58 protein-coding genes and 2 tRNA genes (2 of these 60 running past the window's edge) are annotated in these 54,945 nt (G+C 60.5%); 38 read left to right on the top strand and 22 right to left on the bottom strand.

Going from position 1 to position 54,945, the window contains the following annotated elements:
• From gpM to C4J92_RS01855, 22 genes are all read left to right on the top strand, one after another.
• Nucleotides 1–709 carry the 3' portion of a phage terminase small subunit gene (gpM, locus tag C4J92_RS01755; RefSeq protein WP_124402767.1) on the top strand. The gene continues 20 nt to the left of window position 1, outside the view, so 709 of the gene's 729 nt are visible here — the last part of the coding sequence; the start codon falls outside the window, past its left edge; it ends in the stop codon at nucleotides 707–709.
• 97 nt (nucleotides 710–806) lie between these two features.
• Entirely contained in the window at nucleotides 807–1,277 is a 471-nt protein-coding gene (locus tag C4J92_RS01760) for a head completion/stabilization protein (protein ID WP_124366056.1), read from the top strand.
• Complete coding sequence (locus C4J92_RS01765) at nucleotides 1,274–1,723, top strand: phage tail protein (RefSeq protein ID WP_124402768.1); 450 nt, start codon at nucleotides 1,274–1,276, stop codon at nucleotides 1,721–1,723. The genes C4J92_RS01760 and C4J92_RS01765 overlap by 4 nt, the downstream gene beginning before the upstream one ends.
• Nucleotides 1,713–2,393, top strand: a complete 681-nt coding sequence (locus tag C4J92_RS01770) for a virion morphogenesis protein (RefSeq protein ID WP_124402769.1) — start codon at nucleotides 1,713–1,715, stop codon at nucleotides 2,391–2,393. Before C4J92_RS01765 ends, C4J92_RS01770 begins: the two co-directional genes overlap by 11 nt.
• 11 nt (nucleotides 2,394–2,404) lie before the next feature.
• On the top strand, nucleotides 2,405–3,526 hold the full coding sequence (locus C4J92_RS01775; RefSeq protein WP_124402770.1) for a DUF2586 domain-containing protein: 1,122 nt from the start codon (nucleotides 2,405–2,407) through the stop codon (nucleotides 3,524–3,526).
• Nucleotides 3,527–3,532: 6 nt separating this feature from the next.
• Nucleotides 3,533–3,982 carry a phage protein gene (locus tag C4J92_RS01780; protein WP_032895736.1) on the top strand — a complete coding sequence of 150 codons (450 nt, stop codon included), beginning with the start codon at nucleotides 3,533–3,535 and terminating at the stop codon, nucleotides 3,980–3,982.
• Nucleotides 3,982–4,200 carry a TraR/DksA family transcriptional regulator gene (locus C4J92_RS01785; protein ID WP_003235240.1) on the top strand — a complete coding sequence of 73 codons (219 nt, stop codon included), beginning with the start codon at nucleotides 3,982–3,984 and terminating at the stop codon, nucleotides 4,198–4,200. Before C4J92_RS01780 ends, C4J92_RS01785 begins: the two co-directional genes overlap by 1 nt.
• Nucleotides 4,197–4,403 (top strand): hypothetical protein, encoded by a 207-nt coding sequence (locus tag C4J92_RS01790; protein ID WP_057701077.1) that lies wholly within the window; start codon nucleotides 4,197–4,199, stop codon nucleotides 4,401–4,403. The genes C4J92_RS01785 and C4J92_RS01790 overlap by 4 nt, the downstream gene beginning before the upstream one ends.
• Entirely contained in the window at nucleotides 4,400–4,933 is a 534-nt protein-coding gene (locus C4J92_RS01795; protein WP_124402771.1) for a lysozyme, read from the top strand. Before C4J92_RS01790 ends, C4J92_RS01795 begins: the two co-directional genes overlap by 4 nt.
• Entirely contained in the window at nucleotides 4,933–5,385 is a 453-nt protein-coding gene (locus C4J92_RS01800) for a lysis system i-spanin subunit Rz (RefSeq protein WP_124402772.1), read from the top strand. Before C4J92_RS01795 ends, C4J92_RS01800 begins: the two co-directional genes overlap by 1 nt.
• A gap of 35 nt (nucleotides 5,386–5,420) precedes the next feature.
• Nucleotides 5,421–5,708: a putative phage tail assembly chaperone gene (locus tag C4J92_RS01805; RefSeq protein ID WP_124402773.1), complete on the top strand. Its 288-nt coding sequence runs from the start codon at nucleotides 5,421–5,423 to the stop codon at nucleotides 5,706–5,708.
• Between the two features lie 20 nt (nucleotides 5,709–5,728).
• A complete protein-coding gene (locus C4J92_RS27380; RefSeq protein WP_032872601.1) occupies nucleotides 5,729–5,872 on the top strand; it encodes a hypothetical protein in 144 nt (47 codons plus the stop codon).
• Nucleotides 5,873–5,878: 6 nt separating this feature from the next.
• Nucleotides 5,879–8,191, top strand: coding sequence for a phage tail tape measure protein (locus C4J92_RS01810; protein ID WP_124402774.1), 2,313 nt, complete (start codon nucleotides 5,879–5,881; stop codon nucleotides 8,189–8,191).
• Complete coding sequence (locus tag C4J92_RS01815; RefSeq protein WP_124402775.1) at nucleotides 8,188–8,505, top strand: DUF2590 family protein; 318 nt, start codon at nucleotides 8,188–8,190, stop codon at nucleotides 8,503–8,505. The genes C4J92_RS01810 and C4J92_RS01815 overlap by 4 nt, the downstream gene beginning before the upstream one ends.
• The gene (locus C4J92_RS01820; RefSeq protein WP_124402776.1) at nucleotides 8,502–9,674 is read left to right on the top strand and encodes a baseplate J/gp47 family protein; all 1,173 of its coding nucleotides are present in this window, start codon (nucleotides 8,502–8,504) and stop codon (nucleotides 9,672–9,674) included. The genes C4J92_RS01815 and C4J92_RS01820 overlap by 4 nt, the downstream gene beginning before the upstream one ends.
• Entirely contained in the window at nucleotides 9,671–10,195 is a 525-nt protein-coding gene (locus C4J92_RS01825; protein ID WP_032895744.1) for a phage tail protein, read from the top strand. The genes C4J92_RS01820 and C4J92_RS01825 overlap by 4 nt, the downstream gene beginning before the upstream one ends.
• 9 nt (nucleotides 10,196–10,204) lie before the next feature.
• A complete protein-coding gene (locus C4J92_RS01830) occupies nucleotides 10,205–12,841 on the top strand; it encodes a phage tail protein (RefSeq protein WP_124402777.1) in 2,637 nt (878 codons plus the stop codon).
• A 2-nt stretch (nucleotides 12,842–12,843) separates the two neighbouring features.
• Nucleotides 12,844–13,482: a hypothetical protein gene (locus C4J92_RS01835; protein ID WP_124402778.1), complete on the top strand. Its 639-nt coding sequence runs from the start codon at nucleotides 12,844–12,846 to the stop codon at nucleotides 13,480–13,482.
• Nucleotide 13,483: 1 nt separating this feature from the next.
• On the top strand, nucleotides 13,484–14,407 hold the full coding sequence (locus C4J92_RS01840; RefSeq protein WP_124405756.1) for a hypothetical protein: 924 nt from the start codon (nucleotides 13,484–13,486) through the stop codon (nucleotides 14,405–14,407).
• Nucleotides 14,404–14,955 (top strand): DNA-binding protein, encoded by a 552-nt coding sequence (locus C4J92_RS01845; protein WP_124366068.1) that lies wholly within the window; start codon nucleotides 14,404–14,406, stop codon nucleotides 14,953–14,955. Before C4J92_RS01840 ends, C4J92_RS01845 begins: the two co-directional genes overlap by 4 nt.
• Nucleotides 14,952–15,656, top strand: a complete 705-nt coding sequence (locus C4J92_RS01850) for a hypothetical protein (protein ID WP_124402779.1) — start codon at nucleotides 14,952–14,954, stop codon at nucleotides 15,654–15,656. Before C4J92_RS01845 ends, C4J92_RS01850 begins: the two co-directional genes overlap by 4 nt.
• Nucleotides 15,629–16,600, top strand: a complete 972-nt coding sequence (locus C4J92_RS01855; RefSeq protein WP_124402780.1) for a hypothetical protein — start codon at nucleotides 15,629–15,631, stop codon at nucleotides 16,598–16,600. Before C4J92_RS01850 ends, C4J92_RS01855 begins: the two co-directional genes overlap by 28 nt.
• A 734-nt stretch (nucleotides 16,601–17,334) precedes the next feature.
• On the opposite strand, the gene C4J92_RS27105 is transcribed toward C4J92_RS01855, so the two are convergent.
• The 3 genes from C4J92_RS27105 to C4J92_RS01870 all read right to left on the bottom strand — a co-directional run bounded on the left by C4J92_RS27105 (nucleotide 17,335) and on the right by C4J92_RS01870 (nucleotide 19,056).
• Nucleotides 17,335–17,631, bottom strand: a complete 297-nt coding sequence (locus tag C4J92_RS27105; RefSeq protein ID WP_124402781.1) for a hypothetical protein — start codon at nucleotides 17,629–17,631, stop codon at nucleotides 17,335–17,337.
• Between the two features lie 13 nt (nucleotides 17,632–17,644).
• Nucleotides 17,645–17,884 (bottom strand): hypothetical protein, encoded by a 240-nt coding sequence (locus C4J92_RS01865; protein WP_256657446.1) that lies wholly within the window; start codon nucleotides 17,882–17,884, stop codon nucleotides 17,645–17,647.
• A gap of 1,096 nt (nucleotides 17,885–18,980) precedes the next feature.
• Nucleotides 18,981–19,056, bottom strand: a tRNA-Thr gene (locus C4J92_RS01870).
• Between the two features lie 328 nt (nucleotides 19,057–19,384).
• Between C4J92_RS01870 and bcsQ the strand changes: the two genes are divergently transcribed.
• Nucleotides 19,385–20,284, top strand: coding sequence for a cellulose biosynthesis protein BcsQ (gene bcsQ, locus C4J92_RS01875; RefSeq protein ID WP_124402782.1), 900 nt, complete (start codon nucleotides 19,385–19,387; stop codon nucleotides 20,282–20,284).
• Nucleotides 20,285–20,525: 241 nt separating this feature from the next.
• Here the strand turns inward: bcsQ and C4J92_RS01880 are convergent, their stop codons facing one another.
• The 5 genes from C4J92_RS01880 to C4J92_RS01900 form a co-directional block, all read right to left on the bottom strand.
• Nucleotides 20,526–21,713 carry a methyltransferase gene (locus C4J92_RS01880; protein ID WP_124402783.1) on the bottom strand — a complete coding sequence of 396 codons (1,188 nt, stop codon included), beginning with the start codon at nucleotides 21,711–21,713 and terminating at the stop codon, nucleotides 20,526–20,528.
• Complete coding sequence (locus tag C4J92_RS01885; protein ID WP_124365093.1) at nucleotides 21,694–22,383, bottom strand: ABC transporter permease; 690 nt, start codon at nucleotides 22,381–22,383, stop codon at nucleotides 21,694–21,696. Before C4J92_RS01885 ends, C4J92_RS01880 begins: the two co-directional genes overlap by 20 nt.
• 38 nt (nucleotides 22,384–22,421) lie before the next feature.
• Nucleotides 22,422–23,117: an ABC transporter permease gene (locus tag C4J92_RS01890; protein WP_065883173.1), complete on the bottom strand. Its 696-nt coding sequence runs from the start codon at nucleotides 23,115–23,117 to the stop codon at nucleotides 22,422–22,424.
• Between the two features lie 74 nt (nucleotides 23,118–23,191).
• A complete protein-coding gene (locus C4J92_RS01895; protein ID WP_057725474.1) occupies nucleotides 23,192–23,944 on the bottom strand; it encodes an ABC transporter substrate-binding protein in 753 nt (250 codons plus the stop codon).
• A gap of 13 nt (nucleotides 23,945–23,957) precedes the next feature.
• Nucleotides 23,958–24,731 (bottom strand): ABC transporter ATP-binding protein, encoded by a 774-nt coding sequence (locus C4J92_RS01900; protein ID WP_124365477.1) that lies wholly within the window; start codon nucleotides 24,729–24,731, stop codon nucleotides 23,958–23,960.
• 554 nt (nucleotides 24,732–25,285) lie between these two features.
• Between C4J92_RS01900 and gabP the strand changes: the two genes are divergently transcribed.
• Nucleotides 25,286–26,677: a GABA permease gene (gene gabP, locus C4J92_RS01905; RefSeq protein WP_124402784.1), complete on the top strand. Its 1,392-nt coding sequence runs from the start codon at nucleotides 25,286–25,288 to the stop codon at nucleotides 26,675–26,677.
• 118 nt (nucleotides 26,678–26,795) lie between these two features.
• On the opposite strand, the gene C4J92_RS01910 is transcribed toward gabP, so the two are convergent.
• On the bottom strand, nucleotides 26,796–27,209 hold the full coding sequence (locus C4J92_RS01910; RefSeq protein WP_057725477.1) for a hypothetical protein: 414 nt from the start codon (nucleotides 27,207–27,209) through the stop codon (nucleotides 26,796–26,798).
• A gap of 140 nt (nucleotides 27,210–27,349) precedes the next feature.
• Here C4J92_RS01910 and C4J92_RS01915 point away from each other — a divergent pair, with 140 nt between their 5' ends.
• Together C4J92_RS01915 and C4J92_RS01920 are read left to right on the top strand one after the other, a co-directional pair.
• Nucleotides 27,350–28,315, top strand: coding sequence for an arsenic resistance protein (locus C4J92_RS01915; RefSeq protein WP_124402785.1), 966 nt, complete (start codon nucleotides 27,350–27,352; stop codon nucleotides 28,313–28,315).
• An 86-nt stretch (nucleotides 28,316–28,401) separates the two neighbouring features.
• Nucleotides 28,402–30,009: a hypothetical protein gene (locus tag C4J92_RS01920; protein ID WP_124402786.1), complete on the top strand. Its 1,608-nt coding sequence runs from the start codon at nucleotides 28,402–28,404 to the stop codon at nucleotides 30,007–30,009.
• 175 nt (nucleotides 30,010–30,184) lie between these two features.
• On the opposite strand, the gene C4J92_RS01925 is transcribed toward C4J92_RS01920, so the two are convergent.
• The 4 genes from C4J92_RS01925 to C4J92_RS01940 form a co-directional block, all read right to left on the bottom strand.
• Nucleotides 30,185–30,260, bottom strand: a tRNA-Phe gene (locus C4J92_RS01925).
• Nucleotides 30,261–30,363: 103 nt separating this feature from the next.
• A complete protein-coding gene (locus tag C4J92_RS01930) occupies nucleotides 30,364–30,636 on the bottom strand; it encodes an oxidative damage protection protein (RefSeq protein ID WP_124360851.1) in 273 nt (90 codons plus the stop codon).
• Nucleotides 30,633–31,700 carry an A/G-specific adenine glycosylase gene (gene mutY, locus C4J92_RS01935; protein ID WP_124402787.1) on the bottom strand — a complete coding sequence of 356 codons (1,068 nt, stop codon included), beginning with the start codon at nucleotides 31,698–31,700 and terminating at the stop codon, nucleotides 30,633–30,635. Before mutY ends, C4J92_RS01930 begins: the two co-directional genes overlap by 4 nt.
• On the bottom strand, nucleotides 31,697–33,913 hold the full coding sequence (locus C4J92_RS01940) for an AsmA family protein (protein ID WP_124402788.1): 2,217 nt from the start codon (nucleotides 33,911–33,913) through the stop codon (nucleotides 31,697–31,699). Before C4J92_RS01940 ends, mutY begins: the two co-directional genes overlap by 4 nt.
• Before the next feature lie 323 nt (nucleotides 33,914–34,236).
• On the opposite strand from C4J92_RS01940, the gene C4J92_RS01945 reads away from it, so the two are divergent.
• The 7 genes from C4J92_RS01945 to C4J92_RS01975 all read left to right on the top strand — a co-directional run bounded on the left by C4J92_RS01945 (nucleotide 34,237) and on the right by C4J92_RS01975 (nucleotide 40,043).
• A complete protein-coding gene (locus C4J92_RS01945) occupies nucleotides 34,237–35,898 on the top strand; it encodes an OFA family MFS transporter (RefSeq protein ID WP_124365484.1) in 1,662 nt (553 codons plus the stop codon).
• Between the two features lie 279 nt (nucleotides 35,899–36,177).
• Nucleotides 36,178–36,771 (top strand): imidazoleglycerol-phosphate dehydratase HisB, encoded by a 594-nt coding sequence (hisB, locus tag C4J92_RS01950; protein WP_003237513.1) that lies wholly within the window; start codon nucleotides 36,178–36,180, stop codon nucleotides 36,769–36,771.
• Nucleotides 36,771–37,409: an imidazole glycerol phosphate synthase subunit HisH gene (gene hisH / locus C4J92_RS01955; RefSeq protein WP_124402789.1), complete on the top strand. Its 639-nt coding sequence runs from the start codon at nucleotides 36,771–36,773 to the stop codon at nucleotides 37,407–37,409. Before hisB ends, hisH begins: the two co-directional genes overlap by 1 nt.
• The gene (locus C4J92_RS01960) at nucleotides 37,410–37,667 is read left to right on the top strand and encodes a DUF2164 domain-containing protein (protein ID WP_005783916.1); all 258 of its coding nucleotides are present in this window, start codon (nucleotides 37,410–37,412) and stop codon (nucleotides 37,665–37,667) included.
• Nucleotides 37,668–37,706: 39 nt separating this feature from the next.
• Nucleotides 37,707–38,444: a 1-(5-phosphoribosyl)-5-[(5-phosphoribosylamino)methylideneamino]imidazole-4-carboxamide isomerase gene (gene hisA / locus C4J92_RS01965; RefSeq protein WP_124360856.1), complete on the top strand. Its 738-nt coding sequence runs from the start codon at nucleotides 37,707–37,709 to the stop codon at nucleotides 38,442–38,444.
• Nucleotides 38,445–38,453: 9 nt separating this feature from the next.
• Nucleotides 38,454–39,224 carry an imidazole glycerol phosphate synthase subunit HisF gene (gene hisF / locus C4J92_RS01970; RefSeq protein ID WP_003171107.1) on the top strand — a complete coding sequence of 257 codons (771 nt, stop codon included), beginning with the start codon at nucleotides 38,454–38,456 and terminating at the stop codon, nucleotides 39,222–39,224.
• Nucleotides 39,225–39,287: 63 nt separating this feature from the next.
• A complete protein-coding gene (locus C4J92_RS01975; RefSeq protein WP_124402790.1) occupies nucleotides 39,288–40,043 on the top strand; it encodes an ABC transporter substrate-binding protein in 756 nt (251 codons plus the stop codon).
• 109 nt (nucleotides 40,044–40,152) lie between these two features.
• Here the strand turns inward: C4J92_RS01975 and C4J92_RS01980 are convergent, their stop codons facing one another.
• The 4 genes from C4J92_RS01980 to gpmI form a co-directional block, all read right to left on the bottom strand.
• Entirely contained in the window at nucleotides 40,153–40,926 is a 774-nt protein-coding gene (locus C4J92_RS01980) for a divergent polysaccharide deacetylase family protein (RefSeq protein WP_124402791.1), read from the bottom strand.
• Nucleotide 40,927: 1 nt separating this feature from the next.
• Entirely contained in the window at nucleotides 40,928–42,244 is a 1,317-nt protein-coding gene (locus tag C4J92_RS01985) for a S41 family peptidase (RefSeq protein ID WP_124365488.1), read from the bottom strand.
• A 30-nt stretch (nucleotides 42,245–42,274) separates the two neighbouring features.
• Nucleotides 42,275–43,570 carry a murein hydrolase activator EnvC gene (locus C4J92_RS01990; protein ID WP_124365489.1) on the bottom strand — a complete coding sequence of 432 codons (1,296 nt, stop codon included), beginning with the start codon at nucleotides 43,568–43,570 and terminating at the stop codon, nucleotides 42,275–42,277.
• A gap of 258 nt (nucleotides 43,571–43,828) precedes the next feature.
• On the bottom strand, nucleotides 43,829–45,355 hold the full coding sequence (gene gpmI, locus C4J92_RS01995) for a 2,3-bisphosphoglycerate-independent phosphoglycerate mutase (protein ID WP_124402792.1): 1,527 nt from the start codon (nucleotides 45,353–45,355) through the stop codon (nucleotides 43,829–43,831).
• A 151-nt stretch (nucleotides 45,356–45,506) separates the two neighbouring features.
• On the opposite strand from gpmI, the gene C4J92_RS02000 reads away from it, so the two are divergent.
• From C4J92_RS02000 to secB, 3 genes are read left to right on the top strand one after another with little or no spacing between them, the layout of a single operon-like run.
• Entirely contained in the window at nucleotides 45,507–45,920 is a 414-nt protein-coding gene (locus tag C4J92_RS02000; RefSeq protein WP_124360862.1) for a rhodanese-like domain-containing protein, read from the top strand.
• Between the two features lies 1 nt (nucleotide 45,921).
• Complete coding sequence (gene grxC, locus C4J92_RS02005; RefSeq protein ID WP_124365491.1) at nucleotides 45,922–46,176, top strand: glutaredoxin 3; 255 nt, start codon at nucleotides 45,922–45,924, stop codon at nucleotides 46,174–46,176.
• 34 nt (nucleotides 46,177–46,210) lie between these two features.
• Nucleotides 46,211–46,690, top strand: coding sequence for a protein-export chaperone SecB (secB, locus tag C4J92_RS02010; RefSeq protein ID WP_012721755.1), 480 nt, complete (start codon nucleotides 46,211–46,213; stop codon nucleotides 46,688–46,690).
• A gap of 120 nt (nucleotides 46,691–46,810) precedes the next feature.
• Here secB and C4J92_RS02015 read toward each other — a convergent pair whose 3' ends face one another.
• Nucleotides 46,811–47,266 carry a tRNA (cytidine(34)-2'-O)-methyltransferase gene (locus C4J92_RS02015; protein WP_003171120.1) on the bottom strand — a complete coding sequence of 152 codons (456 nt, stop codon included), beginning with the start codon at nucleotides 47,264–47,266 and terminating at the stop codon, nucleotides 46,811–46,813.
• Here C4J92_RS02015 and C4J92_RS02020 point away from each other — a divergent pair.
• Entirely contained in the window at nucleotides 47,265–47,705 is a 441-nt protein-coding gene (locus C4J92_RS02020) for a hypothetical protein (protein WP_124402793.1), read from the top strand. The genes C4J92_RS02015 and C4J92_RS02020 overlap by 2 nt on opposite strands.
• A 451-nt stretch (nucleotides 47,706–48,156) precedes the next feature.
• Here C4J92_RS02020 and ntrC read toward each other — a convergent pair whose 3' ends face one another.
• From ntrC to glnA, 4 genes are all read right to left on the bottom strand, one after another.
• Nucleotides 48,157–49,593 (bottom strand): nitrogen regulation protein NR(I), encoded by a 1,437-nt coding sequence (gene ntrC, locus C4J92_RS02030; RefSeq protein WP_003218003.1) that lies wholly within the window; start codon nucleotides 49,591–49,593, stop codon nucleotides 48,157–48,159.
• The gene (gene glnL, locus C4J92_RS02035; RefSeq protein WP_005783937.1) at nucleotides 49,590–50,675 is read right to left on the bottom strand and encodes a nitrogen regulation protein NR(II); all 1,086 of its coding nucleotides are present in this window, start codon (nucleotides 50,673–50,675) and stop codon (nucleotides 49,590–49,592) included. The genes ntrC and glnL overlap by 4 nt, the downstream gene beginning before the upstream one ends.
• Before the next feature lie 372 nt (nucleotides 50,676–51,047).
• Entirely contained in the window at nucleotides 51,048–51,584 is a 537-nt protein-coding gene (locus C4J92_RS02040; protein ID WP_124402794.1) for a chorismate mutase, read from the bottom strand.
• A gap of 185 nt (nucleotides 51,585–51,769) precedes the next feature.
• Complete coding sequence (gene glnA, locus C4J92_RS02045; RefSeq protein ID WP_124360867.1) at nucleotides 51,770–53,176, bottom strand: glutamate--ammonia ligase; 1,407 nt, start codon at nucleotides 53,174–53,176, stop codon at nucleotides 51,770–51,772.
• 334 nt (nucleotides 53,177–53,510) lie between these two features.
• Between glnA and thiI the strand changes: the two genes are divergently transcribed.
• A protein-coding gene (gene thiI, locus C4J92_RS02055) for a tRNA uracil 4-sulfurtransferase ThiI (RefSeq protein WP_124360869.1) crosses the window boundary here: on the top strand, nucleotides 53,511–54,945 show its 5' portion. It continues 20 nt past the right edge of the window; the window shows 1,435 of its 1,455 coding nt (coding positions 1–1,435); its start codon is at nucleotides 53,511–53,513; its stop codon lies off the right edge, out of view.

Below are 54,945 nucleotides of genomic sequence, written 5' to 3' on the forward strand. Positions count from 1 at the left end.
CAAGCGCCGCACCCTGGCCATGGGTAGCTCTGCAGTGGCGGCGCTCGCTGCTTCTGCAGGCTTGGCCTACACCCCAGGCGATGCCCTGAGCAGTCCCGCCAATGCGCGCAAACACTTGCTACTGCAGGAAGCCGCGTTGGATCAGGATCTGGAGCGCCTGAGCGCGATGAAAGGAGCTTTGGCAGGACGCCAGTTGCTCAAGCGCGACGAGCTGCTGCCCAAGTACCAGGAATACGTCCAGCGCTACTGCGAGTCGGGGCTGAACTTCCCCAATCGCGTTGCGGTGCAAGTGATGGTGTGGCTGTTCGACACCGCCCAGTTCGAAGACGCACTGGAGCTGGCCGACTTCCTGATGGAGCAGGGCCAAAAGATGCCGGAGCGATTCAAGCGCCGCGACATCCAGACCTTTGTTGCTGACGCGATCGCCGACTGGGCCTATGACGAATACAACGCGGGCCGCAGCCCTGAGCCCTACTTATCCGATCTGTTGCCCCGCGTTGACGGCGAATGGGACCTACCTGAGCAGATCCCGAGCCACTACCACAAGTTGATCGGCATGCGCGCTATGGAGGCTGAGCAGTGGGAGACCGCGCTCAAGCATTTGGAACGCTCCACCGAGCTGTACCCGAAAGCCGGCAACGACACCCGCATCAAAAAGGTCCGCAAGGCCTTGGAAAAACAAGCGGCCGCTACCCCGGCCTCCGAATAACCGACTACCCCCCCAGCGGGGACCTGTGGAAGTGAGCCGCCCATTTATGGACCGTCCCACTGAAAACAGGCTCCCCGCCCTATTTGAGCGGCCAGCAATGAGCTTTTCCGGGAAACCTACCGCCCTGGTGGAACACGCGATCGAGAATGACGGTTTCTGGCCAGACCTCTCTGTGTCCGAGTTCCAAAAGGAACAACGCCTGCCGGCGGAGTACCTGGTAGAGCTGCTGGTCGACACACTGAAAAGCGCCATGGTCGAGGTGAACACCGACCTGGCCCGCGTGAAAGCGACGCTGCAGGACGCCGGCGTTTCGAACCTTACCGCAGCGGCAGGTCTGGCAACCCCCGCAGAATGGGCTTACGCCAATAAGGTCGCGCTCTACAAGCGGGCTGTGTATTGCCGTGCCAAGGGACATTCACTGCCGCAGTTCGCCACCGTCACCCGGCGCGAGAGCGCTGAAAACACCGGCAAGGAAGCGCCCGAGCGTGCGGAAACCTTCTTGGCTTTCAGCCAGCAGGCCGTGCGTGCCCTGCAAGGCCGTGGCCGCATCACGGCGGCACTGCTGTGATCCAGCTGCAGGCGCTGACCGCCTACCTAATGGCTCGCAACCTCGTGGCGCCTGAGCTGTTCGACAGCTGGACCGAACAGGTCAGTCTTGAGCTGATATGGAAGCCCGATCGCGACGGCCTGCACATGGCTGACATGCGCTATCGCGCCGTCTTTTCCCTGGAGAGCTTCACCGGTAACCCGGCCAGGCTGATGGCCTTGGTCGGCAGTTGGCTTGAAACCCACGACCCTGACCGCGACCGCCACGAACTGCCGGCGCCGCTGTTTTCGATTGAGCCGCTGGACCCTGACAGCTTCGACGTGGACCTGTCCCTGGAATTCGTCGAACCGCAGTACCTGGCCGAAGACCCTGATGGCGAGATCGAGGCGTTCGGCAAGACCTGGGCGTTCGTCCCGTTCGATCTGTGGGTTGCCGAGCATGGCGAGGTGGGCAGCGATGGCCGCTAACCCGCTCGACCTCGATGTCAGGGGCTTGCTCGATGTCGACGCCCAGTTGGCGTTGCTTGAGCTGCCGCCCCAACTGCGCCGGCGATTGCTGAACAGAGTGACCACTCGTGTGCGGACGATGAGCCGTAAGCGGGTGCGTGAGCAGAAGAACACCGACGGCACCCCGTTTGCTGAGCGCAAGGGCACTGCCAAGGGCAAAAAGAAGATGGAAGCCGGCCTGGCCAAGCTGCTGCAGGTCACCCGCGTCAGTTCGGATGAAGCTGAGCTGGGCTGGAAAAACGCCTTGACCCGTTGGGTCGCCGCGCAGCAGCACAACGGAGTCAGCGAGCGACGTACCGCTGCACAGATGCGCCGCTGGAGCAAAGTCCCCCCAGGCATCGCCTGCACCGACAAACAGGCCAAGCGCCTGCGCCGGTTGGGCTTCCGTGTTCGCCAGAAGGGCAAAAAGGCGCTGGCCAGGCCGTCAGTGGCATGGATTCAAGAACATGTGAACTACGCCAAGGCCGGCTTGCTGATCCGCATTTTGAACGACGAACGAACCGAGTCTACCGGCGCGCAAAGCTGGGATATCACCCTGCCCAAACGCCAGTTCCTCGGTGTGGAAAGCGGAAGCGAAACCCGCGACCTGGTTAACCAGGTGTTCCAACAAATCCTTAATTCACCCCGCTAACGAGGCACAGCATGGCACTTGGCAAAGTCAGCGTTAACAATCTCAATCTGGGCCAAGGCGCCGTGACTGAGATCGAGCGCTATTTTCTCTTCATCGGTCCCGGCCCGAAAAACACCGGCAAATTGATCGCCCTCAACACCGACAGCGATCTGGACACCCAACTGGGCCTACCGGCCAGTGAGCTGAAAACCCAGATCACTGCAGCACGCCTGAATGGTGGCGATCGCTGGGCATGCCTGGCAGCACCGATCGCGCCGGACGGCGACTGGACCAAAGCCCTGGAAATGTCCCAGCAACAGGGCTTTTCCGTCGAGGCGGTGGTTATCACCAAACCGGTGGCCACCGGCGCCGAGCTGTCGGCCATGCACGACGCGGCCGTGTCGATGAATGACACCTACGGCCGTCGTGCCTTCGTCATGGCGGCCACGGCCGGCCTGTCGCTGAGCCCATTCCAAAGCTGGGCCGAGTACCTGGTGGCGCAAAAAAAGATCACCGCCGGTGTATCCGCGCCGCGTGTCCTGGTAGTGCCGCAGCTGCACGGTAACGACCTGGGCGTGTTGGCCGGCCGGCTGGCCAATGCGGCCGTCAGCATCGCTGACAGCCCAATGCGCGTGGCCACCGGCGCAGTGCTGGGGCTTGGCGCCGTGCCTGTCGACTCCGAAGGCGTGCCATTGCCGTCCTCGATCCGCGCGGAACTCGACAAGGCGCGTTTCTCCGTCTCCCAGACCTATTCCGATTACCCGGGCGTGTACTGGGGCGACGGCAACATGCTTGATGCACCAGGCAGCGACTACCAGGTCGTGGAGTACCTGCGCCTGGCTGACAAGGCGGCGCGCCAGGTGCGGCCGCTGCTGATTCGCCGCGTGGGCGATCGCCGGTTGAACAGCACCCCTAACAGCATGGCCGTGAACATCAACGCGCTGATGGCCCCTCTGCGCCGCATGGCCAAGTCGGTCAAGTTCGCTGGCGAGGTGTTCCCGGGCGAGATCGAAACGCCCAAAGACGGCGACATCGTGCTGGTTTGGAAGAGCAAAACCGCCGTTGAGGCGTACATCAAGCTCAAGCCTCACAACTGCCCGAAAGACCTCACGGCGAACATTGCCCTGGACCTTTCCAACGACGATTCGGAGTAACCCCCCATGTCACGTATTGGCGGCAAGAACTTTGACGTGAACCTGGGCGATCTGCTGGTCCACGTCGAAAGCTGCACCCTGGATATCACCGACAACAGCAAGACCGCACAAACCCGGGGCGTGCCTGACGGCTACGTCGACGGCGATGTGGCAGCGGCCGGCGAACTGGAGCTGGACTCCACCAACTTCAACCTGCTGATCGAAGCGGCGCGCACTGCCGGCAGTTTTCGCAAGCTCGATGCCTTCGACACAGTGTTTTTCGCCAAAGCCGGCGACGACGAGCTGCGCATTGAGGCCTTCGGCTGCAAGCTGAAAGTTTCCAGCCTGCTGAGCATCGATCCCAAGGGTGGCGAGAAGACCAAGCACAAGGTGCCTTTTGAGGTCACCAGCCCGGACTTTATCCGTATCAACGGCGTGCCGTACCTGGATGCCACCGAGATCGAGGGCATCAGCTGATGGTCTGCCCGTTCGATCGCGCCCAAGCCCTGGAACAACGTCAGCGGGACCAGGCTATCAACGCCCAGTTGGCCCAGGCCCGGCGTGAGTCAGCGGGCCCAAGCCTTACTCACTGCCAGGACTGTGACAACGAGATTCCTGCAGCGCGCCAGGCGCTCGGCGGCAAGACCCGCTGTGTCCCGTGCCAGTCCTTTTTCGAAAAAGGAGTGCAGCGATGAGCACGAATCAGGCTGCCCAGGACACCGCCATCGCACTGGCGAAGGCGTCACCTGCGATCGGTGTAGCGGCAACTGGAGCGACAGGGGCCGTCGACTGGTCGGCTGTCGCCTACATGCTGACTGCCGTTTACATGGTGCTGCAGATCCTGCTGTTGGTTCCCAAGTATCGCCAGATGCTGCGCGACTGGAAGGTGAAGCTATGAGCCTGCGCGGCAAGATCGCCGCCGGCGCCATTGCACTCTGTAGCTCCACGTTGGTGCTGTTCCTGGGCACCTGGGAAGGCGACGGCCAAAACATTGTCTACGCCGACAAGCTGGCCCGTGGCCTGCCCACCGTGTGCAAGGGCATCACCCGTCATACCAGCCCGTATCCGGTGGTTGTGGGTGATTACTGGTCGGACGCCCGGTGCAACGAGGTAGAGCAGTTGGTGATCAGCAAAGGGCAGCTGCAGTTGGCCGACTGCATCACCAACCAGGACGTGGGCCAGAACACCTTCGACGCCTTGAGCAGCCATGGCCACAACTTCGGCAACCCCAGCACCTGCGCCAGTCGCGCCGTGGGCCTGATCAATGCTGGCCGCATCAAAGACGGCTGCCAGGCCCTGGCCTGGGCACCGGATGGCAAAACCCCGGTGTGGGCCTTCGTCACCACCGCCCAGGGCAAGAAGGTGTTTATCCCAGGGCTGCATGCTCGCCGCCTGGCAGAAGCCGCTTTGTGTGAGGCGGGCTTGTGATGCGCGAAGGCATTTTCATCCTGGTGGTGTGCCTGGTGGCTTGGTTCGGCTTCGACCTGCTGGAAGGCCAGCGCGACACAGCCCGTACCGAGCGTGACGCCGCGCTGTTCGAAGCCAGCGGCCTGCGCGAGGCGGCGCGGATTAGCGGCGAGATGCTGGCCGAGCGTGACGCCATAGACCTTCAACGTACCCAGGAACTCAACGATGAACGCATCGAAAACGACGGCCTGCGCCGCGCTGTTGACGCTGGTGATAAGCGGTTGCTCCTCAACGCCACCTGCAGCGCCCCAGCCACCCCAGCGGCCGGCGCCGGCGGCGTGGCTGATGCAGGCACCGCCGAACTCACAGCAGACGCTCGACAGGATTATTTCACCCTCAGAGATCAGCTTGCCCTCAGTCGGCAAATGATCCTGGGCCTGCAGGACCACGTGCGCCGGGTTTGCCTGCGCTGATTCATCCCACTTACGAACCTGAACGGAGCAACACCATGACCGATACACGCGATATCACCCTGGAAGTCGGCGACAAGGAATTCACCTTCGCGCTGACCCCGCAGGACGTGACCAAGTACTTCAACGCCGTGACCCAGACCAACAAGGTCTCGCCGGCCAACAACCTGCTGGTGACCACCGTCAAGCAGGAACAGCGCGCAACCCTCAAGGCCCAGCTGGGCAACCCGGTGCTGGTCATGCAACTGGCCGGCGCGCTCCTCGAGGAGTACGGCCCGGACGTTGAAATCACCGTAAAAAAGCCCTCGATCACGCCGAACGACTGACCGAAAACGGCCTTGGCCAACTGGTGGCCTTGGCCAGCCGCTGGCTACCTGGTGCCGAACCCACCGCCGAGGTGATGGGGACGGCCAAGTGGCTGGAGGACGAGCACTGGCGCCGGATGGAGATCGCCATTGCCAACGGTATTGCCCACGCACTCAACGGATAAACACTGATGGCTGACAAAAGCGCCCGCCTGGCCTTCATTTTGAGCCTGACCGACAAGGTCACCGCCCCGCTGGGCAAGGTCAAAATGGGCTTTTCTGACCTTGCCGAGCAGGGCCAGAAGAACATCACCCAAATGGGCCTTGGCCTGGCTGGGATGGTGGGCGCCGGCGTGGCCATTACCCAGTCGCTGGAACCCGCCCTGGAGATGAACCGCGCCCTGGGCGAAGTCCGATCGTTGGGCGTGGCCGAAGATGCGTTGAACGCACTGAACCGCAAATCCCTGGAATTCTCCGTCGCTTATGGAGAGAACGCCCGGGACTTTGCCGCCTCGGCGTATCAGATCGAGGGCGCCATTAAGGGCCTGGCGGGCAGTCAGTTGGCCACCTTTACCAATGCCAGCAACTTGTTGGCCAAGGCCACCAAGTCTGATGCCGACACCATGGGCACCTACGTCGGCACCATGTACAACCTTTTTAAAGGCCAGGCCGACGCCATGGGCAAAGGCCAGTGGGTGGAAAACCTGGCTGGCCAAACCGCCACCGCAGTGCAGCTGTTTCGCACCAGCGGCGAGCAGATCGGCGAGGCATTCAAAGCGGCGGGCGGCCTGGCCAGTACGGCAGGTGTGAGCCTGGCCGAGCAAATGGCGGTGCTGGGCACGTTGGGCAGCACCATGGATGGCGGGGAGGCCGGTGGCCTCTACAAGTCGTTCTTTGAGAACGTCAGCGGTGCCTCGGAAAAGCTCGGCATGTCCTTTGTCGACCAGCAGGGCAAGTTGCTGCCGATGATGGACATCCTGGACAAGCTCAAAGGCAAGTTCGGGGATCTGTCGATCGAGGCCAACGGTAAGAAGCTGCGCGATGCCTTCGGCGGCGAAGCGGCGCGCCTGATCACCACGTTGATGGGCGATACCGGCCGCTTGAAAAACGGCATGGAGCAGCTGGGCAATGTGCGCGGCCTGGAGAACGCCGAGCGTATGGCCAAGGCCATGGTGGACCCGTGGCAACAGTTCGGCGCCGCTGTGCAGGCCTTGCGTATTGCGTTCGGCCAGTCATTGATCCCGATCCTGGCGCCGCTGATGGATCGCCTGGTGGGCATTGCCAGCACGCTAACCCGCTGGACCCAGTTGTTCCCCAATATTACCCGCGTGATCGGCATCGCTACGTTGGTGGTGTTCGGGATCATCGCCGCCATGTCCTTACTGACCTTGACTGTGGGCATGTCGAAGATGGTCTGGCTGGGCATGGTCACGGTGTGGAAAGTCCTGACCATGGCCGGCCTGCGCAGTATCGCCATGTTCCTGTACCACACGGTCATGGTGATCGGGTTTGTGGCGGGCCTGGTTTTGATGGTCGCCTGGATGGGCCTGGTCAAGGGCGCGATGTTGCTGTGGCAGGGCGCGATCTGGCTGGTCAATACCGCGTTGCTGGCCAACCCAGTGACTTGGGTGGTGATCGGCATCGTTGCCCTGGTCGCGGCCGTGGCGGCGGCAATCATTTACTGGGACGAGTGGACCAGCGCATTACTCAACAGCGAGGCGTTCCAGTGGGTCAGTGGCCAACTGACCGCGCTGTCTGAATGGTTCGACTCGATGGGCGGCTGGTCAGCCATGGCCAGCGCGGCCTGGGACGGCATCGTCAACATCTTCAAAAGCGCGATCAACGGCCTGATTGAGATGTTGAACAAGATCCCGGGTGTGCAGATCGATGCGGCGTTCGGCGACATGCCGGCCGCGCCGGACTTGCCCACCATCAGCGCGCCACAGGTCGAGGCACCGTTGCTGCCGCAATTGGTGAGCGCTCCCCAGCAACCCATCCAGGCGCCGCCCCTGGTGATGGCTGCTACGCCGAAAGCACCGGCGCCGGCCATGCCTGCCCTCAACGCTCTGCAGCCGCGGACCCAAGCGCCGGCGCTGGTGCTGGCACCTGTGCCGAAAACCCCGGCGCCGATCGCCCAGCCACTGACGGCTCCCGAAGCCCCGCGTACGGCGCCGGCCCTGGTGGCAACGCCGGCATTAAAAACGCCGGCGCCGATCGGGCCGCAACTACACGTTGCGCAGCCAACGCAACCGCCGGCTCTGGTCACCGCGTCCAAGCCGACCGAGAAGGCCGAGCAGAGCCAGCAACGGATCAACAACGCCGTGACCAGCCTGTCACCGAAACGGCCCGACGCCGTGCCCCGGGGCGGCTTGCTGGCCAGCATCCAGAACAACAACCAAACCCAAAACAAGGGCACTCACGTGGAGAACGTCAACATTCACACCGGAAAACCGATGAACCCGCTGGAGCTGGAAGGCATGTTGGCCATGGCGGTGGGCGGATGAGCGAATACATCGACCTGCTGATTGCCGACAACGACCTGGTACTGGACCCATCGCGTCAGCCGCTGCTGATCGAGGACCGGGCCAGCATCGCCCAGGACATTGCGCACATGATCCGCGAGAGCGGCTTGCTGGTCACCTTGGTGGCCGAGCGCAGCCGCCTGCGTCAGCGCGATTGCATCCAGCAATTGGAACTGCTGGTGGAGGCCGACGAGCGCCTGGTACCGGGCACGGCCCTCATTAAACAAGTGGAGTCTGGCCAGTACCTGGTCACGGCGAAAACGCTGAAATTTGGCGACATCGAGGTGAGCCTGTGAGCGACGTAGATTTTAAGCAGGCTCTGGCTGACGGCGGCATTCCGGTCACCGAGGAAGGCTTGCGCCAGGCGTGGGAAAAGGAAGTCGCGGCCCAGGGCAGCAAGATGAGCAACACCAGCGCTTATTCGCCATTCTGGCGGGTGATCACCGCCTTGGTGACTAAGCCTGTGCTGTGGCTTATCAACTTCGTCAGCGGCACGATCCTGCCGAACTTCTTTGTCAAAACCGCACGCGACAAGTGGCTGGACATGCTGGCCTGGGCGGTCAACGTCGAGCGCAAGGGTGCGACCAAGGCTAAAGGGGTGCTTTTGTTTACCCGCGATGTACCAGGTGGCGCGCTGGAACTGCCCGCCGGTGTGCGGGTGCAGTCCGCAGCGATCAACGGGCATATCTACCAGTTGATCACTACCCAGGCCGTCACCTTTGCGGACGGCGTGCTGCAGCTGGAGGTCCCTGTAGAAGCCGAGGACGTGGGCAGCGGCTACAACCTGGCCCCGGGTTACTACGCCATCCTGCCGGTGCCCATCGCCGGCATCGTCCAGGTGGTGAACGCGGACGGCTGGCTGATTGCACCAGGTGCAGATCCTGAGCCGGACGAACAGCTGCGTTTGCGCGTGCGCAACCAGTTCTCGGCGGTCAACCAGTGGCACACCGACTCGGTATATCGCGCCATGATTTCGGCTTTCCCAGGCGTTCGGCCGGATGGCGTGTATTTCCTGCACGGCGCGCCGCGTGGCCCGGGCAGTGCCAATGCCTACGTGCTGTTCGATGCGGACGTTCCGGCGGCGACTTACCTGGAGCAAATCAACGCGCATATTCGCGACCAGGGCAACCATGGCCACGGTGATGACCTGCTGGTGATGGTCATGCCAGAAACCCAGCACGCCCTGAGCCTGACCCTGTGGTCGCGGCCATTATTGACCGTGGAGCAACGTACCAAGCTGCAGGCCGAGGTGGAGCAGTTCATCCGTGCGGCGTTCCGCGAGAGCGGCACCGGTGACTATCAGCCAACGCTGACCTACCCCCAGTCGCGGTTTTCATTCAGCCGCCTGGGCGAAGAACTCCACCAGCAGTTCCCCGGCATTGAGTCGCTGCATTTCGACAATGCCGACATCGTTTCAGAGCTGAGCATTCCCAGGATAAAGAGCCTGCAGGTGGTGCCGGCATGATCAAGCTCAATTTGCCCTTCTGGCTCGATGGCCCGCAGTTGGCCAAGCTGAAAGCTGCCGCCCAGTCCTGGTGGGAGAAAGTCGAAGGTTGGCTGCAATGGCCGCTGCTGCAGATGGATGCCGACACCTGCCACTTGACCGTGCTGGACCTGCTGGCCTGGCAACGGGATATCAGCCGTTTCAAGGACGAACCCGAAAGTCTATACCGACTTCGCGTCAAGTTCGCCTTCATCAATGCCGTCGACGCCGGCAGCACGGCCGGGCTCAAACGCATCCTGCAGCGCCTGGGCGTGGGTTATGTCGAGATTGACGAACGCATGCCCGATCGGGACTGGGACGTGGTGATGCTGCGCCTTTCCGATTCCCAGCTGTCGCAGAATCCGGAGCTGCTGCGCGTGCTGATTCAGCAGTACGGCCGCACCTGCCGGCGCTATGACTTCGTGACCCTCACCCCCGTATCGCTGCGCCTTGTCGCGGCTGACTTCAACGACGATCAGCAAACGCTGATTGCCAGCCTGTAGGAGCCTCTTGTGGGAGCCAGTATTACCCTTGCAGGCGAAAGCCTGATCGCCCAAAAACTGGGCGCACAACAGCGCCTCGATGTCGTGCGCTTTGTCTTCGCCAACGTGCCCGGACTGGACCCGAACGGCCCGGTCAATCGTGCCGCGCCAAAGCCGCCGGCGGCGCAGATCGTCCACACCTACACGATTCCGCAACAGAACATCGGCTTCGTAAACCCGAACCAGGTGGTCTACAGCTCGATGCTGGGCAGCGAGATCGGGGACTTTGACTGGAACTGGATCGGCCTGGAAACTGCCGAGAATGTCCTCTTGGCCGTGGCCTATGTCCCGCTGCAGCAGAAACGCAAGAATATTCCGCCGCAGCAGATCGGCAACAACGTCACCCGCAACATCCTGGTGGTGTTCGACGGTGCCCAGGCGCTGACCGGTATCACGATCGATGCCAGCACCTGGCAGCACGACTTCACCGTGCGCCTCAAGGGAATTGATGAGCGCGAGCGGTTGAGCAATCGTGACGTGTTTGGCCGTGCGTGCTTCTACCGCAGCGGCTGGCTGGTGGAGAAGGTCGGGACCTGGTATCAGCTCAGACCAGGACTAGCCTACATCGAAGGCATCCGCTTGGAGCTGACGAGTGCTTATCAGATCGCACCGGCCAGCGCTCCAGCGCCGGTGTGGCTGCACGTGTCGTTGCGCCGGGAACTTAACGATGTGGTGGCAAGCTGGAAAGTGGTTTTTGATCCTAACCAGGTCGACTACACGGACGCCGCTGGAACGCGCAATTACTGCATTCAGTTGGGGCATATTGCAAGCTCTGGGCTGGTCACCGATCTACGCAAAGTTGCCGAAATAGATGGGCCGCTGGTTGACCATTTCGCCGCTCAGGTCGGTCATTACCCGCAACTGCGTTCGGGCAATGCAGACAAGTTGAGCAATCCTCGCAAGATCAACGGCGTGGCGTTTGACGGTTCGGCGGACGTGACGGTAGAGGACAACACAAAGTTGCCCCTCACCGGTGGCACGATGGCTGGGGGCATCCGCGCTGACTTCCCTGCAATGGGTGGCGGCTTTGTCGATTGGTGGAAAAGAACCCCGGCCCTGCAGATTGATTGCCCAGTCAATCAATATGCCTATTCCATCTGGAAAGGCACCAACTGGGAGGAACGTGATCTAGCAGCGATGGATGTTTACTCCGGAGGCGACAAAGATTCCATCCCCTCGGTGGTGCTACATGTCCATCCAAAACTTAATGCCTTCACGTTCGAAGGTAGCGGTGATCTGGCGATACTCGGCCGCTACAAGGGCAGCGGGGCGTTGCTGCAGAGTTTGAATGCGAGCGAGATTACGACCGGGACGGTACCCAAGGGCCGCCTAACTGGCACATATGACGTCAGCGTGACCGGTAATGCCAAGACGGCGAGCCGGTTTGAATCTGCTCGGCGCATCAACAACACGCTGTTCGACGGCTCAAAAGATATTCAAATCACCGACGACGGAAAGCTACCGCTGACTGGCGGGACACTGAGCGGCTCGCTCTATGCTGACTTCCCAGCCATGGCGGGTTCCTTTGTGGATTGGAAGGAGCGCAGCGCGGCTTTGCAGATTACGTGCCCCACCAACACTGCGGCCTACCAAGTATGGCGGGGCACGTGCTGGGGTGACCGCCACCTGGCGGCCATGGAGGTCTACGCCGGTGGTTCTTCAACATCTCAGCCCACCGTGGTGATGCATGTAGGTTGGGCCAACAATGCATTTACCTTTGATGGTTCTGGCTCTCTCACCATCAAGGGCTCGTACATCGGCGACGGTGGATCGCTGGGCGGCTTAAACGCCGGTGCGCTTGCCCTGGGCACCGTTCCGGCTGCGCGTCTGTCAGGCACCTACAACATTGCAGTGTCTGGCAATGCGGGCAGCGCTTCCAAACTGGCCACCCCCCGACTGATCAATGGCGTGGAGTTTGATGGCAGCCAAAACATTGCGATCGCCGACGGTTCTAAAGTGCCGCTGGCAGGCGGCACGCTGACGGGCACTGCACGGTTTGATTTTCCGCAACTGGGTGGTGGGTTTGTAGATTGGCGCAGCAGGTCGCCAGCGGTGCAGGTGGATTGTTCCATCAATAGCTACGCGTACATGGTTTGGCGAGCTACCAAGTGGAATGAGCGGCATTTGGCTTCGATGGAAGCCTACGCCGGCGGCGGAGCCAGTACACCTGCACAAGTGGTGACTCATGTTGGTTTAACCAACAACGCCATGACCCTGACTGAGGGCGGCAACCTGTCGGTGGCAGGTGCCTATTTCGGTAGCGCAGCGGGGCTCACTAACTTGCCGCAGGCGACACCTGATGTACCCGGCGCGGTATTGAAAAACACAGCGTCACTGGGACCAAGCGGCTGGTGGAAATGCGCGCAAACCGGATTGATTAAACAGTGGGGCTTCACACTGGGTGCCTCAGACACTGTGACCCACCGCAGTTTTCCCATCGCGTTCCCAAATCGTTGCGCGTCATTGGTCGCATCCAGGACCAGTGTCTTTTATTCCGATACTTCCACCGGTACCAACACCCTGATCGTCAGCAACTCTCAGTTCTCGGTGATATCCGGTCCTTTCAACTCGCCCGATGAAATCTACTGGGAGGCCACTGGCTACTAATCATGAGCATCTATTTTCACGCCGCAACAGCTGGCTTCTACGACACCCGCGCCCATGGGGAGCGCACCGCCCTTATCGCTGATCCGAAGTGGAAACACCCCATGATCAGCGTGCCGGATCCTGACTGGATGGCACCAGAGGGCTCAACGGATAAAGCTCCGATGATCAAGGTTAAAGACCCCAAGGCCAAACCACCTTTGATAGAAGTCCCGAATGCTGGCTGTAACCTGCCGCCAGCTGCGCAGTTGCTGGAGATCACCCAGGCTGAATACCAGGCTCTATTTGCCGCCCAAGCGCAGGGTAAAGTCATTCAAGCCGTCAAAGGCCGACCGGTCGCCCTGGACCCGCCACCACTGACCTGGGAACAGGTAAAAGCGGGACTTGTGACAAGCGTACAACTGTTCCTGGATCAAACTGCCAAGACGGCCGGATATACCGACTTGAAGGACGCGATCAGTTACGCGGATGAACCGGCGGTTCTCAAGTTCCAAGCGGACGGCGTGGCGTTTCGTACCTGGCGCTCGTTGTGCTGGGCCTATTGCTACGATCAATTGGCGGCGATCGAGCAGGGTAAGCGCAAGACCCCGACCGGCGCCGAGCTGGTGGCTGAACTGCCTGCCCTGGTGCTGCCAAATGCCTGACATGACCTGGTCGCCAGTGACGATGCGCTGGCCTGCCCAAGCCACCGAATGGATGGGCCAGCTGTTAGCCGCTCAGGGCTTGGCCGGCGGCGAGCTGGCCAACACGGCCAAGCGCCTAGCGGACCTCGACGGCAAGGCTACTACCAGCCCCGGGCCGGTGGGTGGTGCCGCCCAGGGTGCGATCGCTGCAGGCCGTGGGGCACTCGCTGGTCAGATGGGAGAGGCCCCGGCGTGCTTGGTGGTGACGCCTTTTCAAAGTGGCATTGGGCAGGGCCGCGGTTACCAGCGTTTCCTGTCTGCGCCAAACTTGCTGCAGCAGCTGGCCGGCAAACTGGTGGACGTGAGCGACACCGGCCGGCCCGATGGTCCCCAGTTCGCCCTGTGCGTGATGTTCCTGGCCACACGCTTTGATCAGTTGGCCGCGAGCCTGGCGCGCTTCAATGCGCTGTTGCCGATGCCCGACCTGGTGCGAACCGAGCGCCGCGCACGGCACCTTTCCAAGCTGGAAACGGAAAAGTGGGAGATTCCCGCCGCCGGCACCTTGCCGCGTTGGCAGTCGTTGCCTCTGGAGCGTTGCACCGTGGTCAAGGCCGCGCAGCAATCTATGTCTGGCCAGCTCGCCGTCCTGGAGAGCTACGCGGCCGACAGCTCGCCCATGGGCGACCTTGCCGCGTTGGCCAGCCGCAAGGCGGCTCAACAGCAGGGCCGTGACCAGCAACTGGCCGATCTGAAAGCCTTGCTCGCCGGTGGTAACCCTGACAGCAGCATGCGCGCTCGCCTGATCGGCCCAGGCAATGCCACCGAGCTGCGCCAGGCGCTATTGGCGGGCGACGCCCCAGGGCATGAGTGGGTGCTGTGCGCCGGTGTCTTGCTGGTGGGTTCTGAGAAGGGTTTGAGCTTCGTTCGTGAGTTGGTGGGCCTATGACGCTCCTACTGGATGGGCAAGAGGTGCGCGGGAAAAACCTCAAGGTCACGGGCAACCTGCGCATCGAAAGCGACGATCTGTCAGGCCAGACCAGCAACACCGACAAGGGCCACAAGGGGTTCAAGCCCAAGACCCTGACCGTCAGCCTGATGATTCCTTTTGTTGATCAGGTGCAACTGCGTGACCTGATGCGCCTGGTGGAAGCGACCGAAGGCGGTGGCCAGCTCAAGACCTACCGCATCGTCAACGACACCGCCGCCGCGTTTGGCATGCGTCAGGTGACCTTCACCGAAGGCGTGAGCGCCCGGGAAGACGACAACCTACGCGCCTGGCTGATCCAGTTCACCCTGACTGAAAAACTGTCGAACCCGGAAAAAGTCGAAGGCCGGCGATCGGGCAACGCGGTCACCGCGCAGTCCGGCCCGGGCGGGGCAGTGGGTGGCGCCGGCGGCACCGGTGGCGACTCCAGCAACGGACCGGAGGAACTGACCGGTTTTGAAGCCACGTTGAAAAAAGTGGATGGCTGGCTGGGCGGGGCTAACACATGAAGCTGCACAAGGAGTTGGCCATCAACGGCGTGCCTTACGTCCTGATCAAAAACGAAGTCCGGCTGGACGCGAAAAGCCCCGGCCGGGCGACATTTACCATTCAAGCCAAAGGCTCGGTCAAGGGGCTGGTGACGCTCGATATCGGCTACAACGGCAACACGCTGCAGCGACACTTCATTGGCTACGTCGAACGCTCCACCACGGCCAGCAGCTCCCAGCAGGTGCTGTTCTGCCGCGAGCTGGCCGCGATCCTGGCCAACCCGCTGCCGCTGAACTTGCGTCACGTCGACCTGCGCGCCGTCCTGGTCGACATCAGCCAGCACACCGGGTTGCGCTTTCGCGTTCCGGATCGGCCGTATGCCGGCGTCAAGGCGCCTTTCTTCTACAGCCTGGCCGCTGGTTACCAAGCCATGGACAGCCTGGCCCGGGTTTTCAATATCCCCGACTTCATCTGGCAACAGCAGGGTGATGGGGAGGTGTTCGTGGGCAGTTGGGCCGACAGCTTCTTTGGCGTTCGCTCGCCGCTGCAGCTGCCGGTGGAGCTGTTCGATGACTACCAGGGCAACCAAAGCGCGATGATCGCAGCCCTTCCCGGGTTGCGACCAGGTGCAACGATCAACCACGGCGAGCGCATCACCAGTGTGGCGCTCATCGACAACCAGATGGCCATCCGATGGACGACGCAATCCGCCGCAGCGTAGAACGACAATTTCCTGAACTCACCGGTGGCTATCACCTGCCTCGCTTTGCCAGGGTTGTCGCCGTGGCCGACGCCCCGGCCGGCGCCGGGATCTGTGACGACTTCCGGCCGCGCTATGCGGTCGACATCGAGGTCATGGGGCCTGACGGCGAGCCAGACACCAAGCTGCCGATCCTGGCTGGCGTGCCCCTGCCGCTGCCCACCGGTGGCGAAGAGATGGGCATCTATGCCTTCCCGGAAGAGGGCACCCAGGTTGTGGTGTGCTTTGCCTATGGATTGCCGCATAAGCCTTATATCCAAACCATCCTGCCCCATGGCCTGAGCATGCCCAGCGTGCCGAAGGGCGACCAGGTGTGGCAGCACAGCGAGGCCTGTCAGCAGCGTGTCGACGCGGACGGCAACTGGCTGCGCCAGACTGACGGCAAGATCCGGGATAAGGCGATCGAGCGAGAAGTGGAGGCGATGGGAAATAAGGAGACGTTCCAGAATCACACCAGGACGGTGGATGACCATTCCACCGAGTCAGTGGGTGGAATCAAGACGATCGAGGCGCTGGGCGCGCTCAAGCTGTTGTCGGGTGGATCTGCGAGCCTGGCGGCGGTGGATGATTTGCACCAAGCGACCGGACGTGACTTGAACATGGTGGTAGGGCAGAAGCATAACTCCACGGTGGGTGGTGATATGGAGGAAAGGATTCAGGGTCTGCGCCAGAGCGTGGCAGCGGTCAGCCAGCGGCTTGTAGCGCCCAAGACATGGGTCGGATCTGAAGGGGTGAACGTGCTGCAGGTGCTGTGTGATTTGCTCGACTTGGTCCAGCAGATGAATGTCCAACTAGCCAGCCATACACATGGTCCGACACCAGTACCTGGTAATGCCGCCGTTTTTACTGGCAAGGCCGCCGAAGTGTTGCAGTTGAAAGGTCTGTTAAAGCCAATCACTTTATAAGTCATAGGCTGTTAATAGGTGGAGAGTGGGAATAGGTGGAACGTATTACCGATTTCGGAAGTGATTGTATGCCGTTCGTCTGAAAGACCTGTTGTGGAATTCTTTATTTGTTGTCAACCAACTGTTGAATAGCTCTGCCTCGTTTTTGATCAACGACCTTTAGAAACCCCGGCAGTTAGCGAGGAAGGACGGATAAGGACAGATAGCTTCTGATCATGAAACGGCGAGGCCCGCGTGGGAGCGGGCCTTTTGATGCCCTCGAAGGGGCACTGGTGCTAGTTTTCTCAGAAGAAATTTGTGATAACTTCTTCACCTAAGCGCTGGTGGAACAGTTTCGTGGTACAGCTTTGAACGTGAGAACTCAAAGCCTATGGCCCACGGCAGGCACCGTCAAGCTCATTCACTACGAAAACAATCGTTAGTTATGTCGTTAGTTATGTCGTTAATCAGGATAATTGATCCTATATTTACCGCCGTTAATAACGATTATGGTTGAGTGAGTGAGGTTGAAGTTGGTCCGTATGATCAACTGCGTGACGCTCCACGCCTAAGTGGTGTGGCTCATAGTTCTCGGAGTTACGACAATGAAAAACTTCATTGCGCGCTATCTTCCTGAAGAGGTGATACGAATTTTGCAGACGGCCTACTGGGCTTACCGCTGGTTCAAAATCCTTCAACAGGTGTAAGGCTGTACAGAACAGAGACTCCGGTCTCTGTTCTTTTATCTGCCTTGCTTACCCAAGCCTGCACCACCAGGACTGCGCATAGGCGCATCCATCAATGTATTCAATACCGTTCAGCACAAACCCCGAGGGAGCCATCCCCGACAGCGTCGCGTCCAATAGCTGGGGCAGAGGGCTGGGCTCAAGCGGCATCCCTTTGTGCAGTATGGCTATATTAGAGTTGCGTCCTAACTCGTCGGAGATCCCCGCATTAACGCGCACGTCTCCCGCTATGGCCGGGTAACGGCGCCTTTCTTGAGGGGTCAGCGGCACGCCCTTGCACCGCATCGGTGTGACCAGCATATGCATAGACAGCTCCCGATCAAACGTTGCCTGACTCTTCAAGAAGCATTTCTACCGCATAAGCCAAAGCACTGTCGGCTAGCTCAAGTAGATCGCATAGGTCGTCTCGCTCAATCACCTGCGCTCTGTACAGCTCGTGCGCCTGCAGCAAGAGGGTTTTATGGTGCGCACCTGGATGTTGGAGCAGTGCTGACTGATCCCGCAGGAATAACATCCATGTCTCGACGGTCCACGCTTTGGAGAGGTTGCCAATGGTCATAGGTACATCCGAAACAATACTGTATATGCAGACAGTATATGGTTTCGTTTGATCATCAGCCTGTGGATCCGACGAAGGGCAGGGATGAAGTGCGGAAGTTACGCGGCGAAGAAAAAAACGGATGAAAAAGCACTTATCCCCCTCCCGCCGACGGGGTATACGTCGTTTTTTTGTGCAAACACGGATGTAGTGCAAACGAACCGGCAGCCCAGGCGGGCCGTGGCGCTCTGCAGGCGATCGGCAGTTTCACAGATTGCAAAGTTTGGAAGAGAAGTGCAGTGCAGTTGCACAGCGGTGCAGCAGGCTGTCACGAACAGGGCAGGTCTGAAGGCCCCGGTTTCATTGGGGGCAAATTTTGAAAACGTTTGAATTCGGTACTTTTCGAAAATGTGAGCGGTCTTTTTCAGGTGACAACTACCTATGAGCGCGGAAAGGTAAATTCCGATACAGCCCTTGTTTTGCGAGGGCTGCAGCCATTCTGGGCCATTTCAATTGAGCGCACTGCGTTGGACGCGGATCGGCGGTTACTGGATGTGCGCCATACCTGCGAGAAAATGCTGGCAAGATGATAGCGATTCTCAGCTATAGGGTGGGCATTTCAAAAAGAGTGATAAAGGCAATATCGGATAGAAACTGGGCTGGAGGCCACGGTTTTACTGGGGTTCTGATATCACATCGAGAAGTGATATGAAGTGATATGAAAAGTAATATTTTGGCCAAACCCCCGGTTTCATTGGGTTTCGTTCCTTCGGAATATCACCTTATGAAAGAGTAATACAATTACTTCTATATCACTTAAATATCACTTTTCCCTAATACCGCTCAAAGCCTTGTAATGCGTGGCTTTCAGCTTGATTCGGAGAGCGATATTACCTTTATCACTCTTTTTGCAAGCCCCCACACATTTTAGAAACTCCGTCCTAGCATCGCCCCCGTCATCAGTGGCGCGCTGCTGTGTGCGACGACGTGTTGCCGCTGAGGCGAACCGACAAGTGGGAGCCAGGCCAGAAAGGCCGTGGGGGGTGGCTTATTACGTCGCTTGTTACGTCTAGCGCAAAAAACAAGGGCCTGCATCACTGCAAGCCCTTGATTTATATGGTGCCGGCACCAGGAGTCGAACCCGGGACCTACTGATTACAAGTCAGTTGCTCTACCAACTGAGCTATACCGGCGTGTTAGGGCGACGATTATAGCGATTGAAAAGGTTCTGTAAACCCCTGAATTCTGACTATTTTTGCAAACGCTGCGGTTTTTTGCAGTCGCCGTGTTTTTTGCCCAATGTCACTGCATGAAAACCTGCGCAGACAGTGCTCAGAAAAAAGCCATTAAATTGACTTTTTACCGTTCATCCAGAAAGCACAAAACAAAAACATCAAAATAATGACACGCCCTACCCGTTGTCACAGAATGCCCAAACAAGGACGCCTATAATAAGACCTGCGGTAAGTACCCGCGCTTGCCGAGCTTCACGTCTTAACGCTGCGTCGTGAGGAGCAGGTTATGAGCCTTAGCAGAGAAATCCTGGCGTTGTTCGGCAAGGATGTCGCCCATGACGCCGATGGCATCAATGCGCGAATGCACTTTTTCGGCAGTGTCCCTGAACAACCCCTTCAATATCTCCAACCGCTGGTTACCCCTTTGCTGCGTCCAAAAATAGTGGCGCTGGTGTCGATCAATGGCGGTGTCGGGCGCAGCACGCTGGTTACGGCGTTGAGCAGTGGTTTGCAGCGCCACGGTGAGTCGGTGGTGGCGTTGGACCTGGACCCGCAGAATGCCTTGCACCACCACTTTGGCGTCAGTTCCATGTTGCCCGGGATCGGGCGCACCAGTCTGGAGCATGGGCAGTGGGGGCCGCTGCAGCAGTTGGGGTTTGCCGGTTGCCAAGTGATCACGTTTGGCGATGTCGATATTCAGCAGCAGGAGAATCTGGAGCGTTGGCTCAAGCATGAGCCCGATTGGTTGGCGCAGCGTCTCGCGTCGCTGGGCTTGAGCGAGCGGCAGACGGTAATTATCGATACCCCGGCCGGCAATAACGTCTATTTCCATCAGGCGCTGAACGTGGCCGATGTGGTGCTGCTTATTGTGCAGCCTGACGCTGCGTGCCTTGGTACGCTGGATCATCTGGACACGCTGCTCGCCCCGTACCTTGAGGGCCAGTGCCCACCGGCTGTGCACGTAGTGGTCAATCAGGTGGACGAAAGCAATGCCTTTAGCCTGGACATGGTTGAGGCATTCAAACATCGGCTTGGCACAGACCTGCTGGAGGTGCATCGCGACATGGCGATCAACGAGGCCTTGGCCTTCGCGGCCGACCCGTTGGATAACGTGACCAAGCGGCTCGCCAGTGACGATATCAGTGCGTTGTGCCTGCTGCTGAAGGCGCCGAGGAAAACCGCGTGAAAGCGCGGTTTATACGGTTTACGCCAGATGCTTATGCACAATCGGTTGGTAACGGGGATTACTGAACGGCCATTTTGTGGAGCCGTTCTCAATACGCTGCAACTGCCTGTTTTGCGTGCGTTTTATTGTGTGAACAAAAAATGACCAGCGCTGCTTTTGGGCTGTAGCGCTGATGGCTACAGCTTTGGTAAAGAATTCATCAACAGAGTTATCCACAGGGCGCGGTAAGAAGTTTTGCCCTTTAATCGCGCTCGGCTAGCACCATCAGGTTGCGTGGGGTGAGGGTGTATTCACAGAAGCTGCCGAGCTCGACGTTGTAGCCGTGCTCCATCAGGAATAACGCGCGATCCAGCACCAGCCACATTTCCAGCGGGCGGCGAAACAGGCCTCGGACCAGCTCCAGGTTTCGTACCTCGGCCAGCCGGTGCCAGCCGTGCGCTTCCAGCGCCTCCCAATCCTGGTCACCGGTGGATAAATCCTTCAGGCGTGCCAGCTCCCGGCAATAGTCAGCGAAGGATTTATCCAGCCACTTCGTGGGCAGGGATGGCGTGGGCAGGTAGTCGTCGCAGCCGCGTAGTTGCCGTTGCAGCCGGTCGAAGCCCAGGCGCCGGGCCATGGAGGTATCGCGTTGCTGGCGTACGCGGTTGCCGGCAGTGACGGTTTCGCTCAGCGGCAGGCCCAGATCGTCGATCGACAAGTGCAATGCTGACGCGCGCCCGGTGGCGGACAGCGCTTGATAGTGGTCGGCGCCGATGCGGTTATAGCAGCACGGCGCCAGCGCCAGTTGCTTGCAGCCGGCTGCGCTGGCCAGTTGCAGCATGCGCACATGCAGGTCGCCGCATGCATGCAGGCCGACGGGTGTGTGCTCGGGGCTGATCGCCACATCCGCCATCACGTCTTGCAGGCGATGGGTAGCGCGCAAGCCGTGGTGATCACTCAAGGCTGTGCCGGAGGCAATCAGGGCCGGGTCATATTCCAGGCAGGTCAGCTGTTGGCCAGGTTGCAGCAGGCGGCGGCCGAGATGGCCTTTACCGGCGCACCAGTCCAGCCAGTGGTGGGGCTCTGCGGCAAAATTCAGGGCGGCGCCGAAGGCTTCGATCTGTTGCCACTTGCGCCCCGGAACGTCGACATCCAGGCGATGGCGAGCGGGTGCAAGCGCGTGTGTCGGCAATTTATCCACGGCGCTGAGGCGCAGCGCCTGTGCGGCCAACTGTGGAAAAGGCGCGGGCGCCGGCAGGTCGTGGGGGTGATTGTGGCTGGCTTCGGCGTCGTCCAGCGAGCGTCGGCGTAGCCACTGTGCTAGCGCGGGATGTTCGGTTTCCCAGGCCAATCGAAGCTGGGTAAAGGGCCGTGGTCGCCACAGCCCTTGGTGCTCGATCAGAAACGCATCCAGTGCCTGGAAGCGTGCCTCAACGTCCTTGGCATGCATCGACGCGCAGCCATTTTTCCAGCAGTTTAAAACCGCGCACCAGCACGTAGGCCATCACCAGGTAGAACAGCCCGGCCGCGAAGAAGATCTCCACCGGCAGGTAGGTACGGGCAATGATGGTCCGGGCCATGCCGGTCAGTTCCAGCAAGGTCACGGTACTGGCCAGGGCGCTGGCCTTGAGCATCAGGATCACTTCGTTGCTGTAGGCCGGTAGACCGATGCGCGAGGCGCGGGGCAGGATGATGTAGAACAGTGTCTTGGGCCTGGACATGCCCAGGGCGCGAGCTGCTTCGATCTCGCCCGGGGGAATGGCCTGGATCGCGCCGCGCAGGATTTCAGCGATATAGGCAGCAGTGTGCAGGGTCATGGTGGCGGTGGCGCACCAGAACGGATCGCGCAGGTAGGGCCACATGAAGCTGCCACGCACGCTGTCGAATTGCGCCAGGCCGTAGTAGACCAAAAACAACTGCACCAACAACGGCGTGCCACGGAAGAAGAAAATGTAGGCATAGGGCAGGGCGCTCACGTACCAGCGGCGTGATGAGCGAGCGATGCCCAATGGGATCGCCAGCAGCAGGCCGGCAATCACGGCGATTGCCACCAGCTCCAGGGTCAGCGTCGCGCCCTGGGCCAATTTAGGCAGCCACTTGATGATCACGGCCCAGTTCAGGCCCAGGTCGAAATGCGACAGCCAGCTGTAATCAGCGCTCATTGGGCGCTCCTTGCAAAGCCGCGGGCGGCGCGTTTTTCCAGGAAGTGCATGCTGGTCATGGCGAGCACGGTCAGGCCCAGGTACATGAAGGCGGCGACCATGAAGAAGGTGAACGGCTGCTTGGTCACGGTCACGCCGATCTGCGCGTGGCGCATGATTTCTTCCAGGCCGATCACCGATACCAGCGCAGTGTCTTTCATCAGGATCATGAACAGATTGCCCAGGCCCGGCAGGGCGATGCGCCACATCTGCGGCATGATCAGCCGCGTGAAAATCCGAAATTTCGACAGCCCCAACGCCACACCGGCTTCACGGTGGCCCTTGGGAATGGCGAGGATCGCACCGCGAAACACTTCCGTGGCGTAGGCGCCAAAGCACAGGCCCAGAGCGATGACGCCGGCGGCAAAGGCACTCAGGGACAGGTCGGGGTTACCGAAGAATTCCCCCAGGGCACGCATCAGGTTGACCGTGCCGAAATAAATCAGCAGCACCCACAGCAACTCGGGAATACCGCGAACGATGGTCGAATAAGCACCGCCCAGCCATTGCAACGGCTTGTACGGTGAGGTCTTGGCCAAGGCGCCGGCCAGGCCGAGCACCAGCCCCAGGCACAGGGCCGTGAGCGCCAGTTTGACGGTCATCAGCGCGCCGGCGGCAAGGGCCGGGCCGAATCCGTAGAGGTCGAAATTCATGGTGTTTTCATATCGCGGCAGGCATTGCTGGAAGCCGGCGCGCTCGGATGAGCGCGCCGGTCAGGCCGTTCAGATCATTCGATGCTGAACGGGAAGTACTTGTCGTTGATCTTCTTGTAGGTGCCGTCTGCCTTGATCTCTGCCAGGGCTTTGTTCAGGCGCTCGCGCAGCGGGTCGCCCTTGCGCACGGCGATACCGATCTTGTCGCTCTCTACAACCGGGTCGCCCTTGAATTCATAGGCCGAACCGTCTTTGCTCTTGAGCCATTCGTACTGCACGTACTTGTCGGCCAGGATGCCGTCCAGGCGGCCGGAAGTCAGGTCGAGGTAGGCGTTTTCCTGGGTGTCATACAGTTTGGCCTCGGTGTCCGGCAGCTTGTCTTCCAGGTAGGTGCCAGCCAGGGTCGCACGCTGTGCACCGATCACCTTGCCCTTGAGGTAGGCGGCGTCGGGCTTGAAGTCGGCGGTGGCTTTTGGCGCGATGAACTGCAGCTTGTTGGAGTAGTACGGGTCGGTGAAGTCGACAGCCTGCTTGCGCTCATCGGTGATCGACAGCGAGGACACCAGGAAGTCGAACTTCTTGGCGTTCAGGGCCGGGATGATGCCGTCCCAGTCGGACACATACACTTCGCACTTCTCGACTTTCATCTTGGCGCACAGGGCGTCGCCGATGTCTTTGTCGAAACCGACGACATTGCCGCTGGCGTCCTTATTGTTGAAGGGCGGGTAGGCCGCCTCGATCCCCATTTTCAAGGTTTCTGCCATGGCCGTGGCGCTGAACGCCATCGAGACGGCCGCGGCCAGAAGGAATTTTTTATAGGTCTGCATGCATGTTGCTCCGTTAGCGGTTGCTGGACATGAATTGTTTGCAGCGCGCCGAAAGCGGGTTGTCGAACACCTGCTGTGGCGATCCTTGCTCTTCGACCAGGCCCTGGTGCAGGAACACCACCTCGCTGGACACTTGGCGGGCGAAGCCCATTTCGTGAGTGACCAGCAGCATGGTGCGGCCTTCTTCGGCCAGCGCGCGGATCACATTAAGTACTTCCTGGACCATTTCCGGGTCAAGCGCCGACGTCGGCTCATCGAACAGAATGACCTTGGGCTGCATCGCCAACGTACGCGCAATCGCTGCGCGTTGTTGCTGGCCGCCGGACAGTTGCGCCGGGTAGGCGTGGCGCTTGTCGGCGATGCCGACCTTGGCCAGCAGGGCCTCGGCCACTTCTATCGCCTCGGCCTTGCTCTGGCCGAGCACGCGGCGAGGGGCCTCGATGATGTTGTCGAGGATGCTCATGTGCGGCCACAGGTTAAAGTTTTGAAACACAAAACCGATTTCGCTGCGCAGGCGGTTGATCTGCTTACCGTCGGCGGCCATCAACTCGCCGTTTTTTGCGGCCTTGAGCTTGAGTTCCTCGCCGGCCACCAGGATCTGGCCCTGATGCGGGTTTTCCAGCAGGTTGATGCAGCGCAGGAAGGTGGACTTGCCGGAGCCGGAGGAACCCAGGATCGAGATCACATCGCCGTCGCGAGCGGTCAGCGAGATACCTTTGAGTACCTCCAGCTCACCGTAGCGTTTGTGCAAGTTGCGGATTTCAAGCGCGGGCGCGGCCTCGGCCATGTGCGGTCCTCATTGTGTGCATTGCATTCCTGCTGTTGGGCCGCCTTCCTGGCGAGGCGCCAAGCTAGCATAGCGTTTGGATGACAGCCAACAGCGCTGCGGACGGTTAACAGGTGGTCTGCGGCAGGGTGTCGCATCGGCGCAGCAGCGTGTCGCGCCATCAACAACTAACAGACGTTCGGACCTGGCCAATCCACAGGCTTCGCGTAAAAAAGGGCGCGATGGTGCCAGCTTTGGCCGGGTGTTGGAAGGGTTAACCGGGTAAACGGTGCATATCGGCCCCTTTATAGAGCGCCGCCTGCTTTTTGTGTGTGTTTTTGGTGCGCTCATGCGCGGTGAAAGTGGGTCGCTCGGTAACGCTATAGCGAAATGCCATTGTTCTCAATGACTTGCGACGACTGAGGAATTGTCCTACAGCCCGCGTCAATCCAGGCTTTGTAATATTTTGGCGCAAAACTTGCGTAAAAAATAAAGAACGCCCTGTTGGTTTCTTTTCACGAGAAAGACTGCGGGCCGGGCGAACCGTTTTCGCAATTCCTCCCAAAGGTGTGTCAATGAGTAGTACGCAAAGCTGCAATGACCTCGAACAGGGGCTTAAACCGCGTCATGTGACCATGCTCTCGATTGCCGGGGTGATTGGTGCCGGTTTATTTGTGGGCTCCGGCCATGCGATTGCTGCCGCCGGCCCTGCCGTACTGCTGGCATATGCCGCTGCGGGTACGCTGGTGGTACTGGTGATGCGCATGTTGGCCGAAATGGCCGTTGCCTCACCGGACACCGGTTCGTTCTCTACTTACGCCGACCGTGCGATCGGCCACTGGGCCGGGTTTACCATCGGCTGGCTGTACTGGTGGTTCTGGGTGCTGGTGATTCCGTTGGAAGCCAACGCGGCCGCGACCATTCTGCATGCCTGGTTCCCGGGCGTAGCCATTTGGGCCTTCACCCTGATCATCACCTTGCTGCTGACGGCGACCAATTTGTTCAGCGTGAAGAACTACGGTGAGTTCGAGTTCTGGTTCGCGCTGATCAAGGTCGTGGCGATCGTGGGCTTTGTCATCCTTGGCCTGGCGGCGATTTTCGGCTTTTTACCCACCAGCCAGGTCAGCGGTGTATCGCACCTGTTCGACACCCAGGGCTTTATGCCGAACGGCATGGGCGCGGTGCTGGCGGCGATCCTGACCACCATGTTCTCGTTCATGGGCACTGAGATCGTGACCATCGCCGCCGCAGAATCGAAGAACCCCGGCCAGCAAATCACCAAGGCCACCAACTCGGTGATCTGGCGGATTGGTTTGTTCTACCTCTTGTCGATCTTCATCGTCGTGTCCCTGGTGCCTTGGAATGATCCGACGCTGGCCGCGGTGGGTTCCTACCAGACCGTGCTCGAGCGCATGGGCATCCCGAATGCCAAGCTGATCGTCGACCTGGTGGTGTTGGTTGCCGTGACCAGTTGCCTCAACTCGGCGCTGTACACCGCCTCGCGCATGCTGTTCTCCCTGGGCCGTCGTGGCGACGCCCCGGCTGTGGCCAAACGCACCAATAAAAGCGGCACGCCTTACTGGGCCGTGTTGCTGTCCACGGGCGCTGCGTTCCTGGCGGTGTTTGCCAACTATGTGGCGCCGGCGGCGGTGTTCGAATTCCTGCTGGCCAGTTCGGGCGCCATTGCCTTGCTGGTGTATCTGGTGATTGCCGTGTCGCAACTGCGCATGCGTCAGAAGCGTACGGCAGCGGGTGAGAAGATTGTGTTCAAGATGTGGCTGTTCCCGGGCCTGACCTACGCGGTGATGGTCTTTATCGTGGGCACGCTGACCATCATGCTGTTCCAGGAAGCGCACCGCGTTGAGATCATCGCGACAGGGATCCTGAGCTTGCTGGTGGTGTTGGCGGGGCTGTTTGTTGCGAGTCGTCGCAAGGCCCAGAGAATGGGCGCTGCCGTACTGAACTGACGAAATGTAGATCAAAAATGTGGGAGGGGGCTTGCTCCCGATGGCGGTGGGTCAGTTAACAAATAAGTGACTGACACACTGCCATCGGGAGCAAGCCCCCTCCCACATTTTGTATGTGTCAGTCTGCTGAATTCGTCAGGGCCTGGGACGCTGCTACATAGTCCGCCTGGAACTGCGGCGATTCGATCCACGCCAATGCAGCCGCTTCATCATCGCTGTCAGTGGCCCATTGCCGATATTCAATCAGCGCGGCCAGGATAAAGTCGGTCGCCTCCTCTTCGCCTTCCTGCTCCAGCACCAGCGCCAGCAGCGGGTGCGCCAGGAATACCGCACACAGCGCCTGCTGGCTGATTTCGCCCGCCGTACGCATTTCCACGAACAGCTCGGTCAAGTCCACCGACTCAAGGTCGATACGGCTGTCGTCGCCTGCGAACGCGTCCGGCTTGGTCGCGACGGCACGCTGGGTGCGGTTTTGCTTGGCCTTGGTTTTTGCCCGCTGGGCGCGTTTTTGCTGCTTGTTTGGCGAGGCCATGGGCGTAACGTCCTTGGGTTTGGGGCAGGTATTGAAGCGCAGGTTGGGAGAAATCCCAAGAAGGTTCGGTCGCTCATCCAACTCGACCGCCAGGCAATAGATGAATAGGCTTGGCCTTTGCAACCTGCCAGAGCGTCTTCATGACCCGCGACACCCTCGAGCACAACCAGATTCCCGTCTACTTTGGCGCCATCCTGCTGGCCGCTCTGTGTGGCGTATTCGCACCATCATTCGCTCAGGGCCTCAGCGTGCTGATCACGCCGGCCATCGCGGTATTGATGTATGCGATGTTCCTGCAGATTCCTTTCCTGGAGCTGCGCCGCGGTTGGGGCAGCAAGCGCTTCATGGCGGCGTTGCTGCTGGCCAATTTCATCCTGGTGCCTTTGCTGGTATGGGCGCTGACCCGTGGCCTGTTGGGGCACCCTGCGCTGTTGGTGGGCGCGTTGCTGGTGTTGCTCACGCCGTGTATCGATTACGTGGTGGTGTTTACTCACCTCGGCAAAGGTGACTCGCGGTTGGTACTGGCGGCCACGCCGTTACTGCTGCTGATGCAGTTGGCCTTGCTGCCGGTGTACCTGGGTTTGATGCTGGGCACGCAATCCGAGGTGGTGATCGCGGTCGGGCCGTTTATCCAAGCGTTCCTGGGGTTGATCGTGGCGCCGATGTTGCTGGCCACATTGACCCTGTTCTTCGCCCGGCGATCAATGCTGATCGGCCGGTGGAACAGCGCCTGGGCCTGGCTGCCGGTGCCGGCGATGGCGCTTGTGCTATTTGTGGTGATTGGCTCGCAAATCACATCAGTGATTCGTGACATCGGCGTGCTGCTGCCAGTGCTCGCGGTCTACGCAGGCTTCGTGCTGCTGGCGCCGCTGATGGGAATGTTGGCCGCGCGGCTGTTTGCGCTGCCGGCGGCCTCGGCGCGGGCGGTGACGTTCAGTGCATCCACCCGCAATTCGCTGGTGGTGCTGCCCCTGGCGCTGGCGTTGCCTGAAGGCCTGCGCGGGTTGGCCGCGACGGCGGTGATCCTGCAGACCCTGGTCGAGCTGGTCGCGCAGTTGATCTATATCCGCCTGATCCCGGCCCTGGTGTGGCCCGCCAGCCGCTGACGCGTGAATAATCAGGTTTGTTCAGGCGCTATTCAGGGAGGCGGTCGGCACCATAAGCCCGCGCTTCCCACCTGACAGGTCACCCGATGGATCATCGCAACCGCTTTCGCCTGGAGTCACTGGGCATCTTTCTGATCGCCTTATTGCTGTTCACCTGGGGTATCTGGGACCAGCAGCCCCAGGGCTTTGACGGACGTTGGGCGCTGTTCCTGCAGGAAATGTTTCGCCACGGCGCGAGTCTTTTCCCCACCACCTACGGCCAGCCGTACGCCGATTACCCCGGCACCGCGACCTTCTTCAGCTACGTCTTCGCCCGGTTGTTCGACGCGCCGAACCATCTGGCGAATGTGCTGCCCACCGCGCTGGCTTCGGCCGGGGTGATTGCCTTGATCTATCGCCTGCTCGCGCCGTCCAGCCGGCCCTGGGCATTCCTGACGGTGCTGCTGACATTGCTCACCACCCAGTTGCTCGAAAAGTCGCGCTCGGTGTGCCTGGACCAGATGATCGCGCTGTTGTGCATCGGCACTTTCTACCTGCTGCACAGTGGTGAGCGCCTGGGCTCGCGGTGCAGGCAGCTTGCGGTGTTTCCTCTGTTTATCCTGGCCTTTGCGATTCGTGGGCCGCTGGGGTTGATCGAGGTGTGTGGCGTCGCCTGCGTGTACTCGGCGCTGGGTTGGCCGGGGGAGCGGGTCAGGCAGGTGTTGATTCACGGCGTTGTCGGGTTGGTGTTGCTGGCGGCGTGCTGGTGGCTGTTGATGAAGCTCGCGCGCATCAGTGGTGGCGATGCCTTTGCCGATGAGGTGTTCAAGATGCAGGTCGGCGGGCGCCTCGATGAGTCCGGCGAGCCGTTTTACTTCTACTTCCAGCTGAGTCTGTACCGCTACTTCCCGGTGGTGCCATTGGCGCTGGCTACCTTGATTGCGCTGCGTCATCGTTGGGCGCAACGCTGGGCCAACGAGGATGTGCAGTTATTGATACGGCTCGGCGCGTGCGGCCTGATGATTCTGCTCGGCCTGTCCGTGCCGCATTTCAAGCGTGCTTATTACATTCTGCCCATGGTGCCGATGTTTGCCGCCGTCGCGGCTTATGGGCTGCTCCAGGCGCAAGGCTGGCTCGTTGGCGTGCGTCGCGGTTACGAAGGGCTCGTTGTAGCGCTGCCGGCGCTGTGCGTGGTGGTGCTGTTTGTGTGTCGGCATGCCTGGCACAAGCAGGGTTACTGGCCCGACGTGTCCATGCCGCTATTGATCGGCGTGCTGGTGCTTCTGCAGGTGGCGGCGATGTTTGCGTGGTACCGGGCCACACGTTTGGTGTGGCTCAGCGCAATCGCCCTGGCGGCCCAGTGGTTGTTGCTGGTGAGTGTCATCGAGCCGGCCAAGGACCTTCAGTTTGATACCCGCCAGTTTGTCAGCCAGGTAGAGGCATTGCGGGATGCGCAGCCGGGGCCTCTGGTATTTGTCGACCTGGCCCGGGACACCTGGGCGGTGCGCTACATGATGAACCTGGATCACGATGAGCAGCCGCTGTTCGTCGGGCGTAACGAGCTTGAGAAGCTCGCTACGTTACCCCGGCCATCCTGGGTGATTGTGCCGCGCAAGGACACGGCGCTGTTGAAGGGCTCGCCCGTGGAGCCATTGGCGCCGAGCTTTCAGGGGCGGTTGAATGACAATCCGTTGATGGTGTTTTTGCTCAGATAAGAAGCTCTTCAAGCATAGGGATTATCCAAGTGCTCAAGGCCTCATGAGGGCCTGCACTATCTCAAAAACAGCGCTCAGATAAGTGAAAGGCGTCTGAGAAGAATTCCGGCCACCATCAAATCGCAGGCAATAAAAAATCCCAAGGAACATTGTTCCTTGGGGTTTCTCGGTATTTTGGTGCCCAGAGACGGAATCGAACCGCCGACACGGGGATTTTCAATCCCCTGCTCTACCGACTGAGCTATCTGGGCAACGGGGCGCATTAAACGGGTTTTTCAGGGGGTCGTCAAGCAAGTTTTCAAAAAATATTTAATTATTACCGTCGCTTACGTGCCGACCCCGGTTTTTGATCAATTATTGAGCAGGCGGAACGTAGCCTTCGGCTTGGGCGTATTCCTCGCCGGAAAAGAACTTGTCCATTTCGCCCTGCAGGTATTTGCGGTCTTCGGCGTTCATCATGTTCAGGCGTTTTTCGTTGATGAGCAGGGTCTGGTGTTTCTGCCAGTCGCCCCAGGCTTTGGCGGAGACGTGGTCGTAGATGTCCTGGCCCTTGGCACCCGGAAAAGGGGCGCGTTCGAGTGCGGGCAGTTCTTCTTTGTACTTGCGGCACATGATGGTGCGGGTCATGACGAAACTCCTGCGTTCAATACTTCAGCCGCGCGCTTCAGCAATTTTTTAACCGGGGCGGCAAGGCCCAGGCGCGGCGGGGTGGCGAGGTTATACCAGAGCCAGTCGGCCTCGGCCACGTGATGGGCGCTTTCCTCGACCTGGACCAGCCAGGGTTCGATGGCCAGCTGGAAATGGCTGAAGGTGTGGATCAGCCCCGGCAGTTCCTGATGCTTGCCCAATGCCAATGCGTGCTGGTTGGCCAGATGATCGAGGTCTTCCAGGTCGTCCAGCTCCGGCAGGCTCCACAAACCGCCCCACAGGCCCGTGGAGGGGCGACGGTAAAGCAGGATCGCGCCTTCGGCATTGGCGAGCATCGGCATCAGCGTGCGTTTCTGCGGGATGGTCTTGCGTGGCTTGGGGATCGGGTAGCGCGTTTCCAGGCCGAGCATGTGCGCTTCGCAGCCTTTTTCCAGCGGGCACAGCAGGCAGCTGGGTTTGCTGCGGGTACAAAGGGTCGCGCCCATGTCCATCATTGCCTGGGTGTAGGCGTTGACGCGGTCATGGGGCGTGAAGCGCTCTGCGGTGGCCCACAACTGCTTGGCGACCTTGGGTTCGCCTGGGTAGCCCTCTTGCGCGGTAAAGCGTGCCAGCACGCGTTTCACGTTGCCGTCGAGGATTGGCGCGCGCAGGCCCATGCTCAGGCTGGCGATCGCTCCGGCGGTGGACAGGCCGATGCCTGGCAACTCGGTAAGCTTTTCGACATCCCTGGGAAACTCGCCACCGTAGTCGGCTACCACGATCTTTGCGGTCTTTTGCAGGTTACGCGCCCGGGTGTAGTAACCCAGGCCGGTCCACAGGTGCAGCACTTCGTCTTCCGGCGCGGCGGCCAGGGCTTCGACCGTCGGCAGGGACGCCATGAACCGATCGAAGTAATTGAGCACGGTGCTGACCTGAGTCTGTTGCAGCATGATTTCCGACACCCACACCCGATAAGGCGTAATGCCTTGTTGCCAGGGCAGGTCGTGGCGACCGTGGCGGTCGTACCAGTCGAGTACCGCCTCTGAAAACTGCTCGTCTCTCATCGGTTGAACAAGCCTTTCAGTGCGTCTTTGAGCTTTGGATTCACTTTGTCGAGCTTCTCTTCGAGCTTCTCGTTAAGGCGATTGCCCGCCGCCTTGATGGCGACCTGGCCAAGCCCGTCCTTGTCCAGGCGGCAGGCCTTGGCGCCCAGTTCCAGCGGGCCACGGCAACGCAGCGGCACTTCGATGCCCTGGAAGTTGGCGCCGACCTGGCAGGCCGGGTCCGGCACGTCGCGCTGGTCGCCTTCGACGATGATGCCCACGCGGTAGTCCATGCCCAGCACGCGCAGGTCGACATCGCCATCGCCGTTGAGCGTCAGCCCCGGAATGCGCACCTTCAGGTCTGGGTTACTGGCCACGCCATTGCGGAACGTCAGGTTGCCGCGCAATTCCTGGAAAGGCGTGTCCTTGCCTTGTGGCGTGGTGCTCAGGGTCTTGCGGTTGAGCAGGGCGATACCGGTACACAGTTGTTGCTCGATGTTGGCATTGAGCAACACGCCGTTGTTGATCACGACGTTGGCGGTACCGTTGAGGCTGTCGATCAGGGCCTTCTGGCTGTTGCCTCGGCCACTCAGGTTGCTGTCGAGGGTGATCAGGCCCTTGACCGGCGGGGTTTTCCCCTGGGCCTGCAGGATGCGTTCGACGGGCACTTGCTTGATATGACTTTGCAGCGCCAGCAGCGGGATGTCCTGGCGCACGTCGAGGCTGCCGTTGGCCTGGAATGTACCGTTGTAGAGGCCGCCGCTGAGGCTGTCGAGCTTGAGCTGGCCGTCGATGCCGGAGGCTTTCAATACTGCGTTCTGGATTGGCAACTGGCTCAAGGTCAGCTGACCAAAGGCGAGGTCAGCGTTCACATCCAGGCTGCGCAGGCGGGTCAGTGGCAGCAGTTTGTCACTGCTCCAGGCGCCCTTGGTCGGCGCTTCCGGCAGCGGAGTGCTACCGCCGGCGGCCATCGCCCCGGCTTCGCTGCTCTGCACTTCGGCCTGGCGTGCGGCGGTGGCGCCTTTGGCGGCTTCGGATTTGGCCGGAAGGTAATTGTCGGCGTTGAAGGTATCGCCCTTGAGCTGCACGCGCAGGGACTGTTTGGCGAAATCATCCACGGCGACGCGACCGGTGAAGGAGCTGCCGTCGAGTTTCAGATTGAGGTCTTCCAGCGCAACGCTGGTCGGCGTGCCCTGGACGCGGCTGACCAGTTCGACTTTGCTCAGGCTGCCCGGCGCCATGGCTGGCAGCGGGTGGCCGACGCTCTCGAGGAACTTGGCCAGGTCGAACTGGGCGACCGACAACGCGCCGCTGACCTGCGGGGTTTTGTCCAGGTCATTGACCCGCAGTTCGCCCAGGGCGCGCAATTGGTTGGCCGAAAGTTTCAGGTTGGTCCATTCGGCAAAGTTGGCCGCCAGGTCCACCAGCACTTGGCCCTGGGTGGAGAAGGTCAGGGTCTTGCCTTGCAGGGGCTCGCCGGTGGCTTCCCCGCTCAGGCGCATGTCTTCGAACTGGTAGCGTTTGAGCGCCCGTTGGATGCGTAGATTGCCGTTCAGCTCGGTCTTGAGCCGCATGACCGGTTGGTTGCTGCCCAGGAACGCGGTGAGTTTCAGCGGAATGTTGGCGCCTTCGTGGATCGCGCCGGCGCTGAGCTGGATGCTCTCGGCGCTGAATTGCTTGCCGGTCTGTTCATCGTTGTATTCAACGCGGGCGTTGTTGATGGTCAGGCTGTCGATGTCCAGGCGGATCGGCTGCGGCGGTTTTTCCGGCTTGGTTTCGGCCACCGGCTCGACTGGCGCGGGAGCGGGGGTGCCCGTGGGTTCATCGGGCAGGTTCTTGCCGATGTCTTCCCAGTTGCCGTGGCCGTTCTTGTCGCGGTTGAGGCGCAGGTTCAGGCCTTCGACGCGCACGTCGCTCATCTGCACTTCGCGGCGCAGCAGCGGCAGCACGCGTACCGACAGGCCGAGCATCTGCAGGTCGGCGAAAGGTTGGGTCGGGTTGGTCAGGGTCGCCACCCCGGCTTCGTGCAGCTCCAGGCCCAGCCAGGGGAACAGGCTCCAGCCGATGTCGCCATTGAGCGTCAGCTCGATGTGGGCCTTGTCGCGGGCAATCTGGCGAATTTCTTCTTTGTAGTCGTTGGGATCGAAGAGGTGGGTCAGGGCAAAGCCGAGAGCCACAATGATCAGCAACAGCCCGAGAAATACCAGACCCAGGATTTTGCCGAACGCTTTCATGGGCGAGTCCTTGTATGTCGATTTCAAAATTTAGCCGCAGAGTATAACGCCCGACGGCCTGCATCAGTTCGTGGATCGTTACATTGTATCTACGACCGCCGAAACAAGATTCTGGCGTCAAAAAAACCGATTTGCTGAAAAAAGTGATGTCACTTTGGTTTTTCTCACGTCCGCAAGTGCTAATCTCTGCGCGTTCGTCCGCCTTCTGCGACCTATCGTCGCGCCAAAATGGAGTTTCACCCAAAAAAACGGTCACGCTTTGCGTGCAAGGCCGAGGGGGAGAGCGCCTGACGGACGCATACCAATAACTGGGGGAAACACCAATGAGCACTAGCACTGCGGCCGATATCAACGCCGCACCGCCTGCGTTCCTGTCCAAGGAACGCATTATCGCCAAGCCCGGCTTCAACCGCTGGCTGGTTCCGCCGGCCGCCCTGGCCATTCACCTGTGCATCGGCATGGCCTACGGTTTCTCGGTGTTCTGGTTGCCGCTGTCCAAGGCGCTGGGTATCACCGCACCGGTCGCCTGTGCGCCGGACATGGGCTTCATCGCCCAAGTCTTTTCGTCTCAATGCGACTGGCCCATCTCCATGCTGGGCTGGATCTACACCCTGTTCTTCATCTTCCTGGGCTGCTCGGCAGCAATCTGGGGCGGCTGGCTGGAACATGCCGGGCCACGCAAGGCCGGTGTCGTATCGGCACTGTGCTGGTGTGGTGGCCTGCTGATCTCGGCCTTGGGTATCTATACCCACCAGATCTGGCTGATGTGGATCGGCTCCGGGGTCATTGGCGGTATCGGCCTGGGCCTGGGCTATATCTCGCCGGTATCGACCCTGATCAAGTGGTTCCCGGACAAGCGCGGCATGGCCACCGGCATGGCGATCATGGGCTTCGGTGGCGGCGCGATGGTCGGTGCACCGCTGGCCGCAGCACTGATGGGCCACTTCGCTTCGCCGACCAGCGTGGGCGTATGGCAGAGCTTTTTGGTGATGGCTGCGATTTACTTCGTGTTCATGATCGGCGGCGCACTCTCGTATCGCGTGCCGCCGACCGGCTGGAAGCCTGAGGGCTGGACCGCGCCGGCGAAAAAAGCCAGCAACGCGATGATCACTCATCGTCATGTGCATGTGAACGTGGCGTGGAAAACCCCGCAATTCCGTCTGGTATGGCTGGTACTGTGCCTGAACGTGTCGGCCGGTATCGGCATCCTCGGCATGGCGTCGCCACTGTTGCAGGAAGTGTTCGGCGGCAAGCTGCTGGGTGTGGATGTGCCGTTTGGTCAGCTGGATGCCGGGCAACTGGCGTCGATTGCAGCCATCGCGGCAGGCTTCACCGGGTTGTTGAGCCTGTTCAACATCGGTGGCCGGTTCTTCTGGGCGTCGTTCTCTGACTACCTGGGCCGTAAAAATACCTACTTCGTGTTCTTCGCCCTGGGCTTTGCCCTGTACGCGCTGATCCCGAACCTGGGGCACCTGGGCAACGTGGCGCTGTTCGTGGCGGCGTTCTGCATCATCCTGTCGATGTACGGCGGTGGTTTTGCGACGGTGCCGGCTTACCTGGCGGACCTGTTCGGTACGCAAATGGTCGGCGCGATCCATGGTCGCCTGTTGACCGCCTGGGCTGCGGCCGGCGTGCTGGGCCCGGTGTTGGTGAACTACCTGCGTGAATATCAGCTGAGCATCGGCGTCGAGCGCGCTGCGGCCTACGACATCACCTTGTACATCCTCGCCGGCCTCCTGGTGCTGGGCTTTATCTGCAACCTGCTGGTGCGTCCGGTGGCCGACAAGTACTTCATGACCGACGCGGAACTTGCCGCCGAACAGGCGCTGGGCCATGACAAAGGTGCTGATGCCAGCACTTCCCTGGAGTGGAAAGCGGCTCCTGGCACCGTCCCCATGGCGATCGCCGCCTGGCTGGTGGTGGGCATTCCGCTGGCGTGGGGTGTGTGGGTGACCCTGCAGAAGACGGCTGTACTGTTCCACTAACACCGCAAAACCTTTGTGCCTGATCGTTCCCGCGCTCCGCGTGGGAATGCATCCCGTGACGCTCCGCGTTACCAGCGCGCAGGCTCTGAGTCTTACACCCGTTGGCGGGACACGGAGCGTCCCAGGCGGCATTCCCACGCAGAGCGTGGGAATGATCTTCGCGCACCATGCTGGGGCGCTTTGATCAACTCGTCAGTCTTATCCCCTTCGATGTTTCTGTTTAGCGCCCGCGCCCCTATAATGGCTGCCTTTTTCGCCCAATGATTTGCGGAGCTGGTGATGGTCGAACGTATGGCGTCCGTCGAGCGCGACACTCTGGAAACCCAGATCAAAGCCTCGATCAACCTGGATGGCACCGGAAAGGCCCGATTTGATATCGGTGTCCCTTTTCTTGAGCACATGCTGGACCAGATCGCCCGTCACGGGCTGATCGACCTGGATATCGTCAGCAAGGGCGACCTGCATATCGACGACCACCACACGGTGGAAGACGTAGGCATCACCCTCGGCCAGGCATTTGCCAAGGCCATCGGCGACAAAAAAGGCATCCGTCGCTACGGCCACGCCTATGTCCCGCTGGATGAAGCGCTGTCGCGCGTAGTCATCGACTTCTCCGGCCGCCCAGGCCTGCAGATGCACGTGCCCTACACCCGCGCCACCGTGGGCGGCTTTGATGTCGACTTGTTCCAGGAATTCTTCCAGGGTTTCGTCAACCACGCACTCGTCAGCCTGCACATCGACAACCTGCGCGGCACCAACACCCACCACCAGATCGAAACCGTGTTCAAGGCCTTCGGCCGCGCGCTGCGCATGGCCGTCGAGCTCGATGACCGCATGGCCGGGCAAATGCCGTCGACCAAGGGCGTTTTGTAATGCAGACGGTCGCGGTTATCGATTACGGCATGGGTAACCTGCACTCGGTGGCCAAGGCCCTCGAGCACGTCGGGGCCGGCAAGGTGCTGATCACCAGCGATGCCAGCGTGATTCGCGAAGCCGACCGCGTGGTGTTCCCAGGCGTCGGTGCGATTCGCGACTGCATGGCCGAGATCCGCCGCCTGGGCTTTGACAGCCTGGTGCGTGAAGTCAGCCAGGACCGCCCGTTCCTCGGCATCTGCGTGGGCATGCAAGCCTTGCTCGACAGCAGTGAAGAGAACGATGGCGTTGACTGCATCGGCCTGTTCCCAGGCCAGGTGAAGTTCTTTGGCAAGGACCTGCATGAAGACGGCGCCCACCTGAAAGTCCCGCACATGGGCTGGAACGAAGTGCGCCAGAGCATGGATCACCCGCTGTGGCACGAAGTGCCGGACATGGCGCGCTTCTACTTCGTGCACAGCTACTACATCGCCGCCGGTAAACCGGAGCAGGTGGTGGGTGGCGGGCACTACGGCGTCGACTTCGCCGCCGCGCTGGCCGACGGTTCGCGCTTTGCCGTGCAGTTCCACCCGGAGAAGAGCCATACCCATGGCCTGCAGTTGCTGCAGAACTTTGCCGCGTGGGACGGACGCTGGTAAATGGCCAAGAAGCCCAAGCCGCCGATCTTGAACCTCACGCCCGAGCAGGAACGTGAGGCTACCGACAAGATCAAGCGTTTCATGGAGGACCGCTTCGAGCTCAAGCTGGGCTCGTTCGAGGTCGCCGAGATTCTTGAGCTGTTCACCACCGAGGTGGCACCGCACTATTACAACAGGGCGATTTTCGATACGCAGACGCTCCTTAAAGAAAGGTTCGAAAGCATCGAAAGCGACTTGTGGTCGCTTGAGAAACCCTGATTTCCCAAGCATTGCTGAATATCGAATAAGGTTTGCCAGATGCTGATTATCCCCGCTATCGATCTCAAGGACGGCGCCTGCGTACGTTTGCGCCAAGGCCGCATGGAAGATTCCACCGTGTTCTCCGATGACCCGGTGAGCATGGCCGCCAAATGGGTGGAAGGGGGCTGCCGTCGTCTGCATCTGGTGGACTTGAACGGCGCCTTCGAAGGCCAGCCGGTCAATGGCGAGGTGGTCACCGCCATCGCCAGGCGCTACCCGAACCTGCCGATCCAGATCGGCGGTGGCATCCGTTCCCTGGAAACCATCGAGCACTACGTCAAGGCCGGCGTGAGCTACGTGATCATCGGCACCAAGGCCGTGAAAGATCCGGCCTTCGTTGCCGAAGCCTGCCGCGCCTTCCCAGGTAAAGTGATCGTGGGCCTGGACGCCAAAGACGGCTTCGTCGCCACCGACGGCTGGGCGCAGATCAGCACCGTGCAAGTGATCGACCTGGCCAGGCAGTTCGAAGCCGACGGCGTGTCCGCCATCGTTTATACCGACATCGCCAAAGACGGCATGATGCAGGGCTGCAACGTGCCGTTCACCGCAGCGCTGGCGGCGGCGACGAAGATTCCGGTGATTGCGTCCGGTGGTATCCACAACCTGGGCGATATCAAGTCGCTGCTGGACGCCAAGGCGCCTGGCATCATCGGCGCCATCACCGGCCGCGCGATCTACGAAGGTACCCTGGACGTCGCTGAAGCCCAGGCTTACTGCGACGCCTACAACGGCTGAGGACTGACCATGGCGCTGGCCAAACGCATCATCCCTTGCCTGGACGTCGACAACGGTCGCGTGGTCAAGGGCGTCAAGTTCGAGAACATCCGTGATGCCGGCGACCCGGTGGAAATTGCCCGTCGCTACGATGAGCAAGGTGCCGACGAAATTACCTTTCTCGACATCACCGCCAGCGTCGACGGCCGCGACACCACCTTGCACACCGTCGAGCGCATGGCCAGCCAGGTATTTATCCCGCTGACTGTGGGCGGCGGCGTGCGCACCGTGCAGGACATCCGCAACCTGCTCAATGCCGGTGCGGACAAGGTCTCGATCAACACGGCGGCGGTGTTCAACCCGGAGTTCGTCGGCGAGGCCGCGCAGCACTTCGGCTCGCAGTGCATCGTGGTTGCCATCGACGCCAAGAAAGTCTCCGGCCCTGGCGAAACCCCGCGCTGGGAGATCTTCACCCATGGCGGGCGCAAGCCCACCGGTTTGGACGCGGTGGAATGGGCGATGAAAATGGAAGGCCTGGGCGCCGGTGAAATCCTGCTGACCAGCATGGACCAGGACGGCATGAAAAACGGCTTCGACCTGGGCGTGACGCGCGCCATCAGCGACGCGCTGGGCATCCCGGTGATCGCTTCCGGCGGGGTCGGCAACCTGCAGCACTTGGCCGATGGCGTCATCGAAGGCCACGCCAGCGCGGTGCTGGCGGCGAGTATTTTCCACTTCGGCGAATACACGGTCCCTGAGGCCAAGGCCTACATGGCCGCACGCGGTATCGTCGTTCGCTAAACGCTGGACACCATGGCAGGCTCGCGGCACTCTCTGCGCTTGCCATGGATTCCGGTAGCCTTCATGTTCAAACACCTGCTGCTCGCCCTCGCCAGTTCCTCCATGCTCATGGTGGCTACGGCACACGCCGAAGAATCGTCTGACGCCTCCCTGGTGTTGCTGACGGAAAATTTCCCGCCCTACAACATGGCGAAGAACGGCAAGAATTTCGCCAAGGACGAGAACATCGAAGGCATCGCCGTGGACATCGTGCGGGAAACCTTCAAGCGCGCCGGCATTTCCTACAATCTCACGTTGCGGTTTCCTTGGGAGCGAATCTACAAACTCGCCCTGGAAAAGCCTGGCTATGGCGTATTCGTCATGGCACGTCTGCCGGACCGTGAAGCGCTGTTCAAATGGGTCGGGCCCATCGGCCCGGACGACTGGGTGCTGCTGGCCAAGGCTGACAGCAAGATCCAGCTCAACGGCCTTGAGCAGGCGCGCCGCTACAGGATTGGCGCCTACAAGGGCGATGCCATTGCCCAGAGCCTGGACAAGCAGGGGCTCAAGCCGATTGTCGCCTTGCGTGACCAGGATAATGCGCAAAAGCTCATGGAGGGCCAGATAGACCTGTGGGCCACCGGCGATCCTGCTGGCCGTTACCTGGCGCGGCAGGTGGGGGTGAACGGGCTCAAGACGGTGTTGCGGTTCAACAGTGCGCAGCTTTACCTTGCGTTGAACAAGGATGTGCCGGATGAATTGGTGGCCAGGCTTCAGGCCGCGCTGGATGAACTACGCAAGAGCGGCCGAGTAGACGAAATCATGGCGCAATATCTGTAGGAGCGAGCTTGCTCGCGAAAGACGTCAACGATGACGCGAGCCTCCTGGGGGTACGCGGCGGTCTCAGGTTTTTCGCGAGCAAGCTCGCTCCTACAGGGGCGGAGGGCCGTCAGCGATAGATGCCGTTTTTGCCGTGGGCACTCATGGCCTGATTACTGCGCACGCTGATCATCAACTTGATATCGATCCACTCCACACCCTGGGCCTTGAGCTTGGGCAACTCGCGCTCGAGCACCGCCAGCGTTTGCGGATAAGGATGCCCGATCATCACCGCCGAACCCTGCTTGTGCGCCAGCTTGATTGCGGTTTGCAACTGCGTGGTAATCGCCGCCTCGGTGCGTTCGTCATCGAGGAACACATCCCGCGAAACATGCGCCAAACCAATCTTCTGCGCCTCAGCCGCAGCCACCGTCTGCGCGCTGGTACGGCTGTCTACAAAGAACTTGTGGCGCCGTTGCAGCTCGCCCATCAACCAGGCCATTGCCTGCGGCTGCGCGGTCATACGGCTGCCCATATGGTTATTGATGCCAGCGGTGTAGGGCACGGCCTCGAACGCCGCGTTCAGGCGCTTGCCCAGCTCTTCGATCGACAGCTCAGGGTGCCAGGCAAACGGCCCGGTGGCCGGGTCCATGGGCATGTGCAGGATGACAATCTTGCCGGCCTTGTGGGCTTCGCGGGCGAATTCGGCGGCGTGGGGGGTGTCGGGCATGATCGCGGTGGTGACCGGCCCAGGCAGGGCCAGCACGCGACGATCCCTGGGCAGGTTTTGCCCCAGGTCGTCGATGATCAGGGTCAGGTAGGCTTTGTGCGGCTCGCCGGCCGGCGTCGCTTGGGCGAATCCGGCCAGGCTGCACAGCACGGCGATAATCAGTGCAACACGCATATCAACGGCTGCGCGTGATGCTCAGGCCCTTGAGCAGGCTCAGCGCCTGGGCCAACTGGTAGTCGTCGTCCTGCGGCATCGGCTTGGCTTTGGCGCCGCTGCCGGTCGGCTGGTCGGCCCCGCCGTTGCCATTGCCCAGGTGGCCTTGCAGATCGGCTTCCTTGTAGTACTCGCTGTCGATCTCGTTGGTGATCTTGGCCCTGCGCACTTCGATGTCCGGCACGATGCCCTGGGCCTGGATCGAGCGACCATTGGGCGTGTAGTACAGCGCCGTGGTGATCTTCAGCGCACGTTCGTTATTGAGCGGCAGCACCGTTTGCACCGAACCTTTACCGAAGCTGGTGGTGCCCATCAACACGCCGCGCTTCTGGTCTTGCAGGGCGCCGGCGACGATCTCCGATGCCGAGGCGCTGCCGCCGTTGATCAGCACGGCCAGCGGCACGTTCTCGCTGAGGTCGTTGCCGGTGGCCGAGAAGCGCAGCTCGGAATTGGCGATACGGCCCTTGGTGTAAACGATCAGGCCCTTGGTGATGAAGTGATCGACCACTTCCACCGCCGACTGCAACACGCCGCCTGGGTTGTTGCGCAGGTCGAGCACGATGCCGTTGAGCTTCTTGCCGTTATCCTTGCGCAGCTTGGCCAGGGCCTTGGCCACTTCGTCGCCGGTCTTGACCTGGAACTGGGTGATGCGGATGTAGCCGTAGCCCGACTCCAGCAACTGGCTCTTCACGCTCTTGACCGTGATGGTCGCGCGGGCCAGGGTCACGTCGAACGGGTTGCCGCCGTCGCGCACCAGGGTCAGGGTGATTTTCTGGCCGAGCTTGCCGCGCATCTTGTCGACGGCTTCGGTCATGGATTGGCCGCGGGTCGGCTGGCCGTTGATCTTGACGATCAGGTCGCCGGCCTGGATGCCGGCCTTGGACGCAGGGGTATCGTCGATGGGCGAGACCACTTTGATCTGGCCGTCTTCGGAGCCCACTTCGATGCCCAGGCCGCCGAACTCACCGCTGGTGCTTTCCTGCAGTTCGGCAAAGTCTTCCGGGCCCAGGTAGGCGGAATGCGGGTCGAGGTTGCTGAGCATGCCCTTGATGGCATTTTCCAGCAGGGTCTTGTCGTCTACGGGTTCGACATAGGCTGCCTTGATCCGGTCCATGACCTCGGCAAAGGTACGCAGCTCGTCCAGCGGCAACGGCGCCTTGGTGGTCGCGGCCATAGCGGCGGGCGCAGCCGGTGCGGCCTGGTCGGCGAAAGCCAGAGGCGCGCCGATCACCAGGGCGATCGTCAGGGCCAGCGAAGTGAGGCGGGACAAATGCAGCATGTCGAACGAGCTCCTAATGTAGATGCGACCCTATCCTTGGGATCGGCACCATTGTGCGGGATCGCTCGGGCGACCCTGCTGACGAATAGCGAAGTACAGCGCCGGCGTGTCCTGGCCACCACTGTTACCGACAGTGGAGATGGATTCACCGGCTTTTACCACATCACCTGCCGACTTGAGTAACGTCTGATTGTGGCCGTAAAGGCTCAAATAGCCATTGCCGTGGTCAAGAATCACCAGCAAACCGGCCCCGCGCAGCCAATCGGCAAACACCACGCGCCCGCCGTGAACGGCGTGGACCTGGCTGCCGGCAGAGGCGCTGATCATCACCCCATCCCACTTGGCGCGGGTGTCATCGCCACGGGTTTCCCCAAAGCGTGCCAATAGTCGACCATCAACGGGCCATGGAAGTTTTCCGCGAGCTGAAGCAAAAGGCCCGCCGAACGACTCGCCGCTGCTGGAAACCAATGGGCCAGGCGCTGCATGTGCCGGCTTGCGTGGAGCCGGCGCATCGGTAGTGGCTGCCAGTTCGGCCTCACGCTGGCGCTTTTTTTCGGCTTCCTGCTGCGCGATCAGCGCCTTTTGCCGCGCTTCTTCGGCCTCGCGCGCCTGGCGAGCAAGGGTTTCTTCGATCGTCTTGAGCACTTTGGCCAAATCGGCCTGGTCTTGCTCGCGCGCTTGCAGCTTGGCGTCGCGGGCTTTCACGTCGTCGTTGAGCTTGGCCAGGGCTTGCTGGCGTTCCTTGCGGACTTTATCGAGTTCGTTGCGCTGGGTGTCGAGTGCGGTTTTCTGGTCGAGCAGCTGTGCCTGCTGGTCATTGATCTCCTGCTCGACATTGGCCAACTGGCGCAGGGTTTCGTTGAAGCTCTTCAATTGCGCCAGGCGCGCCTGGCTCACGTAATCGTAATAGGTGAGGGTGCGGGCGAATTTTTCCGGGTTCTGCTGGTTGAGCAGCAGCTTGAGGTATTCCTGGCGGCCGCTCTGGTAGGCGGCGCGGGCCTGGATCGCGATCAGGCGTTGCTGCTCAACGCGTGCGCTCTGGAGTTTTTTTTTCTCAGCGTCGAGTCGCTCCAGTTCCGACTCGCTCTTCTTTAATTCTTTTTGCAGCTCCTGGACCTGCTTCTCCAGCTTGCCCATTTCGGTTTCCGTGCCGCGCAGGTCTTTCTGCACGCCGGATTTCTCTTCCTGGAGCTTGCCGAGCAGTTTTTTCAGCTCGGTAATGTCCTGACGCGTAGCGTCCAACTGTTGTTGGGTTTGTGCGCGCTCATCGGCAAACGCCGGTTGGAGCAGGCAGACAAGAGCGAGGGTAATCAAGGCGCGAAGCATAGAGGCGGGCGACACCAGGGGAAAGGGACGGCCTAGTATGCCCGCCAAGCGCTGCAAAAAAAACGCCCAATTGGGGCTGGCGGGCAAGATAGGTGCCGAGTGGCGGTGGTATGGCAAAAAGATATCTACCAAACGGTGCAAAGCTAATGTGGGAGGGGGCTTGCTCCCGATAGCAGTAGCTCAGTCACATAAGTGTCGACTGACCCACCGCTATCGGGAGCAAGCCCCCTCCCACACTGTTTTGTGGTGTGTTTTGGATTAAACCAGAATTGAGGTCCCGGTCATCTCTTTCGGCTTCTCCAGCCCCATCAACATCAGCATGGTCGGCGCCACATCCGCCAGTACGCCACCGTTGCGCACTTTGAAATCGCGCTTGCCGACGTAGATGAATGGCACCGGTTCGGTGGTGTGGGCCGTATGCGCCTGGCCGGTGGATTCATCGGACATCTGCTCGCAGTTGCCGTGGTCCGCCGTGATCAGCGCTTCGCCACCGACCTTGTCCAGGGCATCGACAATGCGACCGACGCACAGGTCCAGGCATTCCACGGCCTTGACCGCCGCTTCCAGGTTGCCGCTGTGACCGACCATGTCACCGTTGGCGTAGTTGACCACGATCACGTCGTAACGCTGATGCTCGATGGCGTCGACGATCTTGTCGGTGACTTCCGGTGCGCTCATTTCCGGTTGCAGGTCGTAGGTGGCGACTTTGGGCGAGGGGATCAGGATGCGCTCTTCGCCGGGGAACGGTTCTTCACGCCCGCCGGAGAAGAAGAAGGTCACGTGGGCATATTTTTCGGTTTCGGCGATGCGCAGTTGCGTCTTGCCGTTTTTTGCCAGGTAGTCGCCCAGCACGTTTTCCAGGCTGCCCGGAGCGAACGCCGAGGGGGCCGGGATATTGGCAGCGTATTGGGTCAGCATGACGAACTCGACGTTCGGCTGGCGCGCGCGCTCGAAGTCTTTGAAGCCGTCGTCGACAAACACATGGCTCAGCTCACGGGCACGGTCGGCGCGGAAGTTCATGAACACCATGGCGTCGCCGTCTTCGACCTTCACCGGCTCGCCGATGGTGGTGGCCTTGACGAATTCATCGCTCTCGCCACGCGCATAGGCGGCTTCCAGGCCTTGCTGGGCGGTAGGGGCGTTGAATTCGGCCTGGCCGTCGACGATCAGGTTGTAGGCTTGGGCCACGCGGTCCCAGCGGTTGTCGCGGTCCATGGCGAAGTAGCGGCCCACGATGCTGGCGATACGGCCCTTGCCCAGGGCGGTGAAGGTGGTGTCGAGCAGTTCGATGGACGACTGCGCGCTTTTCGGCGGGGTGTCGCGGCCATCGAGGAAGGCGTGCAGGTAGATTTTGTCGGCGCCGCGCTTGAAGGCCAGTTCGGCCATGGCCACCAGGTGGTCCTGATGGCTGTGCACGCCGCCATCGGACAGCAGGCCCATGAAGTGCACGGCCTTGCCGGCGGCGACGGCTTTATCCACCGCAGCGCAGATGGTCGGGTTCTCGAAGAACTCGCCATCGCGGATCGCTTTGGTCACACGGGTGAAGTCCTGATAGACCACTCGTCCGGCGCCGAGATTCATGTGGCCGACTTCCGAGTTGCCCATTTGACCGTCCGGCAGGCCCACGTCCATGCCGGAACCGGAGATCAAGCCGTTGGGTACGGTGGCGGTGAGGCGGTCCAGCACGGGCTTGTTCGCTGCGTACACAGCGTTGTCGTGGTGGCTTTCACTGTGTCCGAAGCCATCGAGAATTATCAGGACCAAAGGTTTAGGCGTGGTAGTCATAGATCCTCTCGCGGCGGTAATAAAGGAAGACAATGGAAAAGGGAGTGGCAGTTTAAAGCGAAGTTCCAACCGCGTCACCGCTTTACGGGGGTTGGCCGCCCCTGGCGGCTGTGTATACTTACCGCCATTTTAACGCCCTGGAACCTCCTTGATGGTTGATCACCTGATTGCATTTGCCACTGCCCACTATCTGCTCGTGGGTGCCTTCGTCATCCTGCTGGCGCTGCTGATCGCTCACGAATTGAGCCGTGGTGGCCGCAGCCTGAGCACGTCGGAGCTGACCGCGCTGGTCAACAAGGATGAAGCGGTTGTCGTGGATATCCGCCCGGCCAAGGATTTCGCCGCCGGCCATATCGTCGGCGCCCTGAACATTCCCCAGGACAAGCTGATGGCGCGCCTGGGCGAACTGGAAAAGCACAAGGCCAAGACCATCATCCTGGTCGACGCCCAGGGCCAGCATTCCGGCACTCACGCGCGTGAAATGCTCAAGGCCGGCTTCACCGCCGCCAAACTGTCCGGCGGTATCGGCAGCTGGAAGGCCGATAACCTGCCGCTGGTGAAGTGATATGAGCCAGGTTGTCGTGTATTCCAGCGATTATTGCCCTTATTGCGTGCGAGCCAAGGCTTTGCTGGGTAAGAAGGGCGTTGCCTTCGAAGAGATCAAGGTCGATGGCAAGCCCCAGGTGCGCGCCGAAATGGCCCAGAAGGCAGGGCGCACGTCGGTCCCGCAGATCTGGATCGGCACCCGGCACATCGGTGGCTGCGACGACCTGTTTGCCCTTGAGCGCGCCGGTAAACTTGATGCGCTGCTGTCCGCCTAACCCCTAAAAGCCCCAAGATAGAGAAGGATCTGCGATGACTGATCAACAGAACACCGAAGCAGCAGAAGCCCAAGGCCCACAGTTTTCGCTGCAGCGCATCTATGTGCGTGACCTGTCGTTCGAAGCACCGAAAAGCCCGGCCATCTTCCGCCAGGAGTGGACCCCAAGCGTCGCGCTGGACCTGAACACCCGTCAAAAAGCCCTGGAAGGCGACTTCCACGAAGTCGTGCTGACCCTGTCGGTCACCGTCAAGAACGGCGAAGAAGTGGCCTTCATCGCTGAAGTGCAACAGGCCGGTATCTTCCTGATCCAGGGCCTGGACGAAGCGTCCATGAGCCACACCCTGGGCGCGTTCTGCCCGAATATCCTGTTCCCGTACGCCCGTGAGACCCTGGACAGCCTGGTCACCCGTGGCTCGTTCCCGGCGCTGATGCTGGCACCGGTGAACTTCGATGCCCTGTACGCCCAAGAGCTGCAGCGCATGCAACAGGAAGGTTCGTCGACGGTTCAATAAGTCGATGCGGTAAAAAATGTGGGAGGGGGCTTGCTCCCGATGGCGGTGGGTCAGCTACAGATATGCTGGCTGATATACCGCTATCGGGAGCAAGCCCCCTCCCACATTTTGTTTTGTGTGTTATTTAAAGCCGAGTTGGCGCCAGCCTTCATAGACCGCCACGGCGACGGTGTTCGACAGGTTCAGGCTGCGGCAGCCTTCGCGCATCGGCAAGCGCAGGCGATGGCCGTCGGGCAGGGCGTCGAGCACTTCGGCCGGCAGGCCCCGGCTCTCCGGGCCGAACAGAAACGCGTCGCCCTCGGCGAAGCTGGCATCATGAAACGGCCGCGAGCCCTTGGTGGTGAACGCGAACAAGCGCGGGTGGCCCAGGCTTTCCAGGCAGCTTGCCAGGTCGGCGTGGCGCTTGAGGGTGGCGTACTCGTGGTAATCCAGCCCGGCGCGGCGCAGGCGTTTGTCGTCCATGTCGAAGCCCAGCGGCTCGATCAAATGCAGGTGGCAGCCACTGTTGGCGCACAGCCTGATAACGTTGCCGGTATTCGGCGGAATTTCTGGTTGAAAAAGGATGACGTGAAACATGCACGGCTCCGAAGGTAAAGATGCGCTGCATTCTACCCCCGAAGACGATCCGAGGCCGAAGCTATTGCCACGGGTGCTCGGCTCACTGGCGATTGTCGGCTTGATGATTGGCTTGATGATCGGTCGCTTGACCACTGCGGACCCGGTCGAGCTGCAGCAGGTGGAACCTGCGGCGGACGGTCTGGTGGTGTGGTTCAACAGCGAACCCAAGCTGCACGGCGAGCATATCGACGGCACCGTGGCGCTGCTGTTCGACGCACAGGGCAAGGCCGCCAGTGGGCAACTCAAGGTCAATGACAAGGACGTGAACTGGCGCGTACGCAAGACCGACAGCGGCTTGCTGCTGAACCTGGTGGCGGCTCGGCCATTGCGCGGGGAGTGGAAGGGCGAAGAGGTCGATGACCGCTGGCGGCTGGAGATCCATCTCCACGAGCAATAAAAGAGGGAGTTCCCGGCCTGCCTGTACCAGGGCTCCCAAAACGGGGTGAAGCCTAGGGCTTCGGTGTTAAAGAGGGGATTCTCGGCCTGCCTGTACCAAGGTCCCCGAAACTGGGTAGTACAAGAGGTATTGCAGGGGGCGTGCCAGAGTTTGCAATTGGCGCTATAAAAACTTGAAAGAAAGCGCAAAGCCCCGGAATTCGGGGCTTTGGTGGTTTGAGCTGTCGAGAATTCTTCAGCGATAACGATCTTTCAGGTATCAGGCCCGTGCCCAACGCCGGTTCATGGTGCATTGAAGCGGTGCACGATCCCGAAACCTTGTGAAGATCCAAATGTGGGAGGGGGCTTGCTCCCGATGGCGGTGTATCAGTCAGGTAGATGTTGACTGACACTCTGCCATCGGGAGCAAGCCCCCTCCCACATTGGATCTTCGGTGGATCCGAGAGCGGTGATCAGCCCTCATCACCTTCGTCGTCGTCACCGCCGTCGACCTTCATCCCCAGCTCCTTGATCTTGCGCGTCAGGGTATTACGCCCCCAGCCCAGCAGCACAGCGGCATCGCGACGGCGGCCAGCGGTGTGCTTCAGCGCGGTCTCGATCATGATCCGCTCGAACGCCGGCACGGCGCTGTCCAGCAGGTTCGACTGGCCGCGTGCCAGGGCCTGGTCGGCCCATTGGCGCAGTGCCTGTTCCCAGTTGGTGACCGGTGCCGAATCCTGCGGCAGGCTCAGCAGTTCCGGCGGCAGGTCGCTGATATGCACTTCGCGCCCGGAGGCCATCACCGTGATCCAGCGGCAGGTGTTCTCCAACTGGCGTACGTTGCCGGGCCATGGCAGGTTCTTCAGGTATTCCTCGGTCTCGCTTTTCAGCAGCTTCGGCTCGACGGCCAGCTCCTGGGCGGCGCGGCTGAGGAAGTGACGGGCGAGGGTGGGGATGTCTTCGCGGCGGTCCGACATGCGCGGGATGTGGATCCGGATCACGTTGAGGCGATGGAACAAGTCCTCGCGAAATTTGCCGGCGTGGACCAGGGTTTCCAGGTTCTGGTGGGTCGCCGCGATGATGCGTACATCGACCTTGACCGGCGTATGCCCGCCGACGCGATAGAACTCACCATCGGCCAGCACCCGCAGCAGGCGGGTCTGGGTATCGGCCGGCATGTCGCCGATTTCATCGAGGAACAGGGTGCCGCCGTCCGCTTGCTCAAAGCGCCCGCGCCGCAGGTTGGCCGCACCGGTGAACGCGCCTTTTTCATGGCCGAACAGCTCGGACTCCATCAAGTCTTTCGGGATAGCCGCCATATTCAACGCGATAAACGGCGACGCCGCCCGAGGGCTGTGACGGTGCAGCGCGTGGGCGACCAGCTCTTTACCGGTACCCGACTCGCCGTTGATCAGCACGGTGATGTTGGAGTGGCTCAAGCGCCCGATGGCGCGAAACACTTCCTGCATCGCCGGCGCTTCACCGATGATTTCCGGCGTGCGCGTCAGGGCCGGCGGGGCTTCCTGGTTCTGCTGTTCCTGGGCGTGCTGGTTGGCGCGCTTGACCAGCGCCACCGCCTCATCCACATCGAACGGCTTGGGCAGGTATTCGAAGGCGCCGCCCTGATACGACGCGACAGCGCTGTCCAGGTCCGAGTGCGCCGTCATGATGATCACCGGCAGGCGCGGGTGCTGTTCGCGAATCCGCGCCAGCAGGTCCAGGCCGCTGGCGCCGGGCATGCGGATATCGGAGATGATCACATCCGGCTGCTGGCGAGCCAGGCGGCTCATCACACCGTCGGCGCTGTCGAAGCTCTGGGTGGTCATGCCTTCCTGTTGCAAGGCTTTCTCCAGGACCCAGCGGATAGAACGGTCGTCATCGACGATCCAGACAGTTTCACTACGGCTCATGTCGTGGGGGCTCCTTGTTCCAATGGCAGGAAGATCGAGAACGTGGTGTGGCCGGGATGGCTCTCACATTCGATCAGGCCCTGATGCTGGCTGATGATGTTCTGGGTAATGGCCAGGCCCAGCCCGGTACCGTCCGGGCGGCCGCTGACCATGGGGAAGAAGATGGTTTCCTGCAATTCCGCAGGAATGCCCGGGCCGTTGTCGATGATTTCGACCTTGGTCACCAGGCGATGGCGCACATGCCCAATGGTGAACTGGCGCAGGGCGCGGGTACGCAGGCTGATGCGGCCCAGGCGCAGCTCGTTCTGGCTGCTGATGGCCTGCATGGCGTTGCGCACGATATTGAGCACCGCCTGGATCATCTGCTCGCGGTCGATCAAGACATCGGGGATGCTGGGGTCATAGTCGCGCACCAGGGTGATGCAGCCCTGGCTTTCGGCCTCGACCAGCTGGCAGACGCGCTCCAGCACTTCGTGCACGTTGGTCATCGCCAGCGACGGCAGCTTGTTGGAGCCGAGCATGCGGTCCACCAGGTTACGCAGGCGGTCGGCCTCTTCGATGATGACGTTGGTGTAGTCCTTGAGATGCTCCTCCGGCAGCTCGCGGGCCAGCAACTGCGCCGCGCCACGAATGCCGCCCAGCGGGTTCTTGATCTCGTGGGCCAGGCCGCGCACCAGCATCTTGCTGGTTTCCTGCTTGGACAGCTGCGCTTCCTCCTTGGTGATGCGCAGCAGGCGGTCGCGGGGGTGCACTTCGAGCAGCAGCAGCGTCGCGCCATTGCTCAGGATCGGCGTCACCGCGTAGTCGACAGTCAGCGTCTGCCCGGTCAGGGCGGTGAGCATCGCTTCGCGCTTGGTGAACGGGTGTGCCTGTTCCACGGCCTGGCGCAACGAGCTCAAAGCTTCGGCCGACTCGGTAAACAATTCGCTGATGAACTGCCCATGGCTGCGCTGGCCGCTGATAGCCAGGAGCATCTCCGCCGCCGGATTCATGTACTCAAGACGCAGGTCGGCGTTGAGCAGGATGGTCGCAGTGGTCAGGTTGTCGAGTAGCAAACGGTGCAGTGCATCACTTATGGTCATCAGGACCTCTTTTGGAGCAAGGCGCAGGCTTGAGGCACACGCTGATACAAGGAAAATGCAAAAACCAAACCAAGGCTCCGAAAAGAAGCGTTAAAGCCCTGAAATAAGGGGTTAAGGCGCGAAACTGTGGCGTTCTGCCAGCTTGTTCGGGAAGAATCGAACCAAAATGGGCTGGATCGCTGGGATGGGTGCAACCTATCGCACCAATATAGTGCGTTTTGAGAAAGTCTGTTCAGGAAGCTGAATGCACCCAAATCCAATGTGGGAGGGGGCTTGCTCCCGATAGCGGTGTATCAGCTGTTAAATATGCTGACTGACACTCTGCTATCGGGAGCAAGCCCCCTCCCACAGTTTTGATTGGGTTTGCAGGCGTTAACCTTTGTAGACGCACAGCTCCGCCGTGGCGCGGATCATCGCCAGTTGGCGCAGCGGGTCATTCAAGGGCTCATGCACTGCCTCGGCAAGCCATTGCGGGCATTGAGGGTCTGTGCGCAGGGGTGTGAAGTCGGCCAGTTGCTGCAGCAGGCTTTTTTGCAGCTCATCCAATCGCGGGCGAATCTGCTTGATCAGGTCCGGACGCGGATCGTCGGGGGCCTTGCCCTGGAATTGCCAGTCGGACAAATGGGTGTACTGCACCAGTTTGTTTGCCTCGATCTGCGCCGCGAAGAATTGCTCGGCAGAGGCGGGGTCCAGTTTGTAGCTCGGTGCTTGGGCGACGACGCTGGCAATCACTTCCTGCTCGCGCTTTTTATCTTCCACGGGCTTATGGCTGTCCCATTTGCTCAAGGCTACCTGGTCGGCTATCTCCAGGCGCTCGGCGATGCTGTTGAGCAGTGGCTCGAGGGTGGGCGGTGCGGCGAATGCACCGGCACTGACGAACATCAAGGCAAATACGAATCGAGATTTCAAAGGCGATCCCCTGTAGGAGCGAGCTTGCTCGCGAAGGTCGTTAACGATAGCGCGTAAATGTTGAAGAAATGAGGTGTCTTTGCGTTTTTCGCGAGCAAGCTCGTTCCTACAAAAAATTGCGCAAAAAAAGACCTCCCGAAGGAGGCCCTTTTTTCAATCACGCTACATCAAGCAGCGCTACCGGATCAGCAGCTGTAGTACAGCTCGTATTCCAGTGGGTGTACGAAGGTACGAACCTTGATTTCTTCTTCGCTTTTGAGCTCGATGTAGGCATCGATGAAGTCGTCGCTGAACACGCCGCCTTTGGTCAGGAACGCACGGCCCTTGTCCAGCTCTTCCAGGGCTTCTTTCAGGCTGCCGCACACTTGTGGAATCTCTTTGGCCTCTTCAGGCGGCAGGTCGTACAAGTTTTTGTCGGCGGCGTCGCCAGGGTGGATCTTGTTCTGGATGCCATCCAGGCCAGCCATGACCAGGGCTGCGAAAGCCAGGTATGGGTTGGCTGCCGGGTCCGGGAAGCGGGCTTCGATACGACGAGCGCGCGGGCTGGACACGTAAGGGATCCGGATAGAGGCGGAACGGTTACGGGCCGAGTAGGCCAGCATCACCGGCGCTTCGAAGCCTGGGACCAGACGCTTGTAGGAGTTGGTCGACGGGTTGGTGAAGCCGTTCAGGGCCTTACCGTGCTTGATGATACCGCCGATGAAGTACAGGGCGGTGTCGGACAGGCCGGCATAACCTTCGCCGGCGAAGGTGTTCTTGCCTTCTTTGGCGATGGACAAGTGAACGTGCATACCCGAACCGTTATCGCCGTACAGCGGCTTAGGCATGAAGGTAGCGGTACGGCCGTAGGCATCAGCCACGTTGTGTACGCAGTACTTCAGGGTCTGGACTTCGTCAGCCTTGGCGACCAGGGTGTTGAACTTCACACCGATTTCGTTCTGGCCGGCAGTCGCCACTTCGTGGTGGTGAACTTCGATGACCAGGCCCATTTCTTCCATGGCGTTGCACATGGAGGTACGGATTTCGTGGTCGTGGTCGAACGGCGGAACAGGGAAGTAGCCACCTTTGATGCCTGGACGGTGGCCTTTGTTGCCGCCTTCCACGTCCTGGTCGGACATCCACGAGCCTTGTTCGGAGTAGATCTTGAACATGGAGCCGGAGATGTCGGACTTGAACTTGACCGAATCGAAGATGAAGAATTCTGGCTCCGGGCCTACGAATACGGTGTCGCCGATACCGGTCGACTTCAGGTATTCCTCGGCACGCTTGGCGATCGCACGTGGGTCGCGGTCGTAGCCTTGCATGGTCGAAGGCTCGATCACGTCGCAGACGATGATCAGGGTTGGGTCTTCGGTGAACGGGTCGAGGACGGCAGTGCTGTCGTCCGGCATCAGGATCATGTCGGAGGCTTCGATGCCTTTCCAGCCAGCGATGGAGGAACCGTCGAACATCTTGCCTTCTTCGAAGAAAGCATCATCCAGCGCGTCGCGAGCCGGCATGGTCACGTGGTGCTGAGTACCTTTGGTGTCCGTGAAGCGCAGATCAATCCATTTAACGTCATGATCTTTGATGAGTTGAACCGACTTCGACATGGTGTCCTCCGGGTGGCTTCGGGCTAGGGTAGTGGAGTTAGCCCTTAGAATTTGGGTGATGCCGGCGCGGATACTCCGCCAAGGCAACCTGCCTCACAAGAGAGCAAATTGCATGCCAGTGCGCCAACATGGTCTTTTTGCTTCAAAATGGCCCCTATAACGGTGCAATCGGCCAAAGCGCGGTAAATAGCGCACTGCAATGTAGCGCTAACGGGCGAAAATGACCCGTTTTGGTGCGCAGCGAATGCGCTGCATATTAACTGGTTAAACCTTGAGCGATTTCCGCTATAATCCGCGCCCCCCTTTTTCAGCAGGCCCGGCGCGCGCTGTTTCCATGAAATTAATCGTTAAAGTCTTCCCCGAGATCACCATCAAGAGCCGACCGGTACGGACGCGTTTCATCCGTCAATTGGCCAAGAACATCCGTGCCGTGCTCCGTGACCTGGACCCGGCTGTGGTGGTGAATGGCGTGTGGGACAACCTCGAGCTGGAAACCCGCCTGACCGACGCCAAAGCCTTGAAGGACATGACCGAGCGCCTGAGCTGCATGCCGGGCATCGCGCATTTTCTGCAGGTGGATGAGTACCCGCTGGGCGACTTCGACGACATCACCGAGAAGTGCAAACAGCACTTCGGTGACGCGCTGGCCGGCAAGATTTTTTCGGTGCGCTGCAAGCGTGCCGGCAAGCATCCGTTCAGCTCCATGGACGTAGAGAAATACGTCGGCAGCAAGCTGCGTCGCGAGTGCGGCGCCGCCGGAATTTCCCTGAAAGCACCGCAAATTGAAGTGCGCATGGAAATTCGCGACAAACGGTTGTTCGTGATCCACAGCCAGCACAACAGCATCGGCGGCTACCCGCTGGGCGCCCTGGAACAGACCCTGGTATTGATGTCCGGCGGTTTCGATTCGACGGTGGCGGCCTACCAGATCATGCGTCGCGGCCTGATGAGCCACTTCTGCTTCTTTAATCTGGGCGGGCGTGCACACGAATTGGGCGTGATGGAAGTCGCGCACTTTATCTGGAAGAAGTACGGCAGCTCCCAACGCGTGCTATTTGTGAGCGTACCGTTCGAGGAAGTGCTGGGCGAAATTCTCGGCAAAGTCGATAACGGTCATATGGGCGTCGTATTGAAGCGTATGATGTTGCGCGCGGCGTCCCGGATTGCCGATCGGTTGCAGATCGACGCGCTGGTGACCGGTGAAGCGATCTCCCAGGTATCCAGCCAGACGCTGCCAAACCTGTCGATCATCGACTGCGTCACCGAGAAACTGGTGTTGCGCCCGCTGATCGCCAGCCACAAGCAGGACATCATCGATCAGGCAGAGCAGATCGGCACCGCCGACTTTGCCAAGCATATGCCTGAGTACTGCGGGGTCATTTCGGTGAACCCCAAGACCCACGCCAAGCGCAACCGCGTGGAGTATGAAGAACAACAGTTCGACATGGCGATTCTGGAGCGAGCGCTCGAGAACGCCAAACTGGTCCCGATCGATCGCGTCATCGACGAGCTGGGCCAGGATGTGCAGATCGAAGAAGTCAGCGAAGCCCTGGCTGGCCAGATCATCGTCGACATCCGCCACCCGGATGCCGCCGAGGATGAGCCGCTGGAAATTCCTGGCATCGACGTACAAACGCTGCCGTTTTATGCATTGAACGCGCGTTTCAAGGAACTGGATGACAGCCGTCAGTACCTGCTGTATTGCGACAAAGGCGTGATGAGTCGCCTGCATGCCCACCATTTGCTCAGTGAGGGGCATGCCAATGTGC

Source organism: Pseudomonas sp. R3-18-08, from assembly GCF_003852065.1.
Taxonomy (GTDB): Bacteria; Pseudomonadota; Gammaproteobacteria; order Pseudomonadales; family Pseudomonadaceae; genus Aquipseudomonas.

Excerpts from the sequence above, each read along its gene's own strand:
- C4J92_RS01920 (WP_124402786.1), top strand. The coding sequence starts at position 28,402 with ATGGATCATCGCAACCGCTTTCGCCTGGAGTCACTGGGCATCTTTCTG.
- C4J92_RS02000 (WP_124360862.1), top strand. The coding sequence starts at position 45,507 with ATGGTTGATCACCTGATTGCATTTGCCACTGCCCACTATCTGCTCGTG.
- C4J92_RS01800 (WP_124402772.1), top strand. The coding sequence starts at position 4,933 with ATGCGCGAAGGCATTTTCATCCTGGTGGTGTGCCTGGTGGCTTGGTTC.
- hisA (WP_124360856.1), top strand. The coding sequence starts at position 37,707 with ATGCTGATTATCCCCGCTATCGATCTCAAGGACGGCGCCTGCGTACGT.
- gabP (WP_124402784.1), top strand. The coding sequence starts at position 25,286 with ATGAGTAGTACGCAAAGCTGCAATGACCTCGAACAGGGGCTTAAACCG.
- C4J92_RS01930 (WP_124360851.1), bottom strand. The coding sequence starts at position 30,636 with ATGACCCGCACCATCATGTGCCGCAAGTACAAAGAAGAACTGCCCGCA.
- C4J92_RS01945 (WP_124365484.1), top strand. The coding sequence starts at position 34,237 with ATGAGCACTAGCACTGCGGCCGATATCAACGCCGCACCGCCTGCGTTC.
- C4J92_RS01975 (WP_124402790.1), top strand. The coding sequence starts at position 39,288 with ATGTTCAAACACCTGCTGCTCGCCCTCGCCAGTTCCTCCATGCTCATG.
- C4J92_RS01780 (WP_032895736.1), top strand. The coding sequence starts at position 3,533 with ATGTCACGTATTGGCGGCAAGAACTTTGACGTGAACCTGGGCGATCTG.
- secB (WP_012721755.1), top strand. The coding sequence starts at position 46,211 with ATGACTGATCAACAGAACACCGAAGCAGCAGAAGCCCAAGGCCCACAG.
- C4J92_RS01815 (WP_124402775.1), top strand. The coding sequence starts at position 8,188 with ATGAGCGAATACATCGACCTGCTGATTGCCGACAACGACCTGGTACTG.
- C4J92_RS01845 (WP_124366068.1), top strand. The coding sequence starts at position 14,404 with ATGACGCTCCTACTGGATGGGCAAGAGGTGCGCGGGAAAAACCTCAAG.
- C4J92_RS27105 (WP_124402781.1), bottom strand. The coding sequence starts at position 17,631 with ATGCATATGCTGGTCACACCGATGCGGTGCAAGGGCGTGCCGCTGACC.
- C4J92_RS01770 (WP_124402769.1), top strand. The coding sequence starts at position 1,713 with ATGGCCGCTAACCCGCTCGACCTCGATGTCAGGGGCTTGCTCGATGTC.
- C4J92_RS01890 (WP_065883173.1), bottom strand. The coding sequence starts at position 23,117 with ATGAATTTCGACCTCTACGGATTCGGCCCGGCCCTTGCCGCCGGCGCG.
- C4J92_RS01900 (WP_124365477.1), bottom strand. The coding sequence starts at position 24,731 with ATGGCCGAGGCCGCGCCCGCGCTTGAAATCCGCAACTTGCACAAACGC.
- C4J92_RS01910 (WP_057725477.1), bottom strand. The coding sequence starts at position 27,209 with ATGGCCTCGCCAAACAAGCAGCAAAAACGCGCCCAGCGGGCAAAAACC.
- glnA (WP_124360867.1), bottom strand. The coding sequence starts at position 53,176 with ATGTCGAAGTCGGTTCAACTCATCAAAGATCATGACGTTAAATGGATT.
- C4J92_RS01940 (WP_124402788.1), bottom strand. The coding sequence starts at position 33,913 with ATGAAAGCGTTCGGCAAAATCCTGGGTCTGGTATTTCTCGGGCTGTTG.
- ntrC (WP_003218003.1), bottom strand. The coding sequence starts at position 49,593 with ATGAGCCGTAGTGAAACTGTCTGGATCGTCGATGACGACCGTTCTATC.
- C4J92_RS01785 (WP_003235240.1), top strand. The coding sequence starts at position 3,982 with ATGGTCTGCCCGTTCGATCGCGCCCAAGCCCTGGAACAACGTCAGCGG.
- C4J92_RS02015 (WP_003171120.1), bottom strand. The coding sequence starts at position 47,266 with ATGTTTCACGTCATCCTTTTTCAACCAGAAATTCCGCCGAATACCGGC.
- C4J92_RS01865 (WP_256657446.1), bottom strand. The coding sequence starts at position 17,884 with ATGACCATTGGCAACCTCTCCAAAGCGTGGACCGTCGAGACATGGATG.
- grxC (WP_124365491.1), top strand. The coding sequence starts at position 45,922 with ATGAGCCAGGTTGTCGTGTATTCCAGCGATTATTGCCCTTATTGCGTG.
- C4J92_RS01960 (WP_005783916.1), top strand. The coding sequence starts at position 37,410 with ATGGCCAAGAAGCCCAAGCCGCCGATCTTGAACCTCACGCCCGAGCAG.
- C4J92_RS01825 (WP_032895744.1), top strand. The coding sequence starts at position 9,671 with ATGATCAAGCTCAATTTGCCCTTCTGGCTCGATGGCCCGCAGTTGGCC.
- C4J92_RS01980 (WP_124402791.1), bottom strand. The coding sequence starts at position 40,926 with ATGCGTGTTGCACTGATTATCGCCGTGCTGTGCAGCCTGGCCGGATTC.
- hisB (WP_003237513.1), top strand. The coding sequence starts at position 36,178 with ATGGTCGAACGTATGGCGTCCGTCGAGCGCGACACTCTGGAAACCCAG.
- C4J92_RS01835 (WP_124402778.1), top strand. The coding sequence starts at position 12,844 with ATGAGCATCTATTTTCACGCCGCAACAGCTGGCTTCTACGACACCCGC.
- C4J92_RS01880 (WP_124402783.1), bottom strand. The coding sequence starts at position 21,713 with ATGCATGCCAAGGACGTTGAGGCACGCTTCCAGGCACTGGATGCGTTT.
- C4J92_RS01805 (WP_124402773.1), top strand. The coding sequence starts at position 5,421 with ATGACCGATACACGCGATATCACCCTGGAAGTCGGCGACAAGGAATTC.
- gpmI (WP_124402792.1), bottom strand. The coding sequence starts at position 45,355 with ATGACTACCACGCCTAAACCTTTGGTCCTGATAATTCTCGATGGCTTC.
- C4J92_RS01790 (WP_057701077.1), top strand. The coding sequence starts at position 4,197 with ATGAGCACGAATCAGGCTGCCCAGGACACCGCCATCGCACTGGCGAAG.
- C4J92_RS01810 (WP_124402774.1), top strand. The coding sequence starts at position 5,879 with ATGGCTGACAAAAGCGCCCGCCTGGCCTTCATTTTGAGCCTGACCGAC.
- bcsQ (WP_124402782.1), top strand. The coding sequence starts at position 19,385 with ATGAGCCTTAGCAGAGAAATCCTGGCGTTGTTCGGCAAGGATGTCGCC.
- hisF (WP_003171107.1), top strand. The coding sequence starts at position 38,454 with ATGGCGCTGGCCAAACGCATCATCCCTTGCCTGGACGTCGACAACGGT.
- C4J92_RS01850 (WP_124402779.1), top strand. The coding sequence starts at position 14,952 with ATGAAGCTGCACAAGGAGTTGGCCATCAACGGCGTGCCTTACGTCCTG.
- mutY (WP_124402787.1), bottom strand. The coding sequence starts at position 31,700 with ATGAGAGACGAGCAGTTTTCAGAGGCGGTACTCGACTGGTACGACCGC.
- glnL (WP_005783937.1), bottom strand. The coding sequence starts at position 50,675 with ATGACCATAAGTGATGCACTGCACCGTTTGCTACTCGACAACCTGACC.
- C4J92_RS02020 (WP_124402793.1), top strand. The coding sequence starts at position 47,265 with ATGCACGGCTCCGAAGGTAAAGATGCGCTGCATTCTACCCCCGAAGAC.
- C4J92_RS01990 (WP_124365489.1), bottom strand. The coding sequence starts at position 43,570 with ATGCTTCGCGCCTTGATTACCCTCGCTCTTGTCTGCCTGCTCCAACCG.
- C4J92_RS01855 (WP_124402780.1), top strand. The coding sequence starts at position 15,629 with ATGGACGACGCAATCCGCCGCAGCGTAGAACGACAATTTCCTGAACTC.
- C4J92_RS01915 (WP_124402785.1), top strand. The coding sequence starts at position 27,350 with ATGACCCGCGACACCCTCGAGCACAACCAGATTCCCGTCTACTTTGGC.
- C4J92_RS01760 (WP_124366056.1), top strand. The coding sequence starts at position 807 with ATGAGCTTTTCCGGGAAACCTACCGCCCTGGTGGAACACGCGATCGAG.
- C4J92_RS01775 (WP_124402770.1), top strand. The coding sequence starts at position 2,405 with ATGGCACTTGGCAAAGTCAGCGTTAACAATCTCAATCTGGGCCAAGGC.
- C4J92_RS01985 (WP_124365488.1), bottom strand. The coding sequence starts at position 42,244 with ATGCTGCATTTGTCCCGCCTCACTTCGCTGGCCCTGACGATCGCCCTG.
- hisH (WP_124402789.1), top strand. The coding sequence starts at position 36,771 with ATGCAGACGGTCGCGGTTATCGATTACGGCATGGGTAACCTGCACTCG.
- C4J92_RS01840 (WP_124405756.1), top strand. The coding sequence starts at position 13,484 with ATGACCTGGTCGCCAGTGACGATGCGCTGGCCTGCCCAAGCCACCGAA.
- C4J92_RS01895 (WP_057725474.1), bottom strand. The coding sequence starts at position 23,944 with ATGCAGACCTATAAAAAATTCCTTCTGGCCGCGGCCGTCTCGATGGCG.
- C4J92_RS01795 (WP_124402771.1), top strand. The coding sequence starts at position 4,400 with ATGAGCCTGCGCGGCAAGATCGCCGCCGGCGCCATTGCACTCTGTAGC.